At 55.3% G+C, this 56173-nt stretch carries 60 protein-coding genes and 1 tRNA gene (2 of these 61 running past the window's edge); 35 read left to right on the top strand and 26 right to left on the bottom strand.

What is annotated here, in order from left to right; genetic code table 11:
• The 14 genes from motB to cheZ all read left to right on the top strand — a co-directional run.
• On the top strand, window positions 1–38 hold the 3' portion of the coding sequence (gene motB / locus GV764_RS19930) for a flagellar motor protein MotB (RefSeq protein ID WP_161661624.1). It extends 892 nt beyond the left edge of the window; 38 of the gene's 930 nt are visible here — the last part of the coding sequence; its start codon lies off the left edge, out of view; the stop codon is at window positions 36–38.
• Between the two features lie 10 nt (window positions 39–48).
• Entirely contained in the window at window positions 49–2067 is a 2019-nt protein-coding gene (gene cheA / locus GV764_RS19925) for a chemotaxis protein CheA (protein WP_161661725.1), read from the top strand.
• Window positions 2068–2088: 21 nt separating this feature from the next.
• Window positions 2089–2592 (top strand): chemotaxis protein CheW, encoded by a 504-nt coding sequence (gene cheW, locus GV764_RS19920; RefSeq protein ID WP_125292190.1) that lies wholly within the window; start codon window positions 2089–2091, stop codon window positions 2590–2592.
• Window positions 2593–3044: 452 nt separating this feature from the next.
• Entirely contained in the window at window positions 3045–3611 is a 567-nt protein-coding gene (locus GV764_RS19915) for a Csu type fimbrial protein (RefSeq protein ID WP_161661622.1), read from the top strand.
• Between the two features lie 13 nt (window positions 3612–3624).
• Window positions 3625–4128 carry a Csu type fimbrial protein gene (locus tag GV764_RS19910; protein WP_161661620.1) on the top strand — a complete coding sequence of 168 codons (504 nt, stop codon included), beginning with the start codon at window positions 3625–3627 and terminating at the stop codon, window positions 4126–4128.
• 13 nt (window positions 4129–4141) lie between these two features.
• Complete coding sequence (locus tag GV764_RS19905) at window positions 4142–4903, top strand: fimbrial biogenesis chaperone (RefSeq protein WP_161661618.1); 762 nt, start codon at window positions 4142–4144, stop codon at window positions 4901–4903.
• Complete coding sequence (locus GV764_RS19900) at window positions 4879–7272, top strand: fimbria/pilus outer membrane usher protein (RefSeq protein WP_161661616.1); 2394 nt, start codon at window positions 4879–4881, stop codon at window positions 7270–7272. Before GV764_RS19905 ends, GV764_RS19900 begins: the two co-directional genes overlap by 25 nt.
• Window positions 7269–8228, top strand: coding sequence for a Csu type fimbrial protein (locus GV764_RS19895; RefSeq protein WP_161661614.1), 960 nt, complete (start codon window positions 7269–7271; stop codon window positions 8226–8228). The genes GV764_RS19900 and GV764_RS19895 overlap by 4 nt, the downstream gene beginning before the upstream one ends.
• Before the next feature lie 98 nt (window positions 8229–8326).
• Window positions 8327–10003 carry a methyl-accepting chemotaxis protein II gene (tar, locus tag GV764_RS19890; RefSeq protein WP_161661612.1) on the top strand — a complete coding sequence of 559 codons (1677 nt, stop codon included), beginning with the start codon at window positions 8327–8329 and terminating at the stop codon, window positions 10001–10003.
• A gap of 135 nt (window positions 10004–10138) precedes the next feature.
• Window positions 10139–11743 carry a methyl-accepting chemotaxis protein gene (locus tag GV764_RS19885; protein ID WP_161661610.1) on the top strand — a complete coding sequence of 535 codons (1605 nt, stop codon included), beginning with the start codon at window positions 10139–10141 and terminating at the stop codon, window positions 11741–11743.
• Between the two features lie 20 nt (window positions 11744–11763).
• Window positions 11764–12630 (top strand): protein-glutamate O-methyltransferase CheR, encoded by an 867-nt coding sequence (gene cheR, locus GV764_RS19880; protein WP_161661609.1) that lies wholly within the window; start codon window positions 11764–11766, stop codon window positions 12628–12630.
• The gene (locus GV764_RS19875; RefSeq protein ID WP_161661608.1) at window positions 12627–13676 is read left to right on the top strand and encodes a protein-glutamate methylesterase/protein-glutamine glutaminase; all 1050 of its coding nucleotides are present in this window, start codon (window positions 12627–12629) and stop codon (window positions 13674–13676) included. Before cheR ends, GV764_RS19875 begins: the two co-directional genes overlap by 4 nt.
• Before the next feature lie 16 nt (window positions 13677–13692).
• On the top strand, window positions 13693–14082 hold the full coding sequence (gene cheY, locus GV764_RS19870) for a chemotaxis response regulator CheY (RefSeq protein ID WP_024552273.1): 390 nt from the start codon (window positions 13693–13695) through the stop codon (window positions 14080–14082).
• A gap of 10 nt (window positions 14083–14092) precedes the next feature.
• A complete protein-coding gene (gene cheZ / locus GV764_RS19865; protein ID WP_161661607.1) occupies window positions 14093–14737 on the top strand; it encodes a protein phosphatase CheZ in 645 nt (214 codons plus the stop codon).
• A 33-nt stretch (window positions 14738–14770) separates the two neighbouring features.
• Here cheZ and GV764_RS19860 read toward each other — a convergent pair whose 3' ends face one another.
• The 6 genes from GV764_RS19860 to GV764_RS19835 all read right to left on the bottom strand — a co-directional run bounded on the left by GV764_RS19860 (window position 14771) and on the right by GV764_RS19835 (window position 21744).
• Window positions 14771–15565 carry a hypothetical protein gene (locus GV764_RS19860; RefSeq protein ID WP_161661606.1) on the bottom strand — a complete coding sequence of 265 codons (795 nt, stop codon included), beginning with the start codon at window positions 15563–15565 and terminating at the stop codon, window positions 14771–14773.
• Window positions 15528–17054, bottom strand: a complete 1527-nt coding sequence (gene dgt, locus GV764_RS19855; RefSeq protein ID WP_161661605.1) for a dGTP triphosphohydrolase — start codon at window positions 17052–17054, stop codon at window positions 15528–15530. Before dgt ends, GV764_RS19860 begins: the two co-directional genes overlap by 38 nt.
• A gap of 231 nt (window positions 17055–17285) precedes the next feature.
• Window positions 17286–18254: an ABC transporter permease gene (locus GV764_RS19850; protein ID WP_161661604.1), complete on the bottom strand. Its 969-nt coding sequence runs from the start codon at window positions 18252–18254 to the stop codon at window positions 17286–17288.
• Window positions 18251–19231 carry an ABC transporter permease gene (locus tag GV764_RS19845; protein ID WP_161661603.1) on the bottom strand — a complete coding sequence of 327 codons (981 nt, stop codon included), beginning with the start codon at window positions 19229–19231 and terminating at the stop codon, window positions 18251–18253. Before GV764_RS19845 ends, GV764_RS19850 begins: the two co-directional genes overlap by 4 nt.
• A complete protein-coding gene (locus GV764_RS19840) occupies window positions 19224–20705 on the bottom strand; it encodes a sugar ABC transporter ATP-binding protein (protein ID WP_161661602.1) in 1482 nt (493 codons plus the stop codon). The genes GV764_RS19845 and GV764_RS19840 overlap by 8 nt, the downstream gene beginning before the upstream one ends.
• Window positions 20706–20811: 106 nt before the next feature.
• Complete coding sequence (locus tag GV764_RS19835; protein WP_476561226.1) at window positions 20812–21744, bottom strand: substrate-binding domain-containing protein; 933 nt, start codon at window positions 21742–21744, stop codon at window positions 20812–20814.
• 670 nt (window positions 21745–22414) lie between these two features.
• Between GV764_RS19835 and flhB the strand changes: the two genes are divergently transcribed.
• The 3 genes from flhB to flhE are packed head-to-tail and all read left to right on the top strand — an operon-like array spanning window position 22415 to window position 26029.
• Window positions 22415–23566, top strand: coding sequence for a flagellar biosynthesis protein FlhB (flhB, locus tag GV764_RS19830; RefSeq protein ID WP_161661600.1), 1152 nt, complete (start codon window positions 22415–22417; stop codon window positions 23564–23566).
• The gene (flhA, locus tag GV764_RS19825; RefSeq protein WP_161661599.1) at window positions 23559–25637 is read left to right on the top strand and encodes a flagellar biosynthesis protein FlhA; all 2079 of its coding nucleotides are present in this window, start codon (window positions 23559–23561) and stop codon (window positions 25635–25637) included. Before flhB ends, flhA begins: the two co-directional genes overlap by 8 nt.
• Window positions 25637–26029 carry a flagellar protein FlhE gene (gene flhE, locus GV764_RS19820; RefSeq protein ID WP_161661598.1) on the top strand — a complete coding sequence of 131 codons (393 nt, stop codon included), beginning with the start codon at window positions 25637–25639 and terminating at the stop codon, window positions 26027–26029. Before flhA ends, flhE begins: the two co-directional genes overlap by 1 nt.
• Window positions 26030–26086: 57 nt before the next feature.
• Here flhE and GV764_RS19815 read toward each other — a convergent pair whose 3' ends face one another.
• The gene (locus GV764_RS19815) at window positions 26087–26671 is read right to left on the bottom strand and encodes an NUDIX hydrolase (RefSeq protein WP_161661597.1); all 585 of its coding nucleotides are present in this window, start codon (window positions 26669–26671) and stop codon (window positions 26087–26089) included.
• Between the two features lie 88 nt (window positions 26672–26759).
• On the opposite strand from GV764_RS19815, the gene GV764_RS19810 reads away from it, so the two are divergent.
• Window positions 26760–27515: a DeoR/GlpR family DNA-binding transcription regulator gene (locus GV764_RS19810; protein ID WP_161661596.1), complete on the top strand. Its 756-nt coding sequence runs from the start codon at window positions 26760–26762 to the stop codon at window positions 27513–27515.
• Window positions 27516–27711: 196 nt separating this feature from the next.
• Here GV764_RS19810 and GV764_RS19805 read toward each other — a convergent pair.
• Window positions 27712–27799, bottom strand: a tRNA-Ser gene (locus tag GV764_RS19805).
• Window positions 27800–28003: 204 nt separating this feature from the next.
• On the opposite strand from GV764_RS19805, the gene ghrA reads away from it, so the two are divergent.
• From ghrA to GV764_RS19785, 4 genes are all read left to right on the top strand, one after another.
• A complete protein-coding gene (gene ghrA / locus GV764_RS19800) occupies window positions 28004–28945 on the top strand; it encodes a glyoxylate/hydroxypyruvate reductase GhrA (protein ID WP_161661595.1) in 942 nt (313 codons plus the stop codon).
• Between the two features lie 87 nt (window positions 28946–29032).
• Window positions 29033–29770 carry a phosphatase gene (locus GV764_RS19795; protein ID WP_161661594.1) on the top strand — a complete coding sequence of 246 codons (738 nt, stop codon included), beginning with the start codon at window positions 29033–29035 and terminating at the stop codon, window positions 29768–29770.
• A 19-nt stretch (window positions 29771–29789) separates the two neighbouring features.
• A complete protein-coding gene (locus GV764_RS19790; protein WP_161661593.1) occupies window positions 29790–30347 on the top strand; it encodes a TorD/DmsD family molecular chaperone in 558 nt (185 codons plus the stop codon).
• A 97-nt stretch (window positions 30348–30444) separates the two neighbouring features.
• The gene (locus GV764_RS19785; RefSeq protein ID WP_161661592.1) at window positions 30445–30933 is read left to right on the top strand and encodes a DUF1097 domain-containing protein; all 489 of its coding nucleotides are present in this window, start codon (window positions 30445–30447) and stop codon (window positions 30931–30933) included.
• A 29-nt stretch (window positions 30934–30962) separates the two neighbouring features.
• Here the strand turns inward: GV764_RS19785 and csgG are convergent, their stop codons facing one another.
• The 5 genes from csgG to GV764_RS19760 all read right to left on the bottom strand — a co-directional run bounded on the left by csgG (window position 30963) and on the right by GV764_RS19760 (window position 33974).
• Entirely contained in the window at window positions 30963–31796 is an 834-nt protein-coding gene (gene csgG / locus GV764_RS19780; RefSeq protein WP_161661591.1) for a curli production assembly/transport protein CsgG, read from the bottom strand.
• Between the two features lie 23 nt (window positions 31797–31819).
• Window positions 31820–32236, bottom strand: a complete 417-nt coding sequence (csgF, locus tag GV764_RS19775; protein ID WP_161661590.1) for a curli production assembly/transport protein CsgF — start codon at window positions 32234–32236, stop codon at window positions 31820–31822.
• A gap of 30 nt (window positions 32237–32266) precedes the next feature.
• Entirely contained in the window at window positions 32267–32656 is a 390-nt protein-coding gene (gene csgE / locus GV764_RS19770; protein ID WP_125292156.1) for a curli production assembly/transport protein CsgE, read from the bottom strand.
• 3 nt (window positions 32657–32659) lie between these two features.
• Window positions 32660–33310 carry a biofilm master transcriptional regulator CsgD gene (gene csgD, locus GV764_RS19765; protein WP_125292155.1) on the bottom strand — a complete coding sequence of 217 codons (651 nt, stop codon included), beginning with the start codon at window positions 33308–33310 and terminating at the stop codon, window positions 32660–32662.
• Window positions 33311–33767: 457 nt separating this feature from the next.
• Window positions 33768–33974 (bottom strand): hypothetical protein, encoded by a 207-nt coding sequence (locus GV764_RS19760; protein WP_161661589.1) that lies wholly within the window; start codon window positions 33972–33974, stop codon window positions 33768–33770.
• Window positions 33975–34080: 106 nt separating this feature from the next.
• Here GV764_RS19760 and csgB point away from each other — a divergent pair, with 106 nt between their 5' ends.
• The 6 genes from csgB (at window position 34081) to GV764_RS19730 (ending at window position 37962) form a co-directional block, all read left to right on the top strand.
• Complete coding sequence (gene csgB / locus GV764_RS19755) at window positions 34081–34536, top strand: curli minor subunit CsgB (protein WP_161661588.1); 456 nt, start codon at window positions 34081–34083, stop codon at window positions 34534–34536.
• Window positions 34537–34575: 39 nt separating this feature from the next.
• The gene (locus GV764_RS19750) at window positions 34576–35067 is read left to right on the top strand and encodes a major curlin subunit CsgA (RefSeq protein ID WP_125292153.1); all 492 of its coding nucleotides are present in this window, start codon (window positions 34576–34578) and stop codon (window positions 35065–35067) included.
• A gap of 54 nt (window positions 35068–35121) precedes the next feature.
• On the top strand, window positions 35122–35451 hold the full coding sequence (gene csgC, locus GV764_RS19745; RefSeq protein ID WP_161661587.1) for a curli assembly chaperone CsgC: 330 nt from the start codon (window positions 35122–35124) through the stop codon (window positions 35449–35451).
• Window positions 35452–35630: 179 nt separating this feature from the next.
• Window positions 35631–35942 (top strand): fimbrial protein, encoded by a 312-nt coding sequence (locus tag GV764_RS19740; RefSeq protein WP_161661586.1) that lies wholly within the window; start codon window positions 35631–35633, stop codon window positions 35940–35942.
• Between the two features lie 57 nt (window positions 35943–35999).
• Window positions 36000–36542 (top strand): O-acetyl-ADP-ribose deacetylase, encoded by a 543-nt coding sequence (gene ymdB / locus GV764_RS19735; protein ID WP_161661585.1) that lies wholly within the window; start codon window positions 36000–36002, stop codon window positions 36540–36542.
• Window positions 36475–37962, top strand: coding sequence for a phospholipase D family protein (locus GV764_RS19730; RefSeq protein ID WP_161661584.1), 1488 nt, complete (start codon window positions 36475–36477; stop codon window positions 37960–37962). The genes ymdB and GV764_RS19730 overlap by 68 nt, the downstream gene beginning before the upstream one ends.
• On the opposite strand, the gene mdoC is transcribed toward GV764_RS19730, so the two are convergent.
• Window positions 37963–39123, bottom strand: a complete 1161-nt coding sequence (mdoC, locus tag GV764_RS19725; RefSeq protein WP_161661583.1) for a glucans biosynthesis protein MdoC — start codon at window positions 39121–39123, stop codon at window positions 37963–37965.
• 271 nt (window positions 39124–39394) lie between these two features.
• On the opposite strand from mdoC, the gene mdoG reads away from it, so the two are divergent.
• The 3 genes from mdoG to GV764_RS19710 all read left to right on the top strand — a co-directional run bounded on the left by mdoG (window position 39395) and on the right by GV764_RS19710 (window position 43757).
• Complete coding sequence (gene mdoG, locus GV764_RS19720; protein ID WP_161661723.1) at window positions 39395–40930, top strand: glucans biosynthesis protein MdoG; 1536 nt, start codon at window positions 39395–39397, stop codon at window positions 40928–40930.
• Window positions 40923–43457 (top strand): glucans biosynthesis glucosyltransferase MdoH, encoded by a 2535-nt coding sequence (gene mdoH / locus GV764_RS19715; protein ID WP_161661582.1) that lies wholly within the window; start codon window positions 40923–40925, stop codon window positions 43455–43457. Before mdoG ends, mdoH begins: the two co-directional genes overlap by 8 nt.
• 72 nt (window positions 43458–43529) lie before the next feature.
• Window positions 43530–43757: a YceK/YidQ family lipoprotein gene (locus GV764_RS19710; protein WP_161661581.1), complete on the top strand. Its 228-nt coding sequence runs from the start codon at window positions 43530–43532 to the stop codon at window positions 43755–43757.
• Between the two features lies 1 nt (window position 43758).
• Here GV764_RS19710 and GV764_RS19705 read toward each other — a convergent pair whose 3' ends face one another.
• Together GV764_RS19705 and GV764_RS19700 are read right to left on the bottom strand one after the other, a co-directional pair.
• Complete coding sequence (locus tag GV764_RS19705) at window positions 43759–44133, bottom strand: MysB family protein (protein WP_125292145.1); 375 nt, start codon at window positions 44131–44133, stop codon at window positions 43759–43761.
• Between the two features lie 138 nt (window positions 44134–44271).
• A complete protein-coding gene (locus GV764_RS19700; protein ID WP_161661580.1) occupies window positions 44272–45192 on the bottom strand; it encodes a Kdo(2)-lipid IV(A) acyltransferase in 921 nt (306 codons plus the stop codon).
• Window positions 45193–45406: 214 nt separating this feature from the next.
• Here GV764_RS19700 and trhO point away from each other — a divergent pair, with 214 nt between their 5' ends.
• A complete protein-coding gene (trhO, locus tag GV764_RS19695) occupies window positions 45407–46456 on the top strand; it encodes an oxygen-dependent tRNA uridine(34) hydroxylase TrhO (protein ID WP_161661579.1) in 1050 nt (349 codons plus the stop codon).
• Between the two features lie 36 nt (window positions 46457–46492).
• Here the strand turns inward: trhO and GV764_RS19690 are convergent, their stop codons facing one another.
• The 10 genes from GV764_RS19690 to mdtH all read right to left on the bottom strand — a co-directional run bounded on the left by GV764_RS19690 (window position 46493) and on the right by mdtH (window position 54131).
• Complete coding sequence (locus tag GV764_RS19690) at window positions 46493–47068, bottom strand: YceI family protein (RefSeq protein WP_161661578.1); 576 nt, start codon at window positions 47066–47068, stop codon at window positions 46493–46495.
• 20 nt (window positions 47069–47088) lie between these two features.
• Window positions 47089–47640, bottom strand: a complete 552-nt coding sequence (locus GV764_RS19685; protein ID WP_161661577.1) for a cytochrome b — start codon at window positions 47638–47640, stop codon at window positions 47089–47091.
• A gap of 232 nt (window positions 47641–47872) precedes the next feature.
• Window positions 47873–47986 (bottom strand): YceO family protein, encoded by a 114-nt coding sequence (locus tag GV764_RS19680; protein WP_125292140.1) that lies wholly within the window; start codon window positions 47984–47986, stop codon window positions 47873–47875.
• Window positions 47987–48073: 87 nt separating this feature from the next.
• Complete coding sequence (gene solA, locus GV764_RS19675) at window positions 48074–49195, bottom strand: N-methyl-L-tryptophan oxidase (protein WP_161661576.1); 1122 nt, start codon at window positions 49193–49195, stop codon at window positions 48074–48076.
• Between the two features lie 227 nt (window positions 49196–49422).
• On the bottom strand, window positions 49423–49677 hold the full coding sequence (bssS, locus tag GV764_RS19670) for a biofilm formation regulator BssS (protein ID WP_161661575.1): 255 nt from the start codon (window positions 49675–49677) through the stop codon (window positions 49423–49425).
• 367 nt (window positions 49678–50044) lie between these two features.
• Window positions 50045–50290: a DNA damage-inducible protein I gene (dinI, locus tag GV764_RS19665; RefSeq protein WP_161661574.1), complete on the bottom strand. Its 246-nt coding sequence runs from the start codon at window positions 50288–50290 to the stop codon at window positions 50045–50047.
• An 81-nt stretch (window positions 50291–50371) separates the two neighbouring features.
• Window positions 50372–51418 carry a dihydroorotase gene (gene pyrC, locus GV764_RS19660; protein ID WP_161661573.1) on the bottom strand — a complete coding sequence of 349 codons (1047 nt, stop codon included), beginning with the start codon at window positions 51416–51418 and terminating at the stop codon, window positions 50372–50374.
• Between the two features lie 127 nt (window positions 51419–51545).
• On the bottom strand, window positions 51546–52106 hold the full coding sequence (locus GV764_RS19655) for a lipoprotein (RefSeq protein WP_161661572.1): 561 nt from the start codon (window positions 52104–52106) through the stop codon (window positions 51546–51548).
• 107 nt (window positions 52107–52213) lie between these two features.
• Entirely contained in the window at window positions 52214–52861 is a 648-nt protein-coding gene (gene grxB, locus GV764_RS19650) for a glutaredoxin 2 (protein WP_161661571.1), read from the bottom strand.
• Between the two features lie 61 nt (window positions 52862–52922).
• Window positions 52923–54131 carry a multidrug efflux MFS transporter MdtH gene (mdtH, locus tag GV764_RS19645; protein WP_161661570.1) on the bottom strand — a complete coding sequence of 403 codons (1209 nt, stop codon included), beginning with the start codon at window positions 54129–54131 and terminating at the stop codon, window positions 52923–52925.
• Window positions 54132–54384: 253 nt separating this feature from the next.
• Here mdtH and rimJ point away from each other — a divergent pair, with 253 nt between their 5' ends.
• The 3 genes in view from rimJ to GV764_RS19630 are tightly spaced (at most 9 nt apart) and all read left to right on the top strand, a layout consistent with a single transcriptional unit that may run on beyond the window.
• The gene (rimJ, locus tag GV764_RS19640) at window positions 54385–54969 is read left to right on the top strand and encodes a ribosomal protein S5-alanine N-acetyltransferase (protein WP_161661569.1); all 585 of its coding nucleotides are present in this window, start codon (window positions 54385–54387) and stop codon (window positions 54967–54969) included.
• Between the two features lie 9 nt (window positions 54970–54978).
• Window positions 54979–55626, top strand: a complete 648-nt coding sequence (locus GV764_RS19635; protein ID WP_161661568.1) for a YceH family protein — start codon at window positions 54979–54981, stop codon at window positions 55624–55626.
• A gap of 2 nt (window positions 55627–55628) precedes the next feature.
• A protein-coding gene (locus GV764_RS19630) for a Gfo/Idh/MocA family protein (protein ID WP_161661567.1) crosses the window boundary here: on the top strand, window positions 55629–56173 show its 5' portion. Its footprint extends 379 nt past the window's final position; only the first 545 of its 924 coding nucleotides appear in the window; it begins with the start codon at window positions 55629–55631; its stop codon lies beyond the right edge, outside the window.

Raw genomic sequence — 56173 nt, 5'->3', positions numbered from 1 at the left:
CGACGAACTCAACACCGCCACAACCGGGTCAGAGGTGATAGCGTGAGTATGGATATCAGCGATTTTTATCAAACGTTTTTTGATGAGGCTGACGAACTGTTAGCGGATATGGAGCAGCATCTGCTCTCATTGGCGCCCGAAGCGCCGGATTCAGAGCAACTGAATGCCATTTTCCGTGCTGCCCACTCCATAAAAGGCGGTGCCGGCACATTTGGATTTAGCGTGTTGCAGGAAACCACGCATCTGATGGAAAACCTGCTTGATGAAGCCCGGCGCGGTGAAATGCAACTCAACACCGACATTATCAACCTGTTTTTGGAAACCAAAGATATTATGCAGGAACAGCTCGACGCGTATAAAAGTTCAGAAGAGCCGGACGCTGCCAGCTTCGAATACATCTGCCAGGCGCTGCGCCAGCTTGCGCTGGAAGCGAAGGGCGAAGCCAGCGCGCAACCGGCATCGCTGGCGCTGGTGACCCCGGAACCGCAAGCGGCTGCGCCTGCCACTGCGCCCGCCGTCGCCGACGGCAAACTGCGCATCACCCTGAGCGGCTTAAAAGCCAGCGAAGTGGCGCTGTTGCAGGAAGAACTCGCCAACCTGGGCGACCTCAGCGACGTGGTGCAGGGCGAAAATACCCTGAGCGCGACGCTGGAAACCAGCGTCAGCGCGGATGACATCAGCGCGGTATTGTGTTTTGTGGTCGAACCGGAACAGATTGCATTTTCCACGCCGGGCGATGCTGCGTCGCAGCCTGCAGAGGCCGCGCCTGTGCCGGTGGTTGAAGAAGCGAAACCCGCGCCCGTTGCCGTACCGGCCGCCCCCGTGGCCGCCGCACCTGCCCGCGCGGAACGCGAGCAGAAGCCGGCGACCCGCGAGCGTGAAAACACCAGCATTCGCGTGGCGGTCGAGAAAGTCGACCAGCTGATCAACCTGGTGGGCGAACTGGTGATCACCCAGTCGATGCTGGCCCAGCGCTCTAACGAGCTGGATCCGGTTACCCATGGCGATCTGATCACCAGCATGAGCCAGCTGGAGCGCAACGCCCGCGATCTGCAAGAGTCGGTGATGTCGATCCGCATGATGCCGATGGAATACGTCTTCAGCCGCTTCCCGCGCCTGGTGCGCGACCTGGCGGGTAAGCTCGGCAAGCAGATTGAACTCACGCTCCAGGGCAGCTCAACCGAACTGGATAAAAGCCTGATTGAGCGCATTATCGATCCGCTGACGCACCTGGTGCGCAACAGCCTTGACCACGGTATTGAAATGCCGGAAGACCGCGTCGCGGCAGGCAAATCTCCGGTAGGCAACCTGATCCTCTCCGCCGAGCATCAGGGCGGCAATATCTGTATTGAAGTGACTGACGACGGCGCAGGGCTGAACCGCGCGCGCATCCTGGCGAAAGCCCTGTCTCAGGGGCTGCCGGTGAGCGAAAACATGACCGATGATGAAGTCGGCATGTTGATTTTCGCGCCGGGCTTCTCCACCGCCGAAGTGGTGACCGATGTCTCCGGACGCGGCGTGGGTATGGACGTGGTGAAACGGAACATCCAGGAGATGGGCGGCCATGTTGAAATCCAGTCTAAACAGGGCGTGGGCACCACCATTCGCATTCTGCTGCCGCTGACCCTTGCCATCCTTGACGGCATGTCGGTGAAAGTGAACGAAGAAGTGTTCATTCTGCCGCTCAACGCGGTAATGGAATCCCTGCAGCCGCGCGAAGAAGATTTGCACCCGCTGGCAGGCGGCGAGCGCGTACTGGAAGTGCGCGGCGAATACCTGCCGCTGGTGGAATTGTGGAAAGTGTTCGATGTCGAAGGCGCGAAAACGCAGGCTACCCAGGGCATCGTGGTGATCCTGCAAAGCGCTAACCGCCGTTATGCGCTGCTGGTCGATCAGTTAATTGGTCAACACCAGGTGGTGGTGAAAAACCTTGAGAGCAACTATCGCAAGGTGCCGGGCATTTCCGCCGCCACCATTCTGGGCGATGGAAGCGTGGCGCTGATCGTGGACGTATCCGCGCTGCAAAGTATTAACCGTGAACAACGTATGGCGCAGACAGCCGCCTGATGAGCTTAGGAAAATATGCAAATGACCGGTATGAGTAATGTAACCAAGCTGGCCGGAGAGCCGTCTGGCCAGGAATTTCTGGTCTTCACCCTCGGGGATGAAGAGTACGGCATCGACATTCTGAAAGTGCAGGAGATCCGCGGTTACGATCAGGTGACCCGTATCGCCAACACCCCGTCGTTCATCAAGGGCGTGACCAACCTGCGCGGCGTGATTGTGCCGATTGTCGACTTACGCATCAAATTTAATCAGGAAGATGTGGATTACAACGATAACACCGTGGTGATCGTGCTGAACCTGGGCCAGCGCGTGGTGGGGATCGTGGTGGACGGCGTGTCTGACGTGCTGTCCCTGACCAACGATCAGATCCGCCCGGCGCCGGAATTCGCCGTGACGCTGTCTACCGAATACCTGACCGGCCTCGGCGCGGTGGGCGACCGGATGCTGATCCTGGTGAACATTGAAAAACTGCTCAACAGCGAAGAGATGGCGCTGCTGGACAGCGCCGCCGCGCGCGTGGCGTAATGCATCATAAAGCCCGGCAGGCGCAACCTGCCGGGCTTTTTTATCCCTTGCTTTCTTTTACCCGCTTTTCGTTTACCTCTGTCGGGGCGAAGTTTGCGCCTGCTTTCAGATAATCGATGAGCGGCAGCTTCTCTCTGCCGAACCGCGTGACATGCCGCCGGGGCATCACGTCCGCGCCGCTTAACCGTTCTTCCCCACCCGTAGCCGGGCTTGTGAATAGAATCACAAAACAAACAATATATTCTGCAAAATTTACATTCACCCGTTGATGAAGGGTTTGTAACTTAATGATTGTTAATCTTTAAATTTGTCAATACGCCATCCGGTTGAGATATCAGAATATTTCTGGATGTATCCGAAACCTTAAACTAAATTTCTGAATAACCGCCTGAGTAAAGCCTGAAATTACCGCTGTGGCAGGGCTTTAAGGCATAAGGTGACGGAGAAATTTAATGAAAATAAATCTGCTAACCGTAATGCTGGGCGTGGGGCTCAGCGTGGCGACACTCCCCAGTTATGCAGTAACCAGTAGCGGCACCATCGGCGCAACCTTAACGCTCACTAATGGTTGTTTAATTAACGGATCGCCCAGCCAGGATGGGATCAACTTTGGCGTCCTGGATTTCGGCACCTCTCCCGCCACTTTCGATACCCTGACCACTCAATTAGCAGGCGCAGGCGGCGGCAACAGCTTCGGCATCCAGTGCACCACCGCCGACTATACCGTTCAGGTCACCAGCAGCAATAACGGCGCGCCCACCCGCGTCGTCGGCACCCCGGGCACGCCGGGGCGCTATCTGGTTAACGCCGCCGACGCCACCCAGGGCGTCGCCTACAGCCTGTTCAGCGACAGCGCTTTCAATAATGAAATCGACGACAACGCGCCGATCCCCATCGCTTCCACCATCGGCGGCGTCGATAACTACACCCTGTATGGCCGGATCCAGGGCGGCGGCAACAGCGTCACCGTGATCCCCGGCACCTATACCGACACCATTAACGTCAGCGTGGTGTATTAACGAGGCGCTGCGGGTGTTACACCGCGTTGCGCCGGTGATCGGTTTGCTTATCACGCTGCCGGGCGGCGCCGTCACCACCCAGTCCTTTCAGGTTAACGCGACGATTGCCGCTGGCTGCTCGGTCACCAGCGGCGCAGGCGGCGTGTTCGGTACGCTGGATTTTGGTTCGCACAGCGGGGTGGATAATCGACGCGTCACCGCCGGTTTTGTGCCCAATACCGCGCTGAATCTGGCGTGTACTCCAGGGGTGACGCTGAGTATGGCTATCGACGGCGGGCAGCATTACGGCTCGGTGCGCAATTTACAGCGCGCCAACGGCACGGAGCGGGTGCCGTACCGGCTGTACAGCGCCGCGTCCCTTGCCGCTAACAGCGAAATCGGCGTCAACCAGGCCGTGACGGTGAGCTACTCCAACAGCAATAACATCACACTGCCTGTCTTTGCCGCCGCGCAGCTTACCGGCATGAGCCCGGCGGGAACCTACAGTGACCAGTTAACGGTGACCCTGTCATGGTAATAAGGAAAACAGAATGAGACACAGGCGTTTGTTGCCAGGGGCTGTCGCAATCGTATTGTTTTTCAGCCCCTTTTTTGACGCCGCGCGGGCGGCCAGCAATATCCTGATTTGGCCTGTCGATCCGGTGCTTAAGCCCGATGACGGCGCGGCGGAGCTGTGGATCCAGAATCAGGGCAGCCAGCCGACCACCATGCAGGTGCGGATCATCCGCTGGAAACAGGAGGGCGGCAGCGAACGCTACAGCGCCCAGCAGGAGGTGGTCGCCAGCCCGCCGATCGTGCGCATCGACGGCCATAAAAAACAGCTGATCCGCCTGATTAAACAGGGTGCGGTCCCCGCCAACGTCGAACAGGCATACCGCATCGTGGTTGATGAAATTCCCCAGCCGGAAAGCCTGCAAAAACCGCAGATGGGTTTGAAATTGCAGATGCGCTATTCCATCCCGCTGTTCGTTTACGGGCAGGGGATCAAGGTGCAGCGAGAAGGAACCCACCACGCGCTGGTTTCGACCCGGCAGCTGCGCTGGCAGGTGGTCAATCACAACGGCAAACCGGCGATTCAGGTCACGAATAATGACAACATCCACGTGCGCCTGAGCGAGGTGACAATCCAGCAAGGCGGCTCCCGCCGCACCCTGGCGCAGGGATTGTTGGGCTATGTGCTTCCCGGCAGTTCGCGTAGCTGGCCGCTGCCGTCCGGCATGACGAATCCGACCCAGCTTTCTGCCTCCGTTAACGCCAGGGAGAGCGTATGGCGTGCACCGGCGCAGCGTTAGGCCGGACCAGCCTGATGCTGATGCTCTGTTTCTGTTCCGCAACCGGGCGCGCGCAGCAGGATGACGATCTGCTGCCGCCGCCGCCCGATGCGCAGGCTATCAATCAACAGGGCGTTTACCATCTGGCGCTGGTGGTGAACCATTACGAAACCGGGCTGGTGATCCCGGTGCAGCGGCGGGACGGCGGCCTGTGGGCGTCGAGCGCCGATCTGCAACGCGGCGGCATTCCGGTGGATAAACTGCCGCAGGGCGATATCGCTCTCGCCAGCCTGCCGGAGGTAGAGCATCGCTACGACAGCGTTAACCAAAAGCTGCTGCTGACGGTGCCGAAAGCGTGGGTGCCGGAACGGGAAGTCACCTTTGGCAACGGCAATCCGCGCGTGGTGGCGCGCAGCGGGCAGGGCGCGCTGCTCAATTATGATTTTTACGCTAACAGTACCGAAGGCGGCACGCGTCAGGCGTCGCTGTGGCACGAGTTGCGCTTCTTCAACGATAGCGGTTCACTCTCTTCCACCGGCACCGTGCGCCAGAATCTGGGCGGCGCTGACGGCCAGCCGCAAGGGTACACGCGCTACGACACCACTTACAGCATCAACCAGGAATCCAGCGCCATCACCTGGTCGCTGGGGGATGTGATCAGCGATGGGCTGAGCTGGAGCAACAGCGTGCGCGTCGGCGGGATCACCGTGGGGCGCGATTTCTCGCTGCGCCCGGATCTGGTGACCTGGCCCGTGCCGGTGTTTTCCGGCGAGGCCGCCGTCCCGACCAGCGTCGATTTATTTATCAACGGTTACCGTACCGGCTCCAGCCAGCTGGAGCCGGGGCCGTTTACCCTTACCAATTTGCCCTATGTCAACGGCGCGGGGGATGCGGTGGTGGTGACGACCGATGCCCTGGGCAGACAGGTTTCCACTACCCTGCCGTTTTACGTGGCGAGCGAACTGCTTCAGGCCGGATTGAACGACGGGGCGCTGACCCTCGGCGCGCTGCGGCGCAATTACGGGATCAAGAATTTTGACTATGGTCCGGTGGTCGGCAGCGGTAGCTGGCGTCACGGCGTCACCGATTACTGGACGGCGGAAACCCATCTCGAAGCTGCCGAGTCGCTGGCGCTCGGCGGCGTCGGTTCGCTGGTTAAAATCGGACAGTTTGGGGTGGTGAACGGCGCATGGACCCACAGCCGGGTGCGGGGACGCGCGGGGGAACAGATCAACTGGGGCTATCAGTACAGCGCCAGCCGCTTCAATCTCGCCACCCAACATACCCGCCGCAGCCAGGGCTTCAGCAACCTGGCGCTGTACGATCGGCCCGCGCCGGTGGCGGAAGATAATCAGCCCATCGCCAGCTTAAGCCGCAGCAGCGCGCAGTATTCCCTGTCTTACAACATGGGAGAGTTTGGCAACCTGGGCGCGGCCTGGCTGGATATCGAAAGTTTTGATGATAAGCACACCCGGCTGGTGAACCTGTTCTGGAGCAAAAATATCTGGGCCAACAGCAGCCTGTATCTCTCCGCCAGCCATGACCCGGCCCGGGATGGCTGGTCGCTGGCGATGTCGTTGCAGATCCCGCTCGGCAGGCTGCACAGCGCCGCGCTCAGCGTGGAATCGACGCCCGACGGCGGCAGCACCCAGCGAGTGAACTACAATCGCGCGATGCCCAGCGACGGCGGATTTAGCTATAACCTGGCCTATGCCCGCCAGTCGCGGGACCCGGACTACCAGCAGGCGACGCTCGGCTGGCGCAATAATAAACTGGAAGCCCAGGGCGGCATCTACGGCGATCGCGAGAGCTACACCAGCTGGGGCGAACTGCGCGGCGCGCTGGTGATGATGGATAACAAACTGTTCGCCGCCAATCAAATCAACGACGCTTTCGCGGTGATCAGCACCGACGGCCAGCCGGATATCACCGTCAACTTTGAAAATCAGCCGGTCGGGAAAACCGATGGCGACGGTTATCTGCTGATCAGCGGCGTTACCGCGTATTACCCGGCGAATTACAGCATTGATACGCTGGATCTGCCCGCCGACACCCGAATAAAAGAGACCGACCGGCGGCTGGCGCTGCGGCGCAATAGCGGTTATCTGGTGGAATTTCCGATGGAACAGGAGCGGGTGGTGAACGTGATCCTGCATGATGAAAACAACGAGGCGATCCCGGTTTCCAGCCAAATCCTGCGCCGGGGCCAGCCGCCGGCGCCGGTCGGTTATGACGGCCTGGCGTTTCTTGAAAACGTTGGTGAATACAACTCGTTCGAGGTGGCGTTGCCTGACGGCAGACGCTGTAGCGCCACGCTCGTGCTGGATAAGCCGCGTAGCCACCGGCTGGAAACTGAGGGGCCGATTATCTGTAAAGGGCTCGCGCCATGATGCGCCTGCTGCTATTTATCATCCTGCTGGCGGGCAGCGTCGCGGCGCAGGCGGACTGTCGTGTCTCTAATAACAACGCCGCGTTCGGTACTCAAACCTCATTTACCGTTAACAGCACCGTGCTTAACACTACTTCGGTGGTGACGCTCAACTGTGACAAAGTGCTGAACCTGTTGAATAACGATAACGTGACCATTACGCTGCTGAATGCCACTTCCAGCGCCGGCACCCGCGCGGCGTTACGCAATACCACCAATCCTGCATCTACCGATGTGATCCCCATTCAGCTGTGCGTCCAGTCCGGCTGCCCGGCGGGCAGTGAAATCCCGGTGAGCGGCAACTATCGTTTTAACGCAGGCGTGTTACTGGGCCTGCTGAACAGCCAGACTTACAATTTTCCGCTGTTTATTCGTACGCTTAACGGGCAAAACGTCAGCGCCGGGCTGTGGCAGGTCAACCTGACGCTGCGGGTGAACTTTAATATCTGCGCGGTGGGCGTGGCGGTCTGCCTGTCGTTGCAAACCGGCACGGTGGATATCACCACCCAAATCACGCTCTCCGTGACCAACGACTGCATCGCCATCGCCGCGCCCACGATCAATTTCAACAGCGCGCCGCTGGTCAAGGATTTTGCGCCAGTTTCGCAAGGTATTTCAATTACCTGTACCAAAGGCAGCGTCTATACCGTGGGCATTAATAACGGCCTTTACCCCAGCGGCAACGTGCGCAATATGGCCAGCGGCGCGAACCGGCTGAGCTATGAAATATTCAAGGGCAGCAGCATTAACCGCTGGGGCGTCTCAGGGACGGAGCGCTGGGCCAGCGCGGATTCGTCGCAACTGAGCACCGACGGGCTATTGCGCACCTATAACTACACCGCCCGGATCCTCGCCACCCAGAACACGCCGCCAGCCGGAAACTACAGCGATACGCTGGTGGTGGATATCGCTTTTTAAGCTCCTCCGAGCTGTGGCAAATTGCGGCCGGGCAATAAAGTTCCTTCGTTACGTGCCGATAACAGCGACAGTAGACCTGCTTAGAAGGCGTTATCTGTATGCTGAACCGTATTCGCGTCGTCACTCTGTTAATGGTTGTTTTGGTGGTGTTTGCCTTGCTGCAACTGATTTCCGGCGGCCTGTTCTTCACCTCGGTGAAAGACAGCCAGGAGACGTTCGGCACCTCGCATGAACTGCGGGTTCAGCAAGGGGAGTTAAACGAGGCGTGGGAGATGATGCTGCAAACCCGCATCAACCTGAGCCGCTCCTCGGCGCGCATGTTAATGACGCCGACAATCGAACAAAGCAGCGCAAAAACTGATTTACTCAACAGCGCCAAAGCCTCGCTGAAAAGCGCTCAGGAGCATTTTGCCGCCTTTCAGCAAAGCCACGTCACCTTACCGGCAATGATCCAGGCCATCGCGGAAGTGGAAAAAGCCTACCGGGAATATGACAGCGCGCTGAGCGAACTGGTGCAATTTCTTGAAACCGGCAATCTGGACGCCTATTTCGCCCAGGCCACCCAGGGAAAACAAAACGCGCTCGATAAAGCCATTAAAACGTACGAAGCGCTGAACATCGAACTCTACCAGGCTGCGTTTGAAACCAGCAAAGCGGATTATCGTCTGGCGCTGTGGCAACTGGGCGCGCTGGGCATCGCCCTGCTGGTGGTGATGGTGCTGGTGTGGTTCGGGATCCGAAGCGCCTTGCTGAACCCGCTAAGCCAGGTGATAGGCCATATCCGTAAAATCGCCAGCGGCGATTTAACCCCGAAACTCGCCATCGCCGGGCGCAACGAAATCACCGCGCTGGCCGACAGCGTCCAGCATATGCAGCAGGAACTGATCGACACCGTGACCAGCGTGCGCGAAGGCTCTGACGCCATCTATACCGGCACCAGCGAAATCGCCGCCGGGAATAACGACCTCTCTTCGCGCACCGAGCAGCAGGCGGCCTCGCTGGAAGAAACCGCCGCCAGTATGGAACAACTGACCGCCACGGTGAAACAGAACGCCGAGAATGCCCGTCAGGCGTCGCTGCTGGCGCAGAGCGCCTCAGAAACCGCCGGGCGCGGCGGCAAAGTGGTGGACGGCGTGGTCAATACCATGCACGACATTGCCGCCAGCTCGAAGAAAATCGCCGACATCACCAGCGTGATCGACGGCATCGCCTTCCAGACCAATATTCTGGCGCTGAACGCCGCCGTAGAAGCGGCCCGCGCCGGGGAGCAGGGACGGGGATTCGCGGTGGTCGCCGGGGAAGTCCGTAACCTCGCCAGCCGCAGCGCCCAGGCGGCGAAAGAGATCAAAGCGTTGATTGAAGATTCCGTGGCGCGCGTGGATACCGGCTCGGTGCTGGTGGAAAGCGCGGGCGACACCATGCAGGACATCGTCAATGCCGTAACCCGGGTCACCGACATCATGGGCGAAATCGCCTCGGCGTCGGATGAACAGAGCCGCGGCATCGACCAGGTGGCGCTGGCGGTTTCCGAGATGGACCGCGTCACCCAGCAGAACGCCTCGCTGGTGGAGCAATCCGCCGCCGCCGCCGTGGCGCTGGAAGAACAGGCCAGTCTGTTGACTCAGGCCGTTTCCGCTTTTCGTTTACACACACAACCAACAACACACCAGGACTCGCACGCGGTTCGCGACGAGCCCCCCCGAGGCGGCGCACCCGCGCTTACCCCTCGTAAGGCTCTCGCAGGCGGCCAGGACGACAACTGGGAAACATTTTAATAACCACCCTGAGTAGTTTGAGCGGTTGTATGGGCGACAGGGAGAAGGGACCAGGAACGGGGGAGCATACCCAACAATGCGGCAACTTGAAGTATGACGGGATTGAATCGGCAATGTTGCCATGTGGGAGAGTGAATGTTTAACCGTATCCGTATCTCGACCAGTTTGATGTTACTGATGATCCTCTGCGGAATATTGCAGATCAGCAGTAACGGCCTGTCATTCTGGGCGTTTCGTGATGACAACCAGAACCTGAAAATGGTGGAGGCCAGCAATCACCAGCGCGACACCCTGACACAGACCCGCGCGACGCTGCTGGAAGCGGGCACCGCGCTGAACCGCGCGGGCACCCTGACGGCGCTGAGCTATCCGCCGGAGGAGATCAAAGCGCTAATGACCGCCGCGCGCACCAGCCTTAAACAGGGGGACGCGCTGTTTGAGCAGTTTATGGCGATCGACGCCCTGACGGCAGACGGCGAGGCGATGAAAGCCTTGACAGCGCAGACCTTTAAAACCTGGCGGGATGACATTGAGCATCAGGCGACCTGGCTGGAAAGCAACCAGCTTTCTGATTTCCTGACCGCCCCGGCGCAGCAGTCGCAAAAGGCGTTTGACGCCAATTTTGACGCATGGCAGCAGCATATCAGCCTGTTTGTTCGCCAGGCGAGCGAAGACAGCCAGCTAAACCTGCGGATCTCCGGGCTGATTTTCGCCATTGGGACAATATCGGCGCTGGTGCTGCTGCTGGGCTCGCTGTGGTGGGTACGAAACATGGTCGTCACCCCGCTGGCCATCGTGCGCAGCCATTTCGACAGCATCGCCGAAGGCAATCTGGCGCGCACCATTGAGGTGTATGGCCGCAACGAGATTTCGCTGATTTTCGCCACCCTGAAGTCGATGCAAACCCGCCTGCGCGACACCCTGGGGCAGGTGCGCCAGGGCAGCCACGAAATGCATACCGGCATCGGCGAAATTGCCGCCGGGAATAACGATCTGTCGGCGCGTACCGAGCAGCAGGCGGCGTCGCTGGCGGAAACTGCCGCCAGTATGGAGCAACTGACCGCCACTGTCGGCCAGAACGCTGACAACGCGCGTCAGGCCTCGCAGCTGGCGCGCGACGCGGCGCAAACCGCCCAGCGGGGCGGCGATCAGGCGGCCAATGTTGCCAGCACCATGCGCGGCATTGAGGTGAGCTCGCAGAAAATCAGCGACATCACCAGCGTGATCGACGGTATCGCCTTCCAGACCAATATCCTGGCATTGAACGCGGCGGTAGAAGCGGCCCGCGCCGGGGAGCAGGGACGGGGATTCGCGGTGGTCGCCGGGGAAGTCCGTAACCTCGCCAGCCGCAGCGCCCAGGCGGCGAAAGAAATTAAGGTGTTGATCGACGAGTCGGTTTCCCGGGTGCAGCAGGGATCGCAACTGGTGGATACCGCCGCCAATACCATGTCGGAAATTGTTCGTTCCGTTACCCAGGTCAACGACATTATGGGGGAGATCGCCTCGGCTTCCGATGAGCAGCGCCGCGGCATTGAGCAGGTTGCCCAGGCGGTAAGCCAAATGGATCAGGTGACGCAGCAAAACGCCGCGTTAGTCGAAGAAGCCGCCGCCGCGACCGATTCGCTGTCCGGTCAGGCCGAGCGTCTCACCACGCTGGTATCGGCATTTAATCTTGAAAGTATTGTCCGGGAGGACAATGAAGTGGCAGTCACCCCGCAACGGGTGCCGGTTTTAACCTGAATCCATGTAAAGAAGGCGCTATGACATCATCACTGCCCAATGGGCAAACGTCATTACTGTTTCAGATGACCCAGCGCCTCGCGCTATCCGACGCGCATTTCCGTCGGATATGCCAACTGATTTATCAGCGCGCCGGGATTGTATTGGCTGAGCATAAAAGGGACATGGTTTATAACCGGCTGGTCCGCCGGTTACGCACCCTGGGTCTCGACGATTTTGGTCGCTATCTGAGTATGCTGGAAGCGAACCCGAACAGCGCAGAATGGCAGGCTTTTGTTAACTCATTAACCACCAACCTGACGGCGTTTTTCCGCGAGGCCCACCACTTTCCGGTGCTGGCCGACCATGCGCGCAAACGCAGCGGGGAGTACCGGGTATGGAGCGCCGCCGCCTCGACGGGGGAGGAGCCTTACTCTATCGCCATCACGCTTGCTGACGCGCTGGGCATCGCCCCGGGCCGTTTCAACGTGTTTGCCAGCGATATCGACACCGAAGTGCTGCAAAAGGCGCAGAGCGCAATCTACCGTCAGGAAGAGCTTAAGACCCTCTCTCCGCAGCAGTTGCAACGCTACTTTATGCGCGGCACGGGTCCTCATGAGGGGCTGGTGCGCGTGCGCAGCGAACTCGGCAACGCCGTCCAGTTCGCGGCGCTGAATCTGTTGGATAAGCAGTACAACGTACCCGGCCCGTTTGACGCCATCTTTTGCCGCAACGTGATGATTTACTTTGATAAAGAAACACAGCAGGAGATCCTCAAGCGTTTTGTGCCGTTACTCAAACCGGGGGGATTATTGTTCGCCGGGCATTCAGAGAATTTCAGTAATCTCAGCCGCGATTTCTGGCTCCGTGGTCAGACGGTTTACGCGCTGAGTAAGGAAAGACAATGAGTAAAATCAAGGTGCTGTCTGTAGATGACTCGGCGCTGATGCGTCAAATCATGACGGAAATCATCAACAGTCACAGCGATATGGAAATGGTGGCGACGGCGCCCGACCCGTTAGTGGCCCGGGATTTAATTAAAAAATTCAACCCGGACGTGCTGACGCTGGATGTGGAAATGCCGCGTATGGATGGGCTGGATTTTCTGGAAAAACTGATGCGCCTGCGGCCGATGCCGGTGGTGATGGTCTCTTCCCTGACCGGTAAAGGCTCGGAAGTGACGCTGCGCGCGCTGGAGTTGGGCGCGGTAGACTTCGTCACCAAACCGCAGCTTGGCATTCGTGAAGGGATGCTGGCGTACAGCGAAATGATCGCCGAAAAAGTGCGCACCGCAGCGCGCGCAAAAGTCGCGACCCGCGCCCAGCAGGCGGTTCCCGCAACGCTGAAGGCCGGCCCGATGCTCAGCTCGGAGAAGCTGATCGTCATTGGCGCGTCCACCGGCGGCACCGAGGCGATCCGCCACGTGCTGCAACCGCTGCCGCTCTCTTGCCCGGCGGTGCTGATTACTCAGCATATGCCGCCAGGGTTTACCCGCTCCTTCGCTGAGCGCCTGAATAAGCTGTGTCAAATCAGCGTTAAGGAAGCCGAGGACGGCGAGCGCGTACTGCCGGGCCATGCCTATATCGCGCCGGGCGACCGGCATATGGAGTTGTCGCGCAGCGGGGCGAACTATCAAATCAAAATTCACGACGGCCCGGCGGTGAACCGCCATCGTCCCGCCGTGGATGTGCTGTTTCATTCCGTCGCTAAACATGCGGGGCGCAACGCGGTGGGGGTGATCCTCACCGGGATGGGCAACGACGGGGCGGCGGGCATGCTGGCGATGCATCAGGCGGGCGCCTGGAACATCGCCCAGAACGAAGCGAGTTGTGTGGTGTTCGGCATGCCGCGTGAGGCCATCAATATGGGTGGCGTCAGCGAAGTCGTCGATCTAAGCCAGGTCAGCCAGCAGATGCTGGCGAAAATCAGTGCCGGACAGGCAATACGTATTTAATTAAGGAGTGTTTTTGATGGCGGATAAAGAGCTGAAGTTTCTGGTTGTGGATGACTTTTCCACCATGCGACGCATTGTGCGTAACTTGCTGAAAGAACTGGGCTTCAATAACGTAGAAGAAGCGGAAGACGGCGTTGACGCGCTGAATAAACTGCAGGCCGGCGGGTTTGGTTTCGTGATTTCCGACTGGAACATGCCGAACATGGATGGCCTGGAATTGCTGAAAACCATCCGCGCCGACGGCGCGATGGCGGCAATGCCGGTGCTGATGGTGACGGCGGAAGCCAAGAAAGAAAACATCATCGCCGCAGCGCAGGCGGGGGCCAGCGGCTATGTGGTGAAACCGTTCACGGCGGCGACTCTGGAAGAGAAACTGAACAAAATCTTCGAGAAACTCGGAATGTAAGGAGCTCCTGATGATGCAACCTGCAATAAAACCCAGCGAAGAACATTCCGCCGCCGATATTATCGCCCGCATCGGCAGCTTAACGCGTATGCTGCGTGACAGCCTGCGCGAGCTGGGGCTGGACCAGGCGATAGCCGAAGCCGCAGAGGCGATCCCGGATGCCCGTGACCGCCTTGACTATGTGGTGCAAATGACCGCCCAGGCGGCGGAACGCGCGTTAAACAGCGTTGAGGCTTCCCAGCCGCATCAGGAAGAGCTCGAGAAGGGCGCGAAAGCGTTGAGCAAACGCTGGGATGCCTGGTTTGAAAACCCGATTGAACTGAGCGACGCCCGCGAGCTCGTTACCGATACCCGTCAGTATCTGTCAGAGGTGCCGGGCCATACCAGCTACACCAACGCCCAACTGCTGGAAATCATGATGGCCCAGGACTTCCAGGATCTCACCGGCCAGGTGATCAAGCGCATGATGGACGTGATTCAGGAAATTGAACGGCAGCTGCTGATGGTGCTGCTGGAAAACATGCCGGAGCCGGGAACGCGCGCTAAACGCGAGAACGACAGCCTGCTCAACGGTCCGCAGGTGGATACCACCAAAGCGGGCGTGGTGGCGAGCCAGGACCAGGTTGACGATTTGCTGGATAGTTTAGGGTTTTAACACGTAAAGCCACTCTGTGAAGCAGAGTGGCTGTTAACCCCTGTTGAAATGAAGCGGGAACTGGTGAGGCTGCTGGCGTAAATGCAGCGTTAAGTCCTCATTTGGTTGATTATGCGCTAATGCCGCATGAAGTTTTGCCAGTTTTAATCCGTTGATAACCGGCGTCCGATAGTGCGCTAATTCGTAGCGCATCAGCATATCGCTCCGGTAATTGACCAGCGTCTCAACCAGGAACTGACACAGCTTCGGCCCAATTTTATCCACCTGTTTGCCATAAATGGTACGGAGAATTTTAACCAGCGCACCGATTTCATTAGGTGTGTATTCGAGCACCAGCTCCAGACGTTTTTCGATCAAATCATCAAGATAATTTTCCGGACTAATGACTTCCTTACGCTGAACATTATAAAGAATGGCATCCCAGGTCATTAGCGTTGTCTTTAACAGGCTGTGCGCATCTTCAAAGGGGATAATCTTTTGTTTGAACGCCCAGGTATCGGCAAGGCACCAGATATCAAAGTCGATGTTTTGATAACGAAATCGGATGCCGCCGAGCTTATTCATCTGGCATTGTTGGATGGGTGACTGTGCAAGGCGTGCCGTGAGTTCATGACGATCGGCATCGACTACGACGTCAATGTCTGAGCGAAAACCTTTACGTCCGAATAGCCCAATGTCGCGAATCATTCCGCCAAAAATCCAGGCGTGAGAACCTTGCGCCAAAGAAACAATTAACTCTCTGGCTGCTTTGCGTTCGTCACATGACGTAAAAAAAGCGTCAAGTCGACGTTTAAGCAGGTCGTGGCGAGAGGCGACTTTCATATTCATACAGCGATTTTAGCTCATCATGAAGGGTGATCAAATAGCTGTCTGTCATGCCCGATATCGCATCTGAAAGCAGCTGCGCCTCTTTGTAAAGCTGAGGGAGATCGTTTTTGTCATCCTCAAAAATGCGGCGGTAATTTTCTGAAATACGACCGTAGGCGTAGCGGCCAAACGGGGAGTTGGAAAGATACTCCTCGCGTGGTTCAAAAGCCGGGTCTGCTTTGCTTAACGCTTTTTCCCGATCGCGTTCCTGGGCAGTTTTATGACCATGAATGCCGACCCACAGCATATCCATGAGACCCTGAATAGCGTTAGAGCCTTTTAATTCCAGTTCGAGAACCGAGCGGTGTCGATAGCCGCGCGTTCTGTCGAAGTCTTTTAGCGCTTCACATAATTCAGCCGCCCTGCTGACGCCGATCAGATCGTTAATTTTGCAATCCGGTTGCAGCATTAACGAGTGATGTTCAAGAAAAGCATCGACGACACTGTTGACCATGGCGATGGAACATTTCACGCGGAACATTTGCATACTCATATCATTAAGCTCGGCAGGTGACAGCGCCTGGCGTAATGTATCGTATTCACTGTTTTTTTCTTCCGTTTCTTTTATGACGTGTTGAATAACGGGATCGTCGGGTTTTTTCCAGCAACGTAAATGGTTAATCAGATCCTGATACGAGGCCAGCGACTTTTTAACTGTATCTTCCGCATCCAGGATGGAATACGCGATGTCATCACAGGCTTCCATAATGTAAGTAAAGGGATGACGAAGGTTTTCTTTAAGCCCGGTTTCGCGCCATATTTCTTTCACGACCTTTTCTTCAGAATAGAAGTAGCCATGCTTTTTCCAGTGACTATCGCCGTATGAATAAGCATTACGCGGATATTTTATTAACGCCGCAAGCGTGGCATAGGTAAGATTGAGACCGAAATCGTCGTTAAGGATCTGGAGCTTGGTCACCAGACGGAGAGTTTGAGAGTTACCGTCAAAGTGGTAAAAATCCTTATAAATACCTTGTGGCGTTTGTTGGCTTTCTTGTTCAACGATTGCGGCCAAATTACGGGTGAACCAGGCTCTCATGGCGGCTTCCCCTTGATGACCAAAAGGGGGATTACCAAGATCGTGAGCCAAACCGATAGCCGCTAAAAGTGCAGGCACATCACGTTTAATCCGGGTGTCGCACAAGGAGCCAAAGAGGGTTTCTTTATAATCAAAGGCTAAGCGCATCCCAATTCCCCGGGCAAAGTTTGCCACTTCATGAGAATGGGTCAGGCGTGTGCGGACGCTGTCATTGCAGTCTAAAGGAAATACCTGCGTTTTGTCGGCGAGGCGACGTGTTGGCGCCGCAAATAATATGCGGTCGAAGTCTCGTTCAATTTCTTGTCGCCACTCGGTTTTCTGAGGCTGGTCGCGTGCGGTGATTCCATGCTGTAAGTGTACGGACTTTTTATCTTTACGACGACGACTATTAAGCAACTGCTCCCATTCCATTGGCATTGTCTCCGTATTCTCTGTTTTCGCCAGATTAACAGCTTTCGCAATTGTGAAATATGAATCCAATAATACTTTTTATTTCTTTGGGGAAGGCTCGCAAAATACATGCAAAGCGATGAAAATGCTTTGTATGCAAGGAGAAGTCCTGCTCAGGTAGCGAAACGAGACAATGAAAACGGGCGTACTGATACAGAATGTAAGGCCGCCAATCGACAGCGGCCTTAATTGTTAACGAAGCTGCCCAAATAACCGCGAAACATTCACGCCTTTCAAAAAGATAAACGCCAGCAGCAGCCCGCCCCACAGGGCCATAGTGATGTAACTGCTCACGCCGAGAATATTCAGGCCGCTCTCCAGCATTTGCAGCAGGATCAGCGCCATCACCATGCCAAATACCTTACCGAATCCGCCATCCGGGTTAATCCCGCCCAGTACCGCCGCCAGAATCGATACCAGCAGATAGGACTCGCCATACGAGGCTTTGGCGGAGTTAAGTTTTGACATCATCAGCAGCCCGGCGATCACACACAGCACCGATGACAGGATATACACCCCTATCAGCGTCTTGCGGGTGTTAATTCCTGAATAGTGGCTGGCCTGCTCGTTCGAGCCAATCAGGTAGATAGTGCGGCCGAATGCGGATTTTTCCAGAATGATCCACATCACAATGGCCACGACTATAAACACCAGCAGCGGCATGGGGATACCCAACACGCTGGAACTGTTGATCGACAAGATATAGTCCGGGAAATGGGTGATTGACGACCCGCGGGAAATCACGATGTTGATCCCGTTTAACAACGTCATGATCCCCAGCGTCGCCAGGATCGGCGAGACCCGTACTACCGCAATCAGCATGCCGTTGATAAACCCGATGGCCAACGCGGTGGCAAAACCGGCGAGTAAAACCAGCACCACGGCAAACGCCCCCGGCGGGTAGTGCGTCGCCACCCACGCCATAATCAGCGCGCAGGCGTTCATGGTGGCGATAATCGACAGGTTAATCCCGCCGGTCAGCATGGTGACCGCCATCGCCAGCGCCAGCACGCCGAGGATGGGCATCTGTGAGGCGATGGACTGAAAGTTGGCCGCTGACCAGAACACATTGGGGATCAGGAAGCTGAACGCCACGACGGTAACGCCAATCAGCACGCTCAGATAGATTTCAACGTTATCTTTGATTTTACGATTGCTCATAGCGCGACTCCCTGGGTTTTACGTTGGCCCCACGCGGTGGTGCTGATACTGATCACTATCACCAGACCGGTGACCACCGTGTGCCAGTAAGACGAGATCCCAAGCAAATTGAGGCCGTTCTGCAACACCGCCAGCAGGATCACCCCCAACAGCGTGCCGAGCAGCGTGCCGCGCCCGCCAATGATACTGGTGCCGCCCAGTACCACGCCGGCCAGCACCGTCAGTTCGTAGCCCAGCAGCGAGTCGGGCGCGACGGTCAGCACCGTGGCGGACTGCACCACGCCCGCGACGCCGGACATCAACCCCATATAGCCATACACGAACAACTGCAGTTTAAAGATGCCGAACCCCATGCGCGAAGCGGCTTCCCGGTTGCCGCCCATGGCGTAAATCATGCGCCCGATACTGGTTTTGTTCATGATGATGCCGGTGAGCGCCACCACCACGATCAGCGTCAGAATTTGCAGGCTCAGGCCATAGTCGTAGCCGTCGGCGGCGGTGAATTTAAACAGCATCACGCCCTGTTCAAACCATTCAGGGTAGCTGTACAACCAGACTCCTTTGGTGAGATACAGCAGCAGGCCATAGAAAATATTCAGGGTAGAAATGGTGATGATGATCGACGGGACGCTCAGCCGGTTCACCAGAATGGCGTTCACCACCCCCAGCAGCAGCCCAATGCCGCCGCTGAGCGCGAAGGCGAGGGCGAAGTTGCCGGTGGTGTTCTGGATCAGCGTCACCATTACGTACTGCGAAATAATGGTCATGGCGGGGAAGGAGATATCGATCCCGCCGGAAATCAATACGATAAACAGACCGCACGCCAGAATCGTCAGCATGGCGTAGTTGTTAATTAAATCGTAGATGTTACCCAGTGTCATAAAATCGGGGCTGGCAAACGTCAGGTAGCCGCCAATGATGAGGATGGTGATCCCCAAAAAGAGTTCATGCTTTTTTATGCCAAATTTATTAACCATTGACGACCTCTGCCAGCTCGGCTTCCGTGGTTTTTGAAGGCCAAAACTCCGCCGTCATTTCCCCTTTACGCATCACCAGGATGCGATGACTGTTAAAAAACGCCTCGTCGATCTCATCGGTCACCATCAGCACTGCAATGCCGTGCTGCGCAAGCGCATTGATAATCTGATAAATCCCCGCTTTGTTGGCAATATCCACGCCGACGGTGGGGGAGTCGAGAATTAACACTTTTGGTTTGATCGCCAGCCATTTTGCAATAGCGACGCGCTGGGCGTTGCCGCCGGACAGGGTATTGACCGGATGATGAACGCTGCCGATTTTTATGGTCAGTTGCTTGACCAAATCCTCTACCACCGCATCGGATTGACGACGGTCCAGCAGCCGCCACGCGGTTTTCAGCCGCGACAGCACGGTTGAGATAATGTTGTCGTTGATCGATTGCGCCATTACCAGGCCGGTGCCCATGCGGTCTTCAGAAACGTAACCGATCCCCGCATCGATGGCGTCGCGGTTGCTTTTAAAGTTTACCGGCTGGCCGTCGATCAGGATTTCACCGCGATCCGGGCGCGTCAGACCAAACAGGCTCAGGCACAGTTCAGTACGCCCTGCGCCCAACAGCCCGGTGATGGCCACGATTTCGCCTTTATGCACCCGCAGTGAGACGTCGTAATACTCGTCTTCGCGGCTTAAATGTTTGACCTCCAGCGCCACGTCGCCGAGCTGCTCCCGTGGCGTCAGGCACTGGTAAGAGAACGCCAGCCCGGTCATCAGAAACGCGAGCTTTTTATTATCGACTTCCGCCGCCGGATAGGTGCCGATGAGCTTGCCGTCTTTCAGTACCGTGATGCGATCGGAAATCGCCATCACCTCGACCAGGCGGTGGCTCACGAACACCACACAAATCTGGCGCTGTTTCAGATCGTTAACCACCTTAAGCAAGCCTTTCACTTCCTGCATAGTCAGCGAGGCGGTGGGCTCATCCATAATGATTAATCTGGCATCCTGCGCCAGCGCCCGACAGATGGCGACAATCTGGCGTTGCGCGATGGGCAGGGATTCTACTGTTGCATCGAGATCCAGCGTTGCGCCGATGCTTTGCAGCGTCGTTTCGGCAATCTCGCGGATTTCGCGCTGATTCACCCAGGACTTTGTATGGTACTGATGAATGGCGATGTTTTCGGCCACCGTCAGGTTAGGGAACAGCGACAGATCCTGATAAATCACCTGAATGCCCGCTTTGACCGAATCGACAGGCGAGAGGCGAGAAACCGGCGCGCCGTCAATCTCGATCTGCGCGCCGGGGTCGGGCTGATACACGCCGGAAATGATTTTAATCAGGGTCGATTTACCGCAGCCGTTTTGTCCGGCCAGACAATGCACTTCTCCGGGCAACAGGGTCAGCGCGACGTTATCCAGCGCTTTAACGCCGTAAAACGTTTTGCTGATGTTGGCCAGCGAAATAAAAGGCTTCATGACCACCTCACAGAGACAATTATCGCCGGGCGTGAGAGCGACCGGCGAACAAGCAAATAATCGGCTCCGGCGCGTGGGTGAACCGCGCGCCGGAGCAACGCCTTGATTAATAGAGGCTATCGATATTGTCATTGGTAACGCGCAGGACGTTATGGAATTTAATGATGCGTTTATCGGTATCCACGTCGGCTTTGCCCAGTTTCGGGATATCCAGACTTTGTTTGATCTCTTCGCCTTTGATGACCTTATCCGCCACCGCCGTCAGCGCATAGCCTGCGGTAGCCGGATCATAGGTTACGCCCATGGTGATATCGCCGCTCTTGATCAACGATGCCGCCTGTGACGGGATCATCATGCCGAATACGAACACTTTGCCGCGCGCGCGTTTCTCTTTCACCGCACGACCGGCGCCGATGGGACCCTGAGAACCGAAGGAGATCACCCCTTTCAGGTCAGCGTGCGCTTTCATCAGATCAAGCGTGGTGCGACGGGCGTCATCGATGTTTTCCGCCACCGGCATGCGGGTGGTGACTTCATGCATCTCCGGATAATGTTCTTTCTGGTATTTCACGAACAGGTCAGCCCACAGGTTATGTTGAGGCACGGTCAGGCCGCCAACGTAAATCACATAGCCGCCTTTGCCGCCCATGGCCTTCGCCATTTCCTCTACGTTATCGGCCGCGAATTTTTCGTTATCGATGATTTCGACGTCCCAGTTAGCGGACGGCTGCCCCGGCGATTCGTTGGTCAGCACCACGATGCCCTGATCGCGCGCTTTCTTGAATACCGGTTCCAGCACATTGGCGTCGTTCGGGACGATAGTGATGGCGGAGACTTTTTTGGCAATCAGGTCTTCAATAATTTTAACCTGCTGCGGGGCGTCGGTACTGGAAGGGCCAACCTGATAAGCGTTGATGCCTAAATCTTTCCCGGCGTTGGTGACGCCTTCGCCCATACGGTTAAACCACGGCATACCGGCGATTTTGGAGATATTGACGACTTCCACCTCTTTCGCCATCGCGGAAGTGGCGCAAACCATTAAGCCGAGCACGCTGGCGGATAATAATTGTTTTAAATTCATCTTACTCATCGAACACCTCTGACTGGTGACATAAGTTATAGGGTTAATGGTGCAAACACGTTGTTACCGGGGTAAGTCGCTGTTATGTGATGTAAAGCCGAAATGAGCCCTTCACAAATTCAAGGCGTGTAGTGGAAATTAACTGCCGGATGAGAGTATCCCTGTTACTCATGCATTCCCTTAAGACACTTCTTAGGCGACTTAACGACTGTAGGAGTTACAGAATGAAAAAGTTATGTGTTTTATGGTCATAGTTATGGATAAAACGGTTGCAAAATTGTTTTGAGAAGATGATCACATTTGGTAGGGCAAATGTTGCAACCTGTTGCAGATAATGTGCTTTGGATCGGCTGTAAACCTGTTAAATCTGGGGGTTGTGGAATCGCTTTCACAAACACTACCTGTAAAAAAGTTAAATAAACGTGACGCGTGTACAATTTTCTCGTGTCAGGGATATGGACAGGACTGTTATGGCAGCAATGCTGCTTTTTATCCCGGTTGCAGCAGTCTGCCGTCGCGCGTGACTTAATTTACATCCAGAATTCCTCGCGTTTCCCTCCGCTTTTCCGGCGATTGAATTCGGGCGTTATTACGCATAATGGCGATATGACATTACGGAATCTCCATTGTGGCTGAAGATAGCGACCAGGAAAAAACAGAGGCCCCCACACCCCACCGGCTTGATAAGGCGCGTGAAGAGGGGCAGATCCCCCGTTCCCGTGAACTGACCTCGCTGCTGATGTTGCTGGTGGGGATCAGCATTCTGTGGATTGGCGGAGAGCCCGTGGCCCGCAAACTGGCGGCGATGCTCACCGCAGGCCTGCATTTCGACCACAGTATCATCAATGACCCTGGCCTTATCGTTAGCCAAATCAGCAGCCTGATTAAACAGGCCATGCTGGCCCTGTTGCCGCTGCTGGTGGGCCTGGTGCTGGTGGCGATGGCCGCCCCGATGCTGTTAGGCGGCGTGTTGTTCAGCGCCAAATCCCTGGCGTTTAACCCGGGCAAACTCAACCCCATCGCCGGGATCAAACGGCTGTTCTCCGCTCAGGCGCTGGCCGAGTTGGTCAAGGCGGTGCTGAAAGCCACGCTGGTGGGCAGCGTCACGGCCTGGTATCTGATGCACAACTGGCCCGAGATGCTGCGGCTGGTCAGCGAAGCGCCCATCGCCGCGCTGGGCAACTCCCTGAATCTGGTGGCATTGTGCGGCCTGCTGATCGTGTTGGGCCTGATCCCAATGGTTGGCTTTGACGTGTTCTGGCAAATCTACAGCCACATCAAAAAACTGCGCATGACCCGTCAGGATATCCGCGACGAATTTAAAGATCAGGAAGGCGACCCGCATGTAAAAGGGCGCATCCGCCAGCAGCAGCGCGCCGCCGCGCGTCGCCGCATGATGGCCGACGTGCCCAAAGCCGACGTGATCGTCACCAACCCGACCCATTACGCCGTGGCGCTCAAGTACGACGAAAACAAAATGAGCGCGCCAAAAGTGCTGGCGAAGGGCGCGGGCCTGGTGGCGTTACGCATCCGCGAAATTGGCAATGAACACCGCATCCCGATGCTGGAAGCCCCGCCGCTGGCGCGTGCGCTCTGGCGCCATGCCGAAATCGGCCAGCAGATCCCCGGCCAGTTGTACGCCGCCGTGGCGGAAGTGCTGGCCTGGGTATGGCAACTGAAACGCTGGCGACTGGCTGGCGGATTGATCCCCAAGAAACCGCAAAACTTACCGGTGCCTGAGGCGCTGGACTTTATGAATGAGAAGGACACCGATGGCTAATCTGGTGGCGATGCTGCGCCTGCCCAGCAATTTGAAAACAACCCAGTGGCAGATCCTGGCCGGACCGGTACTGATCATGCTGATCCTGTCGATGATGGTATTGCCGCTACCGGCTTTCGTCCTCGACCTGTTGTTTACCTTCAATATTGCGCTGTCCATCATGGTGCTGTTGGTGGCGATGTTCACTCAGCGCACCCTGGAGTTCGCGGCATTCCCGACGATCCTGCTGTTTACCACCTTGCTGCGCCTGGCGCTCAACATCGCCTCCACGCGTATCATCCTGATGGAAGGCCATACCGGCGGCGCGGCGGCGGGTAAAGTCGTCGAGGCCTTCGGTCACTTTCTGGTGGGCGGTAACTTCGCGGTGGGCATCGTGGTGTTTATCATCCTGGTGATCATCAACTTTATGGTGATCACCAAGGGTGCCGGGCGTATCGCGGAAGTGGGCGCGCGTTTCGTACTCGACGGTATGCCGGGCAAACAGATGGCGATCGATGCCGACCTCAACGCCGGGATTATCGGCGAAGACGAAGCCAAAAAGCGCCGTTCCGAAGTAACCCAGGAAGCCGATTTCTACGGCTCCATGGACGGTGCCAGTAAATTTGTGCGCGGTGACGCCGTGGCGGGGCTGTTGATCATGGTTATCAACATCGTCGGCGGCCTGCTGGTGGGCGTGATCCAGCACGGAATGCCGATGTCGCAGGCGGCGGAAAGCTACACCCTGCTGACCATCGGCGACGGCCTGGTGGCGCAGATCCCGGCGCTGGTGATTTCGACCGCCGCAGGCGTCATCGTTACCCGCGTCAGCACCGAGCAGGACGTCGGCGAGCAGATGGTCGGCCAGCTGTTCAGCAATCCGCGCGTGATGCTGCTCAGCGCCGCCGTGCTTGGGCTGTTGGGCCTGGTGCCGGGGATGCCCAATCTGGTGTTCCTGCTGTTTACCGTGGCGCTGTTGGCCCTGGCCTGGTGGATGCGCGGAAGAGAGACCGCAGAAGCCCCCGCGCCGCAGCAGGTCAAGCAGCCTGAGAACCCCCAGGCGGTGGAAGCCACCTGGAGCGACGTTCAACTGGAAGATCCGCTGGGCATGGAAGTGGGCTACCGACTGATCCCCATGGTGGATTTCCAGCAGGACGGCGAACTGTTGGGCCGCATCCGCAGTATTCGTAAGAAATTTGCCCAGGATATGGGCTTCCTGCCGCCGGTGGTGCACATCCGCGACAATATGGATCTTCCCCCGGCGCGCTATCGTATTCTGATGAAAGGGGTAGAAATTGGCAGCGGCGACGCCTATCCGGGCCGCTGGCTGGCGATTAATCCCGGCACCGCCGCAGGCACGCTGCCGGGCGAACAAACCATCGACCCGGCCTTTGGCCTGGCGGCGATCTGGATTGAAAGCGCCCTGAAAGAGCAGGCGCAAATTCAGGGCTTTACCGTGGTGGAAGCCAGTACTGTGGTGGCGACCCATCTCAATCATCTTATCGGCCAGTACGCGCCGGAGCTGTTTGGCCGTCAGGAAGCGCAACAGCTTCTCGATCGCGTCACCCAGGATATGCCGAAGCTGACCGAGGATTTAGTGCCCGGCGTGATCACACTGACTACGCTGCATAAAGTGCTGCAAAGTTTGCTGGCGGAAAAAGTGCCGATCCGCGATATGCGCACCATTATTGAAACCCTGGCGGAGCACGCGCCGCTGCAGAACGATCCCCATGAACTGACCACCGTGGTGCGCGTGGCGCTGGGCCGCGCCATCACCCAGCAGTGGTTCCCGGGCACCGGCGAAGTGCAGGTGATCGGTCTGGACACCGCGCTGGAGCGTCTGCTGCTGCAAGCCCTGCAGGGCGGCGGCGGGCTGGAGCCAGGCCTGGCGGATCGCCTGCTGGAGCAGGCGCAGGAAGCCTTACAGCGTCAGGAAATGTTAGGCGCGCCGCCGGTGCTGCTGGTGAACCATGCGCTGCGCCCGCTGCTGTCGCGCTTTTTGCGCCGCACCCTGTCGCAGCTGGTGGTGCTCTCTAATATGGAGCTGTCGGAAAATCGCAATATCCGCATGACGGCGATAATCGGAGGTAAATAATGCGCGTACTGGCGGGATTAGTGCTGCTCGCGCCGCTGCTGTCTCACGCGGCGGAAGGGGCGTGGCAACGCAGCGCCGTGGGGGCAACGCTCGGCTGGCGCGGCCAGGCGGTCTCTTCGCCGCCGCTGGCCCCCGCGCAGCCGGTATCCGGAATAATGACGCTGGTGGCCTGGCGTTATGAACTGACGGGCCCGATGCCCGCCGGATTGCAGGTGCGGCTGTGTAGTACTAATCACTGCGTGCCGATTGAGGGGCAGAGTGGGACTACTCAGGGTTTCAATAACATCGCCGCCAGCGAGCCGCTGCGTTTTATCTGGGAGGTCCCCGGCGGCGGCAAACTGTTCCCGGTGTTGCGGGTGCGCTCTAATCAGGTGATCGTGAATTATCGCTGAGGGCAGCGTCACGGCGCAGGCCTTGCGCCGTGACGGATTAAATTAATGGATAGTCGGTTACATCACCCCTTCGAGCGCCAGGTATTGCAGTAGCATGATGGTCTTGGCATCGACAATTTTTCCCTGCTTAATCGCAGTGAAGGCGTCATCGAAACCCAGCTCGACGGTTTCGACGTCTTCACCTTCCTCTTCAATACCGCCGCCCGTGCTGGCGAACTGGCTGGCATCGTATTCGGCAATAAAAAAGTGCAGCTTTTCGGTTACGGAGCCGGGGCTCATAAACGCCTCGAACACTTTCTGAACCTTGTCGAGACGATAGCCGGTTTCTTCTTCCGCTTCCGCTTTGATGCGTGTCTCAGGGTCAAGATTGTCCAGCAACCCGGCGGCTGCTTCCAGCAGGAACCCGTCATGATCGTTGAGAAAGGCCGGGAGGCGGAACTGGCGCACCAGTATCACGCTGCGCTTCGCACGGTTATACAGCAGGACCGTCGCCCCGTTACCACGATCGTAGGCTTCGCGCGTTTGCCGCTGCCAGTTGCCGTCCCGGCGTAAAAAATCAAAGGTGTATTTTTTCAGGACATACCAGTCATCGGATAGCGTCTGGCTGTCGAGAAGACGAATTCGCGTAGGTTCAGATTGCATTTTGCCACCTCCATCAGTAAGGTTGCACGATAACGCGCTCATTCGTGCATATTCAATCTCATTCGTGCGATATCGTGCAAGAGGGTTTATGCTCACTCCACAACGTAAAAAAAAGATCCTCGAATTGCTTGCCGCGCAGGGGCAGGTGCTTTCGAAGCAATTAAGCGAAACCTTTGCCGTCTCCGAAGATACTGTTCGGCGTGATTTACGGGAGTTGTCTGCGCAAGGACTGTTGCAGCGGGTGCACGGCGGCGCGCTGCCGGCTTCAGCCGCTATCGCCACCTTTGCGGAACGCAAAAATCTGTCGCTGGACATCAAACAGCGGCTTGCCCGCAAGGCGGCGGAGCTGATTTTGCCGGGACAGGTGGTGCTGATTGACGGCGGCACCACCACCGGCGAACTGGTGAAATGTTTGCCGCCTGATTTAAACATTACGGTGGTCACGCACAGTCCGGGGATTGCGCTTGGACTTATCGACCATCCGCTCATCGAAGTGGTGCTGATAGGTGGGCGACTGTTTAAACACTCTGTTGTGGCTGTCGGCGCCGCCACGCTGGAAGGGCTGGAGAAAATTCATGCCGATGTGTGCTTTTTAGGGGTGACCGGTATACATACCGAAGCGGGGCTGACCACCGGCGATTTTGAGGAATCGTGTATTAAACGCGTCCTTGCAGGCCGCGCGGCCGAAACGATTGTGATGGCGTCCCCGGAAAAGTTGAATACGGCTTCTCCCTGGGCGATAGGCGATATTTCGCTGATGAATACACTGGTGGCGGCGAAGGAAACGGAGGAACACGTGCTGCGCTCGTTTGCGGAGCGAGGGGTTGATGTCGTGAAGGGGTAGAGTGGGGTTGTTAGTTACAACATACTTTTTGTTGGCGATGATTTAGCGCGGCATCGATGTTGGTTACGGTTTTGAAGGCTGAAAGGGCTGGAGTGAGGGAACAGGTGGTCGACCCCGGTCGGGGATTCTCATCCCCCCCAGGCATGGAGCGGATAAGAAAAAGGCCCGTACTGTGTACGGGCCTTTTTCAGGAATATGGCGGTGAGGGGGGGATTCGAACCCCCGATACGTTGCCGTATACACACTTTCCAGGCGTGCTCCTTCAGCCACTCGGACACCTCACCATATTGTCGTCCCGTTCTGTCCGGGACGGGCGCTAATGTAGGGAAATCCTGCTGCGCCGTCAATCAACTTTTCGCGTTATTGCGCGCGTTTAATCAAACTTCAAACAACCTGCTTCTTAAAACAGCAAATTGATGAAATTCAGGGCAATGCGGCTTGCATCTGCCAGGGTTTGCCGCGATCCTGGTATAAAAAGAGGAGACGCTATGGACATCATTTTTTATCACCCCACCTTTGATACGGGCTTCTGGCTCGAAAAATTACATCAGGCGCTGCCGCAGGCTCGGGTACGTGAGTGGAAACCCGGCGATAATGACCACGCAGACTATGCGCTGGTCTGGCACCCGCCCGTTGAAATGCTCAGCGGGCGCAAAACCCTGAAAGCCGTTTTCGCGCTGGGCGCGGGTGTGGATTCTATCCTCAGCCAACTGCAACAACATCCCGAGATGCTGCCGCCGGGCGTGCCGCTGTATCGCCTCGAAGATACCGGTATGGCCCTGCAAATGCAGGAGTATGCCGTAAGCCAGGTGCTGCACTGGTTCCGGCGCTTCGATGATTACCAGGTGCAGAAACAGCAGGGCGTCTGGAACCCGCTGGATGACTATACCCGTGAAGAATTTTCCATTGGTATCCTCGGCGCTGGCGTTCTGGGCGGCAAAGTCGCGGAAAGCCTGGTCGCCTGGGATTTCCCGGTGCGCTGCTGGAGCCGCAGCCGCAAAAATTATCCCAGCGTTGAGAGCTTTGCAGGCCATGACGAGCTGGACGCGTTTCTCTCCGGCACCCGCGTGCTGATAAATCTGCTGCCGAATACGCCGGAAACCGTCGGCATTATTCATCGTCAGCTGCTCGATAAACTGGCGGATAACGCCTATGTCATCAACCTGGCGCGCGGTGTTCACCTGGTGGAAGAGGATTTACTGGCCGCGCTGGACAGCGGCAAACTTAAAGCGGCGATGCTGGATGTATTCAACCGCGAGCCGTTGCCCGCCTCAAGCCCGCTCTGGGCGCATCCGCGCGTGATAATAACCCCGCATGTCGCCGCCGTGACCCGTCCGCTGGAGGCGATCGCCTGTATCAGCCAGACCATTACCCGTCTCGATCGCGGCGAGATCCCCGCCGGTCAGGTGGATCGGAAACGCGGCTATTAACAGCCCGCCCGGCGGCCCTCGCCGGGCATTTCGTGAGCTTCAACGCTGAAACTGGTATCCTTAGTGAAAACGCAAGAGGAGAAAACCATGTATCCCGTTGACCTGCATATGCATACCGTCGCCAGTACTCACGCTTACAGCAACCTTCATGACTATATCGCTGCGGCAAAGCAAAACGGCATCAAGCTGTTTGCTATTACCGATCACGGCCCGGACATGGCGGATGCGCCGCACCACTGGCACTTTATCAATATGCGTATTTGGCCACGCGTGGTGGATGGCGTAGGGATTTTGCGCGGCATTGAAGCCAATATCAAAAATACCGCTGGCGAGATCGACTGCACCGGTCCGATGCTGGATGCGCTGGATTTTATTATCGCCGGTTTCCACGAGCCGGTGTTTCCGCCCCAGGATCGCGACACCCATACCGAAGCGATGATCGCCGCCATGGCGAACGGTGATGTCCATATGATCAGCCACCCCGGCAACCCGAAATTCCCGGTGGATATTGACGCCATCGCTGAAGCCGCTGCGAAGTATCACGTGGCGCTGGAAATCAACAACTCGTCCTTTTTACACTCCCGCAAGGGTAGCGAGGCCAACTGTATCAGGATCGCGGCTGCCGTGCGCGACGCAGGGGGTTGGCTGGCGCTCGGCTCTGATTCCCATACGGCATTTACCCTGGGTAATTTCGATGAAAGCCTGAAAATTATCCGCGCCGTTGATTTTCCGGAAGAGCGGATTCTTAACGTCACGCCACGCCGTTTTCTGAATTTCCTTGAATCACGCGGCAGGGCGTCTATCCCTGAATTTGCAGATTTCTAATCCCATCCATGGAATGTTTATGAACGAATTTTCTATTATTTGCCGCCTGTTAGGCTCCCTTTATTATCGCCACCCCAGCGATCCGGTCATGGCGCCGATTTTCACCTTGATCAACGAGGGAAAACTGGCGCAGAACTGGCCGCTGGAACAGGACGAACTGCTGGCGCGGTTGCAGAAAAGCGTGGACCTGCCCGCGTTGACGGCAGACTACGATGCGCTGTTCGTCGGCGAAGCGTGTCGCGTGCCGCCCTACGGTTCGCAATGGCAGCAGGAGAAGCAGGAAGCGGATGTTCGGTCCTTTCTGCAAACTCGCGGTATGCCGCTGGGCGAAACGCCGGCGGATCATATCGGCACGCTACTGCTGGCCGCCTCATGGCTGGAAGATAATGCCGCAGATGACGAGAGCGAAGCGCTGGAAACCCTGTTTGCCGACTATCTACTGCCGTGGTGCGACACCTTCTTTGGCAAAGTGGAGGCAAATGCCACTACCGCCTTCTGGCGCACCCTTGCCCAGTTATCCCGTGAGGCCGTACTGGCAATGTGGGACGAGTTGACCGAAGAGAGCGAAAAAAAGTGACATAAATCACATTATTTATGTAACGCCACTCTTCAAATTGCAAAATATGTGCGGCATATCTCACCAGTAGCCAGGGCTTCTGATAAGATACGCCGCCATGAACATACTCATTTCTTTAGCACTGACGACAGGTATCCTCTCCGGCCTTTGGGGCTGGGTGGCGATTTCTCTTGGTCTGATTAGCTGGGCGGGCTTCCTGGGATGTACCGCCTATTTCGCCTGCCCGAAAACCGGCTTTAAGGGTTTGTTGATGACGGCCTGCACCCTGTGCAGCGGCGTGTTGTGGGCGCAGGTGATCATTCATACCAGCGCCATGGCACCGCAGTTTTCTGTTTTAGGCTATGTCATTACCGGCGTGGTGGCGTTCCTGATGTGCGTTCAGGCAAAGCACCTGTTGCTGTCGTTTGTGCCGGGCACCTTTATTGGCGCCTGTGCCACTTTTGCAGGGCAGGGGGACTGGCAAGTGATTATCCCATCATTACTGTTAGGCCTGCTGTTTGGCTTCGCCATGAAAACCAGCGGTCTCTGGCTTGGCAGCCGCAGTGAGAAAAAAGCCCTGGCGCAAAACGAAAAAAAACCAGCCTGAGCTGGTTTTTTTATTGGTGCGGTTAGGTATCAGGATTCCGGCGGCGTCGCCATATCCCGGTACTTCGCCAGCACTTTATTATTCATGTCAGCCGGGTTTTGCAGATCCCACAGTCCGCGATTAATCCCGTCATTCACCAGATAGATCACCCCGGTTTCAATAGCCGACATCAGGCACATCATCACAGGCTCATTCGAGGTGTAGCCCATTTCGCCTTCCAGCAAACGTTGATAATCAATGAAGCGGAACACCCCAGCCTGCACTTCATAGGACAGGATCGTTTTGCTGGTATTCACCGATGACAGCACTTCACCCGTGCTCACATTGACCACACGTAAGTTCACGGCAATCTGGTCCAGCTGATACTGCGTATCCGCACCTATCCCAAAGTAACGAGCCCCGACGCCGCCAGATTTAACGTTGCTTTCATAACCGATAATCGAGCCTTCGATCATGATATTCGCCGCGCGCAGCGAGTCCAGTGGCATACGGTTGTTCGGTGCGACGGTGCCGTTTTCCTGCGCGGCGCGGATGATTTTACGTTCGTTGAGCAGGTTTTGCAGACCCTGGCGTTCCAGTGGGATAAACCACTTCGAATCTTTCAGCGCGGTCACCAGCATGGAGGTGGCGCTCTGCGGCACGGCGGTTGAGAAGTTACTTGCCGGGTAAGGCTTGAACTGCCCGGTTTCATCCTGAATGTTATACACCGACACGTAGAGCTTGCCTTTTGGATCGGGGAGCTTCACCAAATCGCGATAGCTTTGTGCGCGGGGCATCAGAGTGGGTTTTGCCGCTTCTTTTGGGGGAGCGGTTAAACAGCCACTTAATAACGTCACTGCCAGAAGTAAAAGTAAGCGCTGCATGATAAGAATCCTTTTTAACCAGATTATTCTGTGCCGGAGCTGTACTGTAATCCCGATACCTCAATGACAGAGGTTCTCCCGGTCTTACGGTCGGTGACGTTCAGCTGCAACTGTCCGTCGCGGTTCGCAATATCGACGATATAATCGCTGGTCACCATTCTGCCCGGCGTGCCGGTACTGATATTCGACATCAGGTTCCCCAGCACCTGGGATTGCAGAGCCTGACTGAAGCTATCCAGCGCGGTTGGGGCTTCGTAGCCTAAATCGTCGTCATAACTGGGATCTTTGTACGAGTTTTGCGCCTGCGCGCTGTTTAATAAAAAAGCGCCGTTATTCGGGTTACCGCCAAAATTCGGGTTGCGGAATTGAAACGTCATATTTCCGCCCCACGACAGTGGCGCAATTAACATCAACGAAATCATGCCGTATGCGAGACGCATGTCAGCCTCCTGAATAGGTTTTATTGAGAATTAAAATTCATCGCTGGTTAAATCACCGGTACTCAATAACACTTTATCTATTTGACGACGCTGCAATGCTTCCTGTGTCTGCGCAAGTGCAATATCGACGTTTTGGTCAAAGTCTCGTTTTGTAGGGAACAGAAAGAGTTGGAAAAGCACTTCCTGATCCAGAGTAATGGTTATCCAGCTTCCCCAACGGGCGCTGGGCCTTTCATTAATTGACAGGTTTCCGGGATATGAACTTTCCCATTTATGGCTAAATTCACGATAAAAATCATGACCAATAGACGAAACGGTACGGTCGGTTAATAATCCCGGGACTTCCACTTCTACGGCGTGTGCAGTCGTAGTGGCCCAGAAAATTCCGCAGGCCACCAGTAAAAGTTTAAGGTTTTTCATGGCTTATCGCCTGAGGTTATCGTTCGCCCACGAAACAGCTTGAGTACGGTTTTTTACCGCAATCTTCTTAAATAAATTATAAAGATGGGTTTTGACCGTGTTTTCGCTAATAAATAAGGCCTGAGCGATTTCAATATTTGAAGCGCCGACGCGTAATTTATTAAGGATCTCTTTCTCACGATGCGTAAGCAGCGTGGATTCACCGCCGTTATAACGATAATTACCCGAATGAGTAATCAAATAACTGGCAAGCTTTTGCGAAAAATAGCATTCGCCGCGCAGTACGCCTCGCATCCCTTCGATAACACAGGACTGGTCTTCATGGGCGTAAAACACCCCATGAATATGCGGCCAACCCTCGATTTCTCGAAACGGATATTCATCGGGTGTATTCAGTAACACGATCTTGAGATTGATGTTCTTGCGGCCTAAATTATCCTGCCAGTATTGAATCAGCTTCTTATCAGCTTCCATCATATCAAGCAGAATCAAACTGTTAGCTGCAATATCATCAACGGAGCGCTGAATATTATGCAGTTTGCCGTTTATGCCAAGAGATGATTTTAAATGCTGTAATAACGCTGTCGCCTGTAAGGACGGTTTAGTAATCAAGAACAACGTTTGGCCATGCATGCTCTGGACTTCACTGTACATGATGAAACCCCACTGTTTTTTATATTGACACCTGGCAGCTGGGCTGAATAGATATTCAGCCCACCAGAAGTACTGTCAGATGCTGCACTGCTGTGTATAGAAAAATAATCAATCATCCCCGGAGAGGGTGATGAAAAAGAGAGACATTTATTTGTACTGCTGAATTCAATCTAGCCATTACTAATCTTAAATCAAGTGTTAAAGATGTTACAGAATGTAAAATCGAATATACAAATGTTAATATGTCCGTTTTATAAATGAAAAAATTAATAGAGAAGTTGTACATTTTTAATGATTTGCATCATTTTTAAAATCATACAAATAATTATAAATTTATGATTTTATGGTTTTTTTGTATTTTGCGCGCAAAATGTATTACCTCTAATCTTCAGTGTCACCCTGACAACAGCGAGGCTTTAGGTTTTGTATAGATAATGAGTTCGCCGTGACAGAATCATCAGCCGTTTTTTTTGACAGGCATCTCACCCCTGTTTTTTCCGCTTCGCTTGTTAACCTGGGCTGAATCTTTGACTTCCACGCTGCCGCCTTTGCTAAAGAAATATTTTCCTTCTTTATTACCCAATCTCATTCTCATACTTTTTAGTGACGGAATAAGAAAAAATACGACTCGCGGGTGAGATATTAAATATGTTTCCCCGGACATACTCTTCTCCGTAACGCAGCAATAACATTTTGTTAGTTGTGTTTACAAATTAGAAATGATTGAAAGGATAATTGCATTAATTATCCTGCCAGCCCAAGGTGACAACATGAAAAACAAATTGTTGTTGATGATGTTGACTATATTGGGTATGCCCGCTGTGGCTTATTCATATAGTAATGATCTTGCGGCAGCAGAATATAACTTTGCTGTGAATGAATTAAGCAAGTCTTCATACAATCAGGCAGCGATTATTGGTCAAGACGGTTCTCATAATAGAGCCGATACTCGCCAGGATGGCCATAAGTTACAAACCGTGGTGGTCCAAAACGGCACGGGTAACAGAGCAAATGTAGACCAATCAGGAAATTACAATCTGACGTATGTCTCTCAGGACGGTTTCCGTAATGATGCGGATATACAGCAGAATGGGTTCGGTAATAGCGCGATTGTTATTCAAAAAGGCTCGAATAACAGAGCGAACGTTACCCAATATGGTACGCAAAAAACCGCAGTTGTTGTTCAAAAGAACTCGTTTATGAATATACGCGTTACACAACGCTAATTCTGAGCGACTTAATATCAATCCGATGGGGGTTTTACCATGAAATTATTCAAAGTGGCAGCAGTTGCAGCATTAGTGGTTATCTCTGGCAGCGCGATGGCAGATCGTAATGACTGGCGTCCTTCTCAGTCTGGCGCTGAGTTGAAAATTTATCAGGATGGCGCTCATCATGTTGTGAATTCAGTTCAGACTGGTGCTGACGGCTCCCTGGTGGATATTAACCAAACGCATTATAACAACTTCGCGAATGTTCAGCAGTCTGCTAAAGACAGCAACATTTGGCTGGATCAGGACGGTGTGAAAAACACCGCCGATATTAAACAGCCTGGCGGTTTTGGCTCTGATACCGATGTTACCCAGAAAGGTAACTACAACGCTGTGAACGTGAATCAGAATGCTATCCGTTCTGATATCACTATCAGCCAGCGCGGTAACTCTCACTACGCTAACGTTGTTCAGACTGACAACTACGCATCAGCGGACGTGACTCAACGTGGTTACAATAACTTCGTGAATGCTGCTCAGTACTAATCGTACAACGCATTAAGAACAGGGCTTCGGCCCTGTTTTTTTTGGAGGTCAGTTATGTACACCATGGTGTTACTCGCCGCGCTAACCAACCAAATCGTGTTTGACGCCCAACAGCAAGGATCTATCTGGACCATCATACCGCAGGTGATGCTGACCCAGGACTGCGAATGCCAAATCCAGCTTGAGGCCGTACGCAAAGGCACTTCCGGCAATAGCAATACGCGTCAACATTCTCGCGCGCATATTAAAAGCAATGAACCCTATTCGGTATCGCGTCTGGCCATCAATGTCGATCCGGGCGATGACCTGACCATCCTCGTCACCGTCAGCGACGGCAAAGCCATCAATCTCAGACAACAGTGGTCACCGCCGGGAATTCTGTAAGGTATCGAGTCGATTAGTAAAGTTGTTCTGTTTTTTGCCGTTATCACTCTTAAGGCAAGCCTTGCTGATAACTGTGTAATTCTGCTCACAATATTAACAACATGTTAAATTTGTTGAATTATAGTTAAGCAAGGACCTTTCATGTCTTCAGGATGAAGTCCTTATGAGGAACCGCAAAAATGCTGATGCGTTCAGTGCTGTCATTATGTTGTCTGTCCTTTTTCTCGTCCTTTTTACCGGCGTTTAGCGCTTCAGGCGCCGAGGGAGTTATTCGGTTCAGCGGTTCAATCGTGGAGGAAGGCTGCGATTTTGCGCACAGCCAGCGTCAAGTGAGGGTGGTATGCCCCGTCGATAGCAAGCGCGTTGTGCAGACCATCGAAGTGGCTGATATTAATTCAACCAAAATCAAAAGTGATGTACCGGCAACCGTCCAGCTTCACTATCTGGATAACAGTAAAAAACTAGCGGTGCTTAACGTCGTCTATCGCTAACTCAAACCCGGGCTAACGGATGTTCTACAATCATTACTGGGTATGAAGGAGACGGCAATGAAATCCAGAATAGAGGTTGTGCAGGGTGATATCACCCGAATGACCACCGACGTTATCGTCAATGCGGCAAATTCTTCCCTGATGGGCGGCGGCGGCGTCGATGGCGCTATTCACCGTGCGGCAGGCCCGGCGCTGATGGAGGCCTGTATGCAGGTACGCCAGCAGCAGGGGACATGCCCTACGGGCCATGCGGTAATCACCGTTGCGGGAAATTTGCCGGCGAAAGCGGTGGTCCATACCGTGGGTCCGGTCTGGCGCGATGGCGATGCACATGAAGCGCAACTCCTGTCTGACGCTTACCGAAACAGTCTGCAACTGGTGTGCGACAACGGGTATAAAAGCGTGGCGTTTCCGGCGATCAGTACGGGGATCTACGGCTATCCAAAGCCAGCGGCAGCAGAGATCGCGGTGAATACGGTTTCAGATTATCTTACCCGGCACGCTTTGCCGGAGCAGGTATACTTTGTCTGCTATGACGAAGAAAACACCCGACTTTACCAGCGCTTACTTGCGCAGCTCCCACCCGAACAAGACGCATAACACGCGTCTTGGGCGCGCCATCGCCCCAAAAACTCAGGCGCATCCCGATCATAGCGGCGTTCATCCACTGGCTGACAGCCTGGATGCTTTCGCCGCCCGTTATCTTTTGGCCGAAATGGCGGAGCAGACGCTGGATGTGCAGTACTACATCTGGGAAGACGACATGTCCGGGCGGCTGTTGTTTAGCGCTCTGCTTGAAGCCGCCAAACGCGGCGTGCAGGTACGGCTGTTGCTTGATGACAATAATACCCTCGGACTGGACAGCGCGCTGCGGCTGCTCAATTCTCATCCTAATATTGAAGTGCGGCTCTTTAACCCCTTTTCATTTCGCACCCTGCGGGCGTTAGGCTACCTCACCGATTTCGCGCGCCTTAACCGCCGTATGCATAACAAAAGTTTTACCGTCGACGGCGAGGCAACCATTATTGGCGGCCGCAATGTGGGCGATGCTTATTTTGGCGCGGGGGATCAGCCGCTGTTTTCCGATCTGGACGTGCTGGCCGTTGGACCGGTGGTGGCGCACGTCAGCGATGACTTTGAGCGTTACTGGGAATGCGCGTCGGTGTCCACCCTGGAGAAGGTGCTGGACGTTAATGAGCATGAAATCGAGCAGCGTGTACAGTTGCCACAAGAGTGGCAGCAGGATCCGGTAGCGCAATCCTATCTTGATAAACTGGCAACCACCCAGTTTGCCACCCATCTGGATGCCGGAACGCTTTCCATGATTTGGGCAAAAACGCGTCTGTTGAGTGACGATCCGCGTAAAGGGGAGGGTAAAGCGCGCCGGCATTCGCTATTACCGTTACGGTTGTTAAACGTTATCGGCGAACCCAAAAAGCAGCTGGATATTATCTCTTCTTACTTTGTGCCGACTCGTGCAGGCGTGGCGCAACTGCTGATGCTCAAGCGCAAAGGGGTTAACATCGCCATTCTGACCAACTCGCTGGCAGCCAACGATGTGGCGGTGGTGCATGCGGGCTACGCGCGTTGGCGTAAAAAACTCCTGCGCCATGGCATTGCACTTTATGAACTCAAACCCGGCCCGCAAACGGAACGTGTCCAGCATGACCGTGGTTTGACCGGGAATTCGGGATCGAGCCTGCATGCCAAAACCTTCAGCGTTGATGGCCATCACGTGTTTATTGGCTCGTTTAATTTTGATCCCCGCTCTGCCATGCTGAACACCGAAATGGGGCTGGTCATTGAAAGCCAAAAACTGGCGCAGCAGATCCATACTCGCTTTACACAAAGCCAGCAGGAAGCCGCATGGACGCTACGTCTCGATCGTACCGGGCGGGTAAACTGGATTGAACAGCGTGACGGGAAGGAAATTATTTTAACCCGGGAGCCGCAAACCCGCTTCTGGCAGCGGGTGCTGGTGACGCTGGCTTACTGGCTCCCGGTGGAGTGGCTGCTGTAATTATTTGCTTTGCGCGACGGTATCTGGCCGCTTATTTTGCGGCTTGCCGGAAAACAGAAAGCGCAGCAGGGGAATGCGCAGGTGAATTTCATATAACACCAGCGCGATGCCGATAACAAACACCAATCCACTGAGAAATCCAAGGGTATTAGACGTGATATGCGGCGTGATATAAGCGCCGTAGAATAGCGTCAGCGGATGATGCACCAGATAGATAAACAGCGAAGCATTGACGAAATAGGTGACGCGCGCCGACTGGAAATTAAGCGCGCGGTAACCCAACGAAAACACCACGTTTACCATCCATAATCCCAGCACCATCGTGATGACATATTCCGTTTCATACATCCAGGCATCGCCGCTGCCGTAACGCTGATTAGCCAGATAGGCGGCAAACGCGACAGCCGCGCCAAGCGTGCAGCCACGCGAGGGCAGAATGAACAGCTGTTTGAGATTTTGATGCTTAAACGCCAGCGCGCCGAGGATAAAAAAGGGCGCATAAAACAGCGTTTGCATAACAATAAAATTAAACAACCCATCGCTTAAAATAGGGGGATAGACAATAAAAAGGGTACGGCGAATTAGCGCGTAACCCAGCCCAAGGAAGAAGAAAATAATTGAGAGTTTTCCTAAGGTGATATTTTGTAATCCACGAAAACGCCCTGTAGCGATCCCGTTGGATATATTCTTAAACAAAATTAATCCAAGGCTGGTTAATACCACCAGAACCAGTAAAAACCACAAATGTGATATGAGTTCCCAGGCCAGTGTATTATATTTTTCGTAGCCACTCAGAGTCTGCCATTTATCTGCCTGGCCCTTGACGTATTGCAACATAATAAATTGCGGGAGGGTGAGCAGGGGAATGGCGGTCAACATGGGAATACCCACGCGTTCGACGCGCACCTTCCACCATTTTGGCCGGGGGTAACGCAGGAACAACATGTATGAAAAATAACCGGAAATCACAAAGAAAACCTGCATCCGGAAGGCGTGAATGAAGTCGTTGAACAGGGTCAGCCACCATGAAGGGGCGACGCTGTTTACGTGCCAGTGATGGCTCGAATAGATTAACGAAATGTGAAACGGGATCCCCAACAGCATTAACCAGGCGCGGATAGAATCCAGAAAATATTCTCGTTGTACTGACGTCGTCTTCATATAACTCCGCGAACTCTCGGACTTTTCGTCTTATCGCTATGTGCGTATGTGGGTAAATTCGTCGGCAACCCTACACCAACTCCTGGTAAGTGTCTCCAGGTATAACTCGCAAAACGAATCCCTGCGCCCGCAACTGTATAAACCCTGAGCCAGCGGGATGAACAAAGAGGGGATTATGTTGTCGGAAAGCCTGAGTTTCCATTAAAATGGATCGGATTGATTTAAGCACACAAAGGGGGATGTGCTAATTAATATGAAAATTAAACCACAGATGTTGAAATTGCACTGGTTAGGCGCGGCAGTGATGTTGTCCTTTTATACCACCTCGGTTTGGGCATTCTCCATTGACGATGTCGCAAAACAGGCCAAATCATTAGCCGATAAAGGCTATGAAGCGCCTAAAAGCAATCTGCCGTCCGTTTTCCGCGACATGAAATACGCGGACTATCAGCAGATCCAGTTCAATCATGACAAAGCCTACTGGAACAACGTCAAGACCCCATTCAAGCTCGAATTTTATCATCAGGGCATGTACTTCGACACGCCGGTCACCCTCAACGAAGTGACCGCAACGGCGGTGCGTAAAATCAAATACAGCCCGGATTACTTCAATTTCGGCAACGTCCAGCACGACAAAGACACCGTAAAAGATCTTGGTTTCGCGGGTTTCAAAGTGCTTTATCCGATCAACAGTAAAGATAAAAACGACGAAATCGTTAGTATGCTGGGCGCCAGCTACTTCCGCGTTATCGGCCAGGGCCAGGTGTACGGTCTCTCGGCGCGCGGCCTGGCTATTGATACCGCACTGCCTTCAGGTGAAGAGTTCCCGCGTTTTCGTGAATTTTGGATCGAACGACCAAAACCTACCGACAAGCGTTTGACGATCTACGCGCTGCTGGATTCGCCACGTGCGACCGGCGCTTACCGGTTCGTGATTATGCCGGGCCGCGATACCGTGGTGGACGTTCAGTCTAAAGTTTACCTGCGCGACAAAGTGGGCAAACTGGGCGTCGCGCCCCTCACCAGCATGTTCCTGTTCGGGCCGAACCAGCCATCCCCTGCGACTAACTACCGCCCGGAACTGCATGACTCAAACGGTTTATCCATTAAAGCCGGTAACGGCGAATGGATTTGGCGTCCGCTGAATAACCCGAAACATCTGGCTGTCAGCTCCTTCAGCACCGAAAACCCGCAGGGCTTTGGTCTGCTGCAGCGTGGCCGCGAGTTCTCCCGTTTTGAAGATATCGACGATCGTTACGACCAGCGCCCGAGCGCCTGGGTTACGCCGGTAGGTGAATGGGGCAAAGGCAAAGTCGAACTGGTAGAAATCCCGACCAACGACGAAACCAACGACAACATCGTAGCCTACTGGACGCCGGACCAACTGCCGGAGCCCGGCAAAGAGATGAACTTCAAATACACGATTACCTTTAGTCGTGATGAAGACAAACTCCATGCACCAGAAAGCGCGTACGTTACCCAGACCCGTCGTTCCACTGGCGATGTGAAGCAGTCGAATCTGATCCGTCAGCCGGACGGCACCATTGCGTTCGTGGTGGATTTCGCTGGCCCGGAAATGAAAAAGCTGCCGCCAGAAACGCCGGTAAGCGCGCAAACCAGCATTGGCGACAACGGTGAAATCGTTGAGAGCGCCGTGCGCTATAATCCTGTCACCAAAGGGTGGCGGATGATCGTGCGCGTCAAGCTGAAAGACGCCAAGAAAACCACCGAAATGCGTGCCGCGCTGGTCAATGGCGATCAGACGCTGAGTGAAACCTGGAGCTATCAGCTACCTGCCAATGAATAAGTCTACTCCCTATATTGAGGCGTTGCCGCTTTCCGCCCAGGCGAAAGCGGCGCTGGCGGAAAATACCGCCGAACTGCGTGACGTGCATCATGCGCTCGGCGAGCCAGGCTTTACCGTTTCGCGCGAAGATGATTCGCCGCTTGAGTCTGTTCAAAAGCGTCTGGAGATGAGCTGGCCCGATTCTCTTTCTGATGGACAGTTAATTAAAGATGACGAAGGGCGCACCCAGCTGCAGGCGATGCCGAAGGCGAAACGCTCTTCGATGTTCCCGGATCCCTGGCGCACCAACCCGGTAGGGCGTTTCTGGGATCGCCTGCGCGGTCGTGAAGTCGCGCCGCGCTATCTCTCACGTCTGACCAAAGAACAGCAGGCGTCGGAGCAAAAGTGGCGTACCGTGGGCACCATCCGCCGTTATATCCTGCTGCTGCTGACCCTTTCGCAGACGGTGGTCGCTACCTGGTATATGAAGACCATTCTCCCTTACCAGGGCTGGGCGCTGATTAATCCTGCCGATATGTTTGGCCAGGATTTGTGGGTGTCATTCATGCAGCTGCTGCCGTATATCCTGCAAAGCGGCATCCTGATCCTGTTCGCCATTCTGTTCTGTTGGGTATCGGCGGGGTTCTGGACGGCGCTGATGGGCTTCCTGCAACTGTTGATAGGCCGGGATAAATACAGTATTTCCGCTTCGACGGTGGGCGATGAGCCTATCAATCCGGAACATCGCACCGCGCTGATTATGCCGATCTGCAACGAAGACGTGGATCGCGTTTTCGCTGGCCTGCGGGCGACCTGGGAGTCTGTCAAAGCCACCGGGCAACAGCAGCATTTCGACGTTTACATCCTGAGCGACAGCTACAACCCGGATATCTGCGTGGCTGAGCAAAAAGCCTGGATGGAATTGATCGCCGAAGTGCAGGGCGAAGGGCAAATTTTCTATCGTCGCCGACGCCGCCGCGTGAAGCGCAAAAGCGGCAATATCGACGATTTCTGCCGTCGCTGGGGCAGCCAGTATAGCTATATGGTGGTGCTGGATGCCGACTCGGTAATGACCGGCGACTGTCTCACCGGGCTGGTGCGCCTGATGGAAGCGAACCCGAACGCCGGGATCATTCAGTCTTCCCCGAAAGCCTCCGGCATGGACACGCTGTACGCCCGTTGTCAGCAGTTCGCTACCCGCGTTTACGGCCCGTTGTTTACCGCGGGTCTTCACTTCTGGCAGTTAGGTGAATCGCACTACTGGGGCCATAACGCCATTATCCGCGTGAAGCCGTTCATTGAGCACTGTGCTCTTGCGCCGCTGCCAGGTGAGGGTTCGTTCGCCGGGTCGATCCTGTCCCATGACTTCGTCGAAGCCGCGCTGATGCGCCGCGCAGGGTGGGGCGTATGGATCGCCTACGACCTGCCGGGCTCGTATGAAGAGCTGCCGCCTAACCTGCTGGATGAACTGAAGCGCGACCGTCGCTGGTGCCACGGCAACCTGATGAACTTCCGCCTGTTCCTGGTAAAAGGGATGCATCCGGTACACCGTGCGGTATTCCTGACTGGCGTCATGTCCTATCTCTCCGCGCCGCTGTGGTTTATGTTCCTCGCGTTGTCCACCGCATTGCAGGTGGTACATGCGCTAACCGAACCTCAGTACTTCCTGCAACCGCGCCAGCTGTTCCCGGTGTGGCCGCAGTGGCGTCCTGAACTGGCGATCGCGCTGTTTGCGTCGACCATGGTGCTGCTGTTCCTGCCTAAGCTGCTGAGCGTGCTGCTCATCTGGTGCAAAGGCTCTAAAGAGTACGGCGGATTCGTGCGTGTGACGGTGTCACTGCTGCTGGAAGTGCTGTTCTCGGTACTGCTGGCGCCGGTGCGTATGCTGTTCCACACCGTATTTGTGGTCAGCGCCTTCCTCGGCTGGGAAGTGGTCTGGAATTCTCCGCAGCGTGACGACGACTCTACGCCGTGGGGCGAAGCCTTTATGCGTCATGGTTCGCAGCTGCTGCTGGGCCTGGTCTGGGCGGTGGGTATGGCATGGCTCGACCTGCGCTTCCTGTTCTGGCTGGCGCCGATTGTGTTCTCGCTGATCCTGTCGCCGTTTGTGTCAGTGATCTCCAGCCGCGCCACCGTGGGTCTGCGTACCAAACGCTGGAAACTGTTCCTGATCCCGGAGGAGTACAATACGCCGCAGGTGCTGCTGGATACCGAACGCTATCTGCATCAGAACCGCGAGCGGACGCTGGACGATGGCTTTATGCATGCGGTGTTCCATCCGTCGTTTAACGCGCTGGCAACCGCCATGGCAACGGCGCGTCACCGTGCCAGCCAGGTTCTGGAGATCGCCCGCGATCGCCACGTCGAGCAGGCGCTGAATGAAACGCCGGATAAACTGAACCGCGACCGCCGTCTGGTACTGTTAAGCGACCCGGTTACGCTGGCGCGTCTGCACTACCGCGTGTGGGCCGCGCCTGAGAAGTATTCTTCCTGGGTGTCGCACTACCAGGGGCTGACGCTTAACCCCAGCGCCCTGAAAACGCGCTAAACTGTACTGCAATGTAAAAAGCCGGCCACCAGGGCCGGCTTTTTTATCACTAAGACTGACAGGAATTATTGAATGCGCGCTGTTGTTATCATCCTGGTCGCCATGCTGTTAAGCGGCTGCGGCAGCATTATTAGCCGAACCATACCCGGACAGGGGCACGGCAACCAGTATTATCCCGGCGTACAGTGGGATGTCAGGGATTCGGCATGGCGTTACGTTACCGTGCTCGATCTGCCGTTTTCGCTGGTATTTGATACTCTGCTACTGCCGATCGATGCGAGTCACGGCCCTTACGAATAACTTACCGTTCGTCCCACTCATCCGCTGCTGCCCGGCCTTCCTCGGTATCCAGCGGCGGTTCCAGCTGGAATTCGCCCTCGTCCCATTCGTGGAGAGTATTTTCCTCCAGCCACTCCTGGCGCAGTTCGATTTCGTCGAAATCGCCGTCAAACACGCTCTGAGCGGCTTCACCGGTTAATACCGGCAGACACTCGCCATCCTCGCTATCGTCGGCAAAAAATTCAGCCTGCCACATAATATCGCCATCCTGCAGGATGTATTTCTGGATATTAAGCTGCTGTATGTTTGCCTCGTCTTCAGCGATCCCGGGATTATCCGCAAGGAACTCTTCGCGAGCGGCGTCAATGGCTTCTTCAAGTGTGGCGTACATAGACATGGCAATCTCCCTGTGTGCATGGGCTTTTCAGGAAAGAATAGACGAATCTGACAATTTACCAGTATGAATGTGAAATTTTATTGCTGAAATATCAGAGGGTCGCCACAACGCGGCGGCAGTGCCCTGCCGCCGGGGGGATCAATAACGCGAGGGCACGCCTTCCGGGCGCGTTTTAAACCGGCGGTGCAACCACATATACTGCTCCGGCGCCATCATAATGCAGCGCTCCACCACGCCGTTCATCCAGCGGGCAGTCTCTTCGGCGGTTTCCAGCGGTGGATTGCATTCCGGCTCGAGGATCACCATCTCATATCCTGTGCCATCTGGCTTGCGGCGCGGCACAAACGGCACCACGCAGGCGCGGGACATTTTCGCCAGCATCCAGGTGCCGGTGGTCGTTGCGGCCTGATCGACGGCGAAAAACGGCACAAATACGCTGCTGCGCGGGCCGTAATCATGATCCGGCGCATACCAGATGATGTCGCCGTTTTTCAGTGCCCGCACCATGCCTTTGAGATCTTTGCGATCGATCATCGCTTTATTGGAACGCATCCGGCCCCAGGTTTGCAGCCAGTCGAGTAGGGGATTGTCGTTGGGGCGATACACGCCGATACCCGGGTTGTGGATCCCGAAAATCCGCGCCCCCAGCTCCAGCGTCAGGAAGTGAACGCCAATCAGCAGCACGCCTTTACCCTGATCCTGCACCGCTTTGATATGCCCGGTGCCGGACACATCGAACCAGCGTTCAACGCGCCAGGTGGGCCAGAACCAGGCCATCCCGGTTTCCATCAGGCCCATACCGACAGATTCAAAGTTCTTGACCACCATCTGATGGCGTTCCGCATCCGATTTTTCGGGGAAGCACAGCTCAAGGTTACGGTACGCGATGCGCGCGCGGCGCTTCATAAAGCGCATCGCCAGGCGGCCTGTGCCGCAGCCGAGGCGATAGATCACCGGATAAGGCAGCAGAACCACCAGCCAGAGCACACCGATACCCAGCCATGTTAGCCAGTAACGGGGATGAAGCAGACGACGCGAGAAGGTAGGTAATTGAGTCATGAATTTCCTGAATAACGAATCGAGAAACTATAGGGCCTATTGTGGCATTAATTTTTCTCAGGACCAAAAATCTCAGAGGGTTAGCCGACGCTGTCGGTGATTTTGTTGAAATAAGGGTGCAAATGTAGCGTAGATTGCGTGGATGTAAATTGGTGTTAAATGCTATATCATGCCGCGCGATAAATTCACCTTACCGATTGCAGGAACGAACACCATGCCAGTGTTGCATAACCGCATTTCGAATGAGGAACTCAGGGCGCGTATGCTGGCGGAAACCGAGCCGCGCACTACAGTCTCATTCTATAAATATTTTACCATCGTGAATCCTCAGGCCACCCGCGACGCGCTGTATCAGGCGTTTGTCGAGCTGAAGGTGTTTGGCCGCGTTTATCTCGCCAGCGAGGGAATTAACGCCCAGATTAGCGTGCCGGCCAGTAACCTTGAGGCGCTGCGTGAGCTGCTGTACGGTTTTGATCCGGCGCTCAACGGCCTGCGGTTGAATATCGCGGTGGATGACGACGGAAAATCGTTTTGGGTGCTGCGGATGAAAGTGCGCGATCGCATCGTGGCGGACGGCATTGACGATCCGCAGTTTGACGCCAGCGACGTCGGGGAATACCTGAAGGCTGCTGAAGTCAACGCCATGCTCGACGATCCTGACGCCGTGTTTATCGATATGCGTAACCATTACGAATACGAAGTGGGCCATTTCGAAAATGCGCTGGAAATTCCGGCGGATACCTTCCGCGAACAGTTGCCAAAAGCCGTCGAGATGATGGAAGCGCATAAAGACAAAAAAATCGTCATGTACTGCACCGGCGGCATTCGCTGCGAAAAGGCCAGCGCCTGGATGCGCCATAACGGTTTTAAGCAGGTCTGGCACATCGAGGGCGGGATCATTGAATATGCCCGTCGCGCCCGCGAGCAGGGGCTGCCGGTGCGTTTCGTCGGTAAAAACTTTGTTTTTGATGAGCGAATGGGCGAGCGGATCAGTAATGACGTGATAGCCCACTGCCACCAGTGCGGTGCGGCGTGCGACACTCACACCAACTGCAAAAACGACGGTTGCCATCTGCTGTTTATTCAGTGCCCGGCGTGTGCCGAAAAATTTAACGGCTGCTGTAGCGAGAAATGCCAGCACGAACTGGCGTTACCGGAAGAGCAGCAGCGTCAACTGCGTGCCGGGCGGGAAAACGGCGCGAAAATCTTTAATAAATCCCGGGGGCGGTTAAATACCAAACTGGGCATTCCCGACCCCGAGTGACCTTACCCCTCGCGGCAGCCGCCGCGCGGGGACCGGTTATTTCTTCTGCACGCCTTCCACAGAAATGATCAGCTCAACGTCCTGAGACGCCGGGCCCAGGTCGGTGGTGATATTAAAATCTTTGAGATGAATTTTACCGCTGGCCTCAAAACCTGCGCGCTGGCCGCCCCACGGGTCGCTGCCCTGGCCGATTAATTTGGCATCCAGCGTCACCGGTTTGGTCACGCCGTTGAGGGTCAGGTTACCGGTGATATCCAGCCCTTCACCGTCTTTCTTCACTTCCGTCGAGGTGAACGTCGCCTGCGGGAATTTGGTTACGTTCAGGAAATCCGCGCTACGCAGGTGCTTGTCACGCTCAGCGTGGTTGGTATCCAGGCTGTTCGTGTTGATGGTGACATTCACTTTATCCGCTGCCGGGTTTTTCTCATCAAAGGTGAACGAGCCGTCGAAATCGCGGAACGTGCCGTACAGCCAGCTGTAGCCCAGGTGCTGAATGCGGAAGTTAACAAAGGCATGCTGGCCCTGTTTGTCGATAACGTAATCCGCAGCCACGGCGGAACCGGTGGTAAATAACAGGGCACCCATGGTTAACCCCAGCAGGCTTTTTTTCATTTTCGCTCCTTAGTCCTTAGTTATGACGCTTTCCCGAGCATCCGCTTCAGGGTGGCATCTTTATCGATAAAGTGGTGTTTCAACGCGGCAAGCGCATGTAAGACAGAAAAGATGACGACGCCCCAGGCCAGCCACAAGTGGACTTGACCGGCGAGATCGGCCTGCACGCCGGCATCGCTTAGGGTGGCGGGCACTTCGAACCAGCCAAATACGCTGATGGGCTTGCCGTCGGCGGTAGAAATCAGGTAACCGCTAATCAGAATCGCGAAAAGCAGCAGATAGAGCAGGGCATGGCCCGCCGCCGCCGCGATGCGGGTCAACGGGGAGTAAGTCGGCAGGGCGCGCGGCGGCTTCGAAATCATGCGCCAGGCCAGGCGAACCACCATCGCCATCATCAACAGGATGCCAATGCTTTTATGCAACTCAGGAGCGTTGTGATACCAGCCATCGTAATAGCTGAGGGTCACCATCCATAAGCCAAGCCCGAACATACCGTAAACGGTAAGGGCGATGGCCCAGTGCAGGATCACTGAAAGATGTCCGTATCGGGTGGGTGAGTTACGCCACTGCATGTTGTATGCCTGTTAAATTTTAAAGTTGCTGCAACAATGGCGTGAGCGCGAACTAAAAGCAATCCAAAAAAATGGAAGCACTTCATCAAAGAAATTGAATGAATAAAAGGTACGTAGCAAAGGCGAAATTAAGCAAAGCGTTGGGGGGAGTAAGGGTATTGAAAGGGCGCGCAAGGTTAAATTTGCGTCAGCATTCTGTCAATCTACGTCAATTTTATTGATGCTTTGTTGGTCAGAAAAACCAAATCCAGATCAGATCGATAATGGCCAGCAACGACCACAGCACCAGGTAAAGTACCAGATGTTCGCGCACATTATTGACCAGAAAATGAAAGAGCCGACGCATGGTTAAGTCCGTATCAGAAAAGTCAGCGGCATTTTACCCGTTTACCGCGCCGTAAGGGATTAACGGGGGTGGAAGCCCACCCCTCTGTCATACAGTTTTAAAGCGGCTCAGGGCGAAAGGCGAAAGATCAAACTGAGGCGCGGCGTTTTTTGCAAAGTCGCAGGCGATTTCACCCAGTACCGACGCGAACTTAAAGCCGTGCCCGCTCAGGCCGGTTATCACCAGGGCATTGGGCGCGCCGGGCAGCGTATCGATAATAAAATCCTCATCGGGTGAATTATCGTAAGTGCAGGCCGCGCCATACAGACAGCCGCCGATACCCGGCAGGATATGCCGTAAAAACGGGAAGGCTTCCGCGCCATCGGTATGTACCGCGCCGAACGGTTTACGCTCTTCAGGCGCGCTAATAATTTGCCCGCCGTTGTGCTTGCCGATTTTCAGCTCGTTATTGTCTGCGGGGAAACCATAAAACTGATCGCCATTGGGCAATTCCCCGGTAAAAGCCGGGAAACGGTTATTGGTACTGTAGCGACCATCGGCCTGATACCAGGCGAAAATCTTGCGCACCGGGGTAATGGGTAATTCAGGGATCAGGCGCTTAACCCAGGTTCCGGCGCTCAACAGCAGTTTGCGTCCACGGAAGGTGCCTTCAGACGTATCGATGCTTACGCCGTCCGCATCGGTATGTATGGCCTGCACCGGGCAGTTAAACAGCTGGGCACAGCCCGCTTGTTCCGCCAGACGTATCCATGCGGCGATGGCGGTCTCGCTGTGCAGCACGCCGGAGTTGGGTTCAAACAGGCCGATAAAATCCGCCGGGACGGTGATTTCAGGCCAGCGGGCCATCAGCGCGCGAGCGTCGAGTTTTTCCAGCGGCAGGCTAAACTGGCGCGCGCTTTGCTCAACGTTCGTCAGGAATTCGGAATGGGCCGGACCCAGATTTAACACACCGCTGCGGGTGAAAATTTTCTCGCCGCTCAGCTGTTGAAGTTCATCCCACAGCGCTTGCGCCCGTAGCACCAGCGGGACGTACTTTTCACCTTCGCCATAGGCATGGCGAATCAGGCGTGACTCACCGTGATGGCTGCCTTCTTTGTGAGGCGGATGGGCCGAATCGGTCATTAACACCTTCAGCCCCGCACGGGTGGCGTAATACCCGGCAGCGGCACCCACAGACCCGCTGCCAACAATAATGAGATCGTACTCCATGGACATTTTCTCCATTTGAGTGAAGGGAGTGCAGAGTAAAGAACCTGAGGAAAAGAAACAAGATTTACCCTAATCGTGAGCAATCCAATCACAGGGAATATTATCTGATTTCAATGAGGATATGTTTGCGCAACAACGCTTAAGTAAAATTTATATAAGCGGCAGCAATCAGATTATTCATAAAATTAAGGCACCCGAAGGTGCCTGTCGATTAAAAGATAAGCAAACTAATGTTTGCGATAATCGTTTTCCTGGTAATCACTGGATTCTATTTTCGCAATGCCAGCTTCGAGAATCGAAATAAACTGGCGGGCTACGTCGGTGGTAAGCCAAAGGGTTTGCCCAACTTCGGTATCTTCTTGATTAGGGCGATTTGGCGACTGATAGTGCAAACGTAGCATCATCGCATCGTAGCTATCGACGGTACTGATATCCCATCCTACAAGGGGATGCGTTTGAATAACTTCATTATTCTTTACCATTATAACCCCCTTTATCGTGTTTATAGACAACGTCGTTCGAGGTTCAATGCGTCTTTTCTTGAAGCAATTTCAGTATATCAGTGGATTCGCGCCAACGTCTAAAAAATATATTTCCTGCAACACATTTTTTTTAAATCGTGGAATTGTTTGAACAATAAAACGGTAAGTTATTCGGATAAATAAGCGTTTATAGCACAGCAATACAGACAAAACTGAAAAGAGAATTGCGGTTAAGAGGATATTAAAAAGCCGGGCGGCGAGCCCGGAAATGCACAATGAGAGAATACTTTTTTATTTTCGCTATCCGAAATGCATCAACATGCCGCGGCAGAAGTGTGCATAAGCAGCATGTTGATACAGCACGAATTCAGGGTGCAGAGAACCAGTCGTCGGCACTTTCCCAGGTTTCCTGAAGGATCTCGCTGATACGGTCTTTGTCCTCTTTTGCGCCGCCCAGCACAGAGAGATTATTGGCAGCAGCATAGCGCACGCTGACATGATTCCCGCTGTCCGGAAAAGAGTGTTCAATACGGCGCGTCAGTTCATTCGTCAACGCGTCAATCGCGCCGGGTGGTAATACGGTGGTTTTAGCTATGGTGACTTCAATACGCATGATCGCCCCCTGTTGTTTATACTGGATATTTATACAGTTAAGTGGCCCAGGTTGCAACAGGGGGCGGAAAATATTTCTCCGTCAGCGTTTTACCGACCAGCGCACCGTTTCACCCGCCAGGAACGGAATCAGGTTGTCGTCGCTCAGAGCAATGCTCCGGGCGATGGTTTGATCCTGTTTGACCAGCGTGATTTGCGCTTCATTCACCGGCAAGCCATAGAAACGCGGACCGTTCAGCGAGCAGAACCCTTCGAAATGATGTAGCGCGTTCATCTCTTCAAACACCGTGGCGTAGGCACCCAGGGCGGACGGCGCATTGAAGCAGCCTGCGCAGCCGCAGCTGGTCTCTTTTTTATGCCGCGCATGGGGGGCGGAGTCGGTGCCGAGGAATACCCGGTCGCAGCCGCTGGCGACCAGCTCGCGCAGCGCCTGTTGGTGAACGCTGCGTTTTAAAATGGGCAGGCAATAAAGATGAGGGCGCACGCCGCCGACCAGCATATGGTTACGGTTAAACATCAGGTGTTGCGGGGTAATGGTGGCGGCCAGCAGATCGTTGCCGTCCGCGACATACTGGGCGGCGTCTTTGGTGGTGATATGTTCAAACACCACTTTCAGCTGGGTCAGGCGCTGGCGCAGCGGCGCCATCACGGTCTCGATAAAGCGCGCTTCCCGGTCGAAAATATCGATATCGGCGTGGGTCACTTCGCCGTGAACCAGCAGCGGCATGCCGATTTTTTCCATTCGCTCCAGCACTGGCATAATCGCATCGATACTGGTCACGCCGTGGCTGGAGTTGGTGGTCGCGTTGGCCGGATAGAGCTTGGCGGCAGTAAACACGCCTTCGTTAAACCCGCGTTCCAGCTCGTTGGGGTCAAGGGTGTCGGTCAGATAGCAGGTCATTAACGGTTCAAACGAGTGACCGGCTGGTACGGCATCCAGAATACGCTGGCGGTAAGCGCGGGCAGCGTCGACCGTGGTGACCGGCGGCGCCAGGTTGGGCATGACAATCGCGCGGCCATAGGTTTCGCTGGTATAAGGCACCACGATGTTCAGCATTTCGCCATCGCGTAAATGGACGTGCCAGTCGTCTGGGCGGCGGATTGTTAATTCCTGGGATGATACGGTCATGAGCGTGCTCCGGCTGGTGGGAAATCAGTCAACAATGGCTGGATTTATGCCGGGCACAAAGGATATGCGGAAACGTTTTCGTTTGCATCCTTTTTTATTATGGGGGCAGTGGCCGCCCCCGGTGGGATCAGTCAATAAACGGAATAATAATCTCGCCCGGTTTCACTTCAATGCCTTTAGCATACTGCTTCGCCAGCGCCTCGCCTTTAGTGCGGTCTTCGCTCAACACGTAGGCGGGCCGCTGATTAAAATAGCTCTTTAACGACTGGTTAAGATACGGCGTCAGGGTCTTTAATACGCCTTCCATCTTCTGCGGTAGCACCTCTGCGCTGACCACTTCCATATCCTGTAAATAGATCGCGCCCTGTTCTTTATTGAACGTCGGCAGCGCCTTCAGGGTCAGCTTCATGGTGGCTTTTTGATCGCCGAATAGCGAGGTTAAATCCAGATTCGCATCGCCGGTCAGCGTCACTTTATTCGGCTCCTGACGACCAATCTGGCTGGAGAGGTTAGTCAGCACGATATGCGCGTCGGCAATGCCCGGCAGACCAATGTCTTTGGCAAAGTTATTGCGCTTCGCCAGCGCCTGGTTAATTTCCTGCTCGGTCACCGTGTATTGGGTTAATTGATTGCAGCCCACGACCAGCATCGTCAGTAAACCGACGAGCGCGATAACGATTTTTTTCATAGGGTTCCTCAGCGTTACGCCATCCTTAATCCCGGCAGCATCGCGCACTGAGGCAGAAAATAACAGGGGAAAAAACTGAAACGCCGGCGCGACGCGCCGGCTCAGGCTTAAATCGCCAGGGAGGTGAGCAGGTTGACCTGTGTCTGCTTCGCCATATTGTCGCGATAGTCCGCCACGCGGGTCGGCCAGGTAATGCCCTGCACCAGCGTCAGATTACGCAACAACGGGAACAGATCGATATCATCCTCAGAAAGTTCGCCGTTGACCGCATTGGGCGCTTTGATGTGCTTGTCCAGCGCGCGCAGATCGTCGCTGATATTCTTAATCAGCCCCGGCGAGTGGGCCATATGCTCGTCAAACGCGCCGATGGACGCCTGCTTTTTCTCGGTGAAGTACGCCCGGGCTTCCGGGGTGGAGAACTCATCAAACGGCGCTTTCGCCATGCGCGGCAACAGCAGACGGTTAGCATACTCGTTGACTTTACGCAGCCAGGTGGCGATAGCCGGGTTACGCGCGCCCGTCAGCAGCGGCTTGCCGTCCAGTTGATCGACGTAATGCACGATATCCATGCTTTCAGCCATATAGCGGCTGTCGTCTTTTTGCAGGATTGGCGCCATCTTCTGGCCAATCATTCGGGTGGGGGTATCAACATCGTCATTCATCAGGACGTTGAGCTCGACGGGGATATTCTTCAGCCCGAAAATCATGCGCGCTTTTACGCAGAATGGGCAGTGATCGTAAATATATAGCTTCACGTTTCTCCTCCATATGATGACCGTAACTTTCAGTATGGAGGAGAACAAAGCAGGGGGCAAATCAGCTACCCGGCTCCAGCATCGACGGATCGACGCGGCGCAGGCTGAACTGCCACCACAGCGCGAAGAAGGTGATCAGCCCCACCGCGCCCAGCATCGCCCAGGGCAGTTCCGGCTGGCCGAGCGTATGGCCCATATCGAACAGCCAGCCGCCGCCCGCATAGCCAAACGCGCCGCCAATCGCCAGGCCGAGACGGCTGAAACCCATATAGCTGCCGCGCGCCCGGGCGTCCGCCAGTGAGGCGCTAAGCGTTTCCCGCGCCGGCTCGGCAATGATCGAGCCGATATAAAACACGCAGATCAGCGTAAACAGCTGTTGCAGGGAGGCGGTTAAGCCCATCGGCACCAGGCTAAAGGTCATCAGCAGCAGACCCGCCATCAGACGCTGCTCAAGGCGGAAGCGCTTTTCACTCCAGCGGGCGATGGGGTAGAGCAGCGTGAGCGACAGCGCCGCCTCAATAGCGTACATCCACTTCACCGCCGCTGGCGTTCCGGCAATGTTGTTCACCATAATCGGCAGCATCAGCATCACCTGCACCGCCAGCATGTAATAGCCCGCCAGCGTTAATACGTAGGTAATAAAGCGTTTATCTTTCAGTACCCGGCCCATGCCTTCGCGCATTGGGGTACGGATGGTTGACAGTTTATAGGCGGGCAGCAGCCAGGCGTTCACCCCCGCGCACACCACAAACAGCACCGCGCCCGCGGCGCACACCATGCGGAAGTCGTATTGCAGCAGCCAACTGCCGAGCAGCGCGCCGATCACTGCCCCGGCGCTATCCTGCATCATCAGGAGCGAGAAGAAGCGCCCGCGCTGTTCGGGGCGCACCAGTTTCACCACCAGCGCCGAGCGTGGCGGATCGAACAGCGTGCCGCCGATACCGGACAGGAAGCAGGAAAACCACAGCAGCCACGGCTCATGGGCGATCCCCATGGTGGCGAAGCCCGCAGCGCGCAGCAGCATCCCGGTGACGATCATCGGCCTGGCGCCGAACCGGTCGGCAATCGCGCCGCCAAAAATCCCTAAACCCTGTTGCGTCAGCTGACGCAGGCCGAGCGCGATCCCGACCATCAGCGCGGCCCACCCCATTTGGTCAACAAAGCGAATCGAAATCAGCGGAAAGACGACGAAGAAGCCCAACACCACCAGCATATTGTCGAGCAGCAGGAAATATTTACCCAGGCTCCTTGCCTGCGAGACCCCAGCCATTTCCCCCTCCCGGGAAACGAAACCACAGGAAACCATTTTGCGGTGCCCGGTCACATTTTCCCATCGTCGAGGCGACAATATTTTTTTATCAATCTGTCAGATTGATTGATGACGTTAATCGACACGCGATATCGGCCTGAAAAAAGGCATGTTGCTGTTTTCACTGTTTTCACTGTTCTCCTGGCAACAGGTATAGTAAAAACATGGCGTGGCTAACGGGCGACGACAGAATGCCTGCAAGGAGTAACGACTGATGTTTGGCTATCGCAATAATGTGCCGAAAATACGCTTAGTGACCGACCGCCTGGTGGTCCGTCTGATTTACGAACGGGATGCCTGGCGGCTGGCGGACTACTATGCCGAGAACCGGCAGTTTCTCAAGCCCTGGGAGCCGATTCGTGACGAGAGCCATTGCTATCCGTCCGGCTGGCAGGCGCGGCTTAGTATGATCAACGAACTGCATAAGCAGGGTAGCGCGTTCTATTTCGCGCTGTTCGATCCCGATGAAAAAGAGATCTACGGCGTCGCCAACTTCTCCAACGTGGTGCGCGGCTCATTTCACGCCTGCTATCTGGGCTATTCGCTGGGGGAGAAATGGCAGGGGCAGGGGCTGATGTTTGAAGCGCTGACCTCCGCGATCCGCTACATGCAGCGTACCCAACATATTCACCGCATCATGGCGAACTATATGCCCCATAACCAGCGCAGCGGGGATCTGCTGGCCCGGCTGGGTTTTGAAAAAGAGGGCTATGCCAAAGATTATTTACTGATCGACGGCGTCTGGCGCGATCACGTATTAACCGCACTGACCACCAAAGAATGGACCGCAGGTCGTTAAGGAGCCTCCATGAAATACTCACTCAGCGCCACCGAAGCCCGCGTGATTGGCTGTATGCTGGAAAAACAGGTCACTACGCCCGAGCAGTATCCGTTGTCGGTTAACGGCATCGTGACGGCCTGCAATCAGAAAACCAACCGCGAGCCGGTGCTGAACCTCAGCGAGTCCGAGGTGCAAAACACTCTGGATTTGCTGGTAAAACGTCATTATCTGCGCACCGTCAGCGGGTTCGGCAATCGGGTGATGAAATATGAACAGCGCTTTTGTAACTCCGAATTCGGCGATCTCAGGCTCAACAGCGCGGAAGTGGCGCTGATCGCCACGCTGCTGCTGCGCGGCGCGCAAACGCCGGGCGAACTGCGCGGGCGCACCTCGCGAATGCATGAATTCGCCGACATGGCGGAAGTCGAAAATACCCTGGAGCGGCTGGCCGCCCGCGAAGATGGCCCCTTTGTTGCGCGCCTGCCGCGCGAGCCGGGCAAGCGCGAAAGCCGCTACATGCATCTGTTCAGCGGCGATGCGGTCATTCCCGCTCAGGATGAAGAGACCGTCAGCGCAAGCTCTGACGATCTGGCGCTGCGCGTTGAAGCGCTGGAAGCGCAGGTTCAGGAGCTGCAAACCCGGCTCGATTCCCTGTTAGCGCATCCCGGAGAATAATCATGGCCTTATTACGGGTGGGAATGGTGGGCCTCGGCGGTATCGCGCAAAAAGCCTGGCTGCCGGTACTCTCGGCGGCGGCACGCTGGCAGCTGGCGGGCGCGTTTTCCCCGACGCAAGCGAAGGCGCAGCCGATTTGCGACGCGTACCGCATTCCTTATATCGGATCGATTGCCGAGCTGGCGACGCGCTGCGATGCGGTGTTCGTACACAGCAGCACCGCGAGCCACTACGCGGTGGTGAGCGAGCTGCTCAACGCCGGGGTACACGTCTGCGTGGATAAGCCGCTGGCGGAAAACCTGTCGGATGCCGAGCGGCTGGTGGATCTGGCGGCGCGTAAAAAATTGACTCTGATGGTTGGCTTCAACCGCCGCTTTGCGCCGCGCTATCGCGAGCTGAAAGCGCGACTGGAGCATTGCGCCTCGCTGCGGATGGACAAACATCGCGCAGACAGCGTTGGCCCGCACGATTTACGCTTTACCCTGCTGGATGACTACCTTCACGTGGTGGACACCGCGCTATGGCTGGCAGGCGGGGCGGCAGAGCT

This window comes from Atlantibacter hermannii (assembly GCF_009907385.1).
Classification (GTDB): domain Bacteria; phylum Pseudomonadota; class Gammaproteobacteria; order Enterobacterales; family Enterobacteriaceae; genus Atlantibacter; species Atlantibacter hermannii_A.
This window is presented reverse-complemented; position numbering and strand designations above follow the sequence as displayed.

Coding starts and splice junctions, on each gene's coding strand:
- GV764_RS19840 (WP_161661602.1), bottom strand. CDS start 20,705: ATGAAGCCTTTTATTTCGCTGGCCAACATCAGCAAAACGTTTTACGGC.
- GV764_RS19860 (WP_161661606.1), bottom strand. CDS start 15,565: ATGAATATGAAAGTCGCCTCTCGCCACGACCTGCTTAAACGTCGACTT.
- GV764_RS19655 (WP_161661572.1), bottom strand. CDS start 52,106: ATGAAAAAAATCGTTATCGCGCTCGTCGGTTTACTGACGATGCTGGTC.
- mdoH (WP_161661582.1), top strand. CDS start 40,923: ATGAATAAGTCTACTCCCTATATTGAGGCGTTGCCGCTTTCCGCCCAG.
- GV764_RS19895 (WP_161661614.1), top strand. CDS start 7,269: ATGATGCGCCTGCTGCTATTTATCATCCTGCTGGCGGGCAGCGTCGCG.
- csgF (WP_161661590.1), bottom strand. CDS start 32,236: ATGCGTCTCGCATACGGCATGATTTCGTTGATGTTAATTGCGCCACTG.
- csgC (WP_161661587.1), top strand. CDS start 35,122: ATGTACACCATGGTGTTACTCGCCGCGCTAACCAACCAAATCGTGTTT.
- cheW (WP_125292190.1), top strand. CDS start 2,089: ATGACCGGTATGAGTAATGTAACCAAGCTGGCCGGAGAGCCGTCTGGC.
- GV764_RS19760 (WP_161661589.1), bottom strand. CDS start 33,974: ATGTCCGGGGAAACATATTTAATATCTCACCCGCGAGTCGTATTTTTT.
- GV764_RS19740 (WP_161661586.1), top strand. CDS start 35,631: ATGCTGATGCGTTCAGTGCTGTCATTATGTTGTCTGTCCTTTTTCTCG.
- flhA (WP_161661599.1), top strand. CDS start 23,559: ATGGCTAATCTGGTGGCGATGCTGCGCCTGCCCAGCAATTTGAAAACA.
- GV764_RS19700 (WP_161661580.1), bottom strand. CDS start 45,192: ATGACTCAATTACCTACCTTCTCGCGTCGTCTGCTTCATCCCCGTTAC.
- bssS (WP_161661575.1), bottom strand. CDS start 49,677: ATGGTAAAGAATAATGAAGTTATTCAAACGCATCCCCTTGTAGGATGG.
- GV764_RS19915 (WP_161661622.1), top strand. CDS start 3,045: ATGAAAATAAATCTGCTAACCGTAATGCTGGGCGTGGGGCTCAGCGTG.
- mdoC (WP_161661583.1), bottom strand. CDS start 39,123: ATGAAGACGACGTCAGTACAACGAGAATATTTTCTGGATTCTATCCGC.
- cheY (WP_024552273.1), top strand. CDS start 13,693: ATGGCGGATAAAGAGCTGAAGTTTCTGGTTGTGGATGACTTTTCCACC.
- cheR (WP_161661609.1), top strand. CDS start 11,764: ATGACATCATCACTGCCCAATGGGCAAACGTCATTACTGTTTCAGATG.
- GV764_RS19790 (WP_161661593.1), top strand. CDS start 29,790: ATGAACGAATTTTCTATTATTTGCCGCCTGTTAGGCTCCCTTTATTAT.
- csgD (WP_125292155.1), bottom strand. CDS start 33,310: ATGTACAGTGAAGTCCAGAGCATGCATGGCCAAACGTTGTTCTTGATT.
- GV764_RS19730 (WP_161661584.1), top strand. CDS start 36,475: ATGACGAAGAAAACACCCGACTTTACCAGCGCTTACTTGCGCAGCTCC.
- GV764_RS19795 (WP_161661594.1), top strand. CDS start 29,033: ATGTATCCCGTTGACCTGCATATGCATACCGTCGCCAGTACTCACGCT.
- GV764_RS19845 (WP_161661603.1), bottom strand. CDS start 19,231: ATGGTTAATAAATTTGGCATAAAAAAGCATGAACTCTTTTTGGGGATC.
- dinI (WP_161661574.1), bottom strand. CDS start 50,290: ATGCGTATTGAAGTCACCATAGCTAAAACCACCGTATTACCACCCGGC.
- cheA (WP_161661725.1), top strand. CDS start 49: ATGGATATCAGCGATTTTTATCAAACGTTTTTTGATGAGGCTGACGAA.
- GV764_RS19835 (WP_476561226.1), bottom strand. CDS start 21,744: ATGGTTTGCGCCACTTCCGCGATGGCGAAAGAGGTGGAAGTCGTCAAT.
- GV764_RS19815 (WP_161661597.1), bottom strand. CDS start 26,671: ATGCAATCTGAACCTACGCGAATTCGTCTTCTCGACAGCCAGACGCTA.
- cheZ (WP_161661607.1), top strand. CDS start 14,093: ATGATGCAACCTGCAATAAAACCCAGCGAAGAACATTCCGCCGCCGAT.
- solA (WP_161661576.1), bottom strand. CDS start 49,195: ATGGAGTACGATCTCATTATTGTTGGCAGCGGGTCTGTGGGTGCCGCT.
- GV764_RS19850 (WP_161661604.1), bottom strand. CDS start 18,254: ATGAGCAATCGTAAAATCAAAGATAACGTTGAAATCTATCTGAGCGTG.
- csgE (WP_125292156.1), bottom strand. CDS start 32,656: ATGAAAAACCTTAAACTTTTACTGGTGGCCTGCGGAATTTTCTGGGCC.
- GV764_RS19810 (WP_161661596.1), top strand. CDS start 26,760: ATGCTCACTCCACAACGTAAAAAAAAGATCCTCGAATTGCTTGCCGCG.
- GV764_RS19885 (WP_161661610.1), top strand. CDS start 10,139: ATGTTTAACCGTATCCGTATCTCGACCAGTTTGATGTTACTGATGATC.
- flhE (WP_161661598.1), top strand. CDS start 25,637: ATGCGCGTACTGGCGGGATTAGTGCTGCTCGCGCCGCTGCTGTCTCAC.
- GV764_RS19690 (WP_161661578.1), bottom strand. CDS start 47,068: ATGAAAAAAAGCCTGCTGGGGTTAACCATGGGTGCCCTGTTATTTACC.
- csgB (WP_161661588.1), top strand. CDS start 34,081: ATGAAAAACAAATTGTTGTTGATGATGTTGACTATATTGGGTATGCCC.
- tar (WP_161661612.1), top strand. CDS start 8,327: ATGCTGAACCGTATTCGCGTCGTCACTCTGTTAATGGTTGTTTTGGTG.
- GV764_RS19900 (WP_161661616.1), top strand. CDS start 4,879: ATGGCGTGCACCGGCGCAGCGTTAGGCCGGACCAGCCTGATGCTGATG.
- rimJ (WP_161661569.1), top strand. CDS start 54,385: ATGTTTGGCTATCGCAATAATGTGCCGAAAATACGCTTAGTGACCGAC.
- GV764_RS19680 (WP_125292140.1), bottom strand. CDS start 47,986: ATGCGTCGGCTCTTTCATTTTCTGGTCAATAATGTGCGCGAACATCTG.
- csgG (WP_161661591.1), bottom strand. CDS start 31,796: ATGCAGCGCTTACTTTTACTTCTGGCAGTGACGTTATTAAGTGGCTGT.
- GV764_RS19905 (WP_161661618.1), top strand. CDS start 4,142: ATGAGACACAGGCGTTTGTTGCCAGGGGCTGTCGCAATCGTATTGTTT.
- trhO (WP_161661579.1), top strand. CDS start 45,407: ATGCCAGTGTTGCATAACCGCATTTCGAATGAGGAACTCAGGGCGCGT.
- GV764_RS19785 (WP_161661592.1), top strand. CDS start 30,445: ATGAACATACTCATTTCTTTAGCACTGACGACAGGTATCCTCTCCGGC.
- GV764_RS19710 (WP_161661581.1), top strand. CDS start 43,530: ATGCGCGCTGTTGTTATCATCCTGGTCGCCATGCTGTTAAGCGGCTGC.
- pyrC (WP_161661573.1), bottom strand. CDS start 51,418: ATGACCGTATCATCCCAGGAATTAACAATCCGCCGCCCAGACGACTGG.
- GV764_RS19705 (WP_125292145.1), bottom strand. CDS start 44,133: ATGTCTATGTACGCCACACTTGAAGAAGCCATTGACGCCGCTCGCGAA.
- GV764_RS19635 (WP_161661568.1), top strand. CDS start 54,979: ATGAAATACTCACTCAGCGCCACCGAAGCCCGCGTGATTGGCTGTATG.
- GV764_RS19750 (WP_125292153.1), top strand. CDS start 34,576: ATGAAATTATTCAAAGTGGCAGCAGTTGCAGCATTAGTGGTTATCTCT.
- ghrA (WP_161661595.1), top strand. CDS start 28,004: ATGGACATCATTTTTTATCACCCCACCTTTGATACGGGCTTCTGGCTC.
- mdoG (WP_161661723.1), top strand. CDS start 39,395: ATGTTGAAATTGCACTGGTTAGGCGCGGCAGTGATGTTGTCCTTTTAT.
- GV764_RS19875 (WP_161661608.1), top strand. CDS start 12,627: ATGAGTAAAATCAAGGTGCTGTCTGTAGATGACTCGGCGCTGATGCGT.
- mdtH (WP_161661570.1), bottom strand. CDS start 54,131: ATGGCTGGGGTCTCGCAGGCAAGGAGCCTGGGTAAATATTTCCTGCTG.
- dgt (WP_161661605.1), bottom strand. CDS start 17,054: ATGGAATGGGAGCAGTTGCTTAATAGTCGTCGTCGTAAAGATAAAAAG.
- GV764_RS19685 (WP_161661577.1), bottom strand. CDS start 47,640: ATGCAGTGGCGTAACTCACCCACCCGATACGGACATCTTTCAGTGATC.
- ymdB (WP_161661585.1), top strand. CDS start 36,000: ATGAAATCCAGAATAGAGGTTGTGCAGGGTGATATCACCCGAATGACC.